The organism is Novosphingobium resinovorum (assembly GCF_027922145.1).
Classification (GTDB): Bacteria; Pseudomonadota; Alphaproteobacteria; order Sphingomonadales; family Sphingomonadaceae; genus Novosphingobium; species Novosphingobium resinovorum.
On sequence record NZ_BSFC01000021.1, the window covers coordinates 230,687 to 286,711 of the forward strand.

Annotated in this window: 54 protein-coding genes and 1 riboswitch (2 of these 55 only partly in view); of the genes, 32 read left to right on the top strand and 22 right to left on the bottom strand. The window is 66.1% G+C overall.

Annotated elements, in window-relative coordinates:
* The 3 genes in view from PKE80_RS13465 to PKE80_RS13475 are tightly spaced (at most 14 nt apart) and all read left to right on the top strand, a layout consistent with a single transcriptional unit that may run on beyond the window.
* Positions 1 to 54, top strand: the 3' end of a protein-coding gene (locus tag PKE80_RS13465; protein WP_271182908.1) for an FAD-dependent oxidoreductase. 1,653 nt of this gene lie to the left of the window's left edge; only the last 54 of its 1,707 coding nucleotides appear in the window; the start codon falls outside the window, past its left edge; it ends in the stop codon at positions 52 to 54.
* Entirely contained in the window at positions 55 to 1,659 is a 1,605-nt protein-coding gene (locus PKE80_RS13470; RefSeq protein WP_271182909.1) for a GMC family oxidoreductase, read from the top strand.
* A gap of 14 nt (positions 1,660 to 1,673) precedes the next feature.
* Positions 1,674 to 2,228, top strand: a complete 555-nt coding sequence (locus PKE80_RS13475) for a nuclear transport factor 2 family protein (protein WP_271182910.1) — start codon at positions 1,674 to 1,676, stop codon at positions 2,226 to 2,228.
* Positions 2,229 to 2,938: 710 nt separating this feature from the next.
* Here PKE80_RS13475 and PKE80_RS13480 read toward each other — a convergent pair.
* Genes PKE80_RS13480 through PKE80_RS13490 form a run of 3 tightly spaced genes read right to left on the bottom strand, consistent with a single transcriptional unit; the run spans position 2,939 to position 5,203 of the window.
* Positions 2,939 to 4,420: a class I adenylate-forming enzyme family protein gene (locus PKE80_RS13480; protein ID WP_271182911.1), complete on the bottom strand. Its 1,482-nt coding sequence runs from the start codon at positions 4,418 to 4,420 to the stop codon at positions 2,939 to 2,941.
* Positions 4,386 to 4,778, bottom strand: coding sequence for a hotdog family protein (locus tag PKE80_RS13485; RefSeq protein WP_051586885.1), 393 nt, complete (start codon positions 4,776 to 4,778; stop codon positions 4,386 to 4,388). Before PKE80_RS13485 ends, PKE80_RS13480 begins: the two co-directional genes overlap by 35 nt.
* A complete protein-coding gene (locus tag PKE80_RS13490) occupies positions 4,775 to 5,203 on the bottom strand; it encodes a hypothetical protein (RefSeq protein WP_008829114.1) in 429 nt (142 codons plus the stop codon). The genes PKE80_RS13485 and PKE80_RS13490 overlap by 4 nt, the downstream gene beginning before the upstream one ends.
* Before the next feature lie 133 nt (positions 5,204 to 5,336).
* Here PKE80_RS13490 and PKE80_RS13495 point away from each other — a divergent pair, with 133 nt between their 5' ends.
* Both PKE80_RS13495 and PKE80_RS13500 read left to right on the top strand, forming a co-directional pair.
* On the top strand, positions 5,337 to 6,053 hold the full coding sequence (locus tag PKE80_RS13495) for a TetR/AcrR family transcriptional regulator (protein WP_271182912.1): 717 nt from the start codon (positions 5,337 to 5,339) through the stop codon (positions 6,051 to 6,053).
* 265 nt (positions 6,054 to 6,318) lie between these two features.
* A complete protein-coding gene (locus PKE80_RS13500; protein ID WP_271182913.1) occupies positions 6,319 to 6,939 on the top strand; it encodes a TetR/AcrR family transcriptional regulator in 621 nt (206 codons plus the stop codon).
* On the opposite strand, the gene PKE80_RS13505 is transcribed toward PKE80_RS13500, so the two are convergent.
* The gene (locus PKE80_RS13505) at positions 6,927 to 7,661 is read right to left on the bottom strand and encodes a ThuA domain-containing protein (protein WP_271182914.1); all 735 of its coding nucleotides are present in this window, start codon (positions 7,659 to 7,661) and stop codon (positions 6,927 to 6,929) included. The genes PKE80_RS13500 and PKE80_RS13505 overlap by 13 nt on opposite strands.
* Before the next feature lie 119 nt (positions 7,662 to 7,780).
* On the opposite strand from PKE80_RS13505, the gene PKE80_RS13510 reads away from it, so the two are divergent.
* The 3 genes from PKE80_RS13510 to PKE80_RS13520 are packed head-to-tail and all read left to right on the top strand — an operon-like array spanning position 7,781 to position 10,496.
* Positions 7,781 to 8,989 carry a CaiB/BaiF CoA transferase family protein gene (locus PKE80_RS13510; protein WP_211151705.1) on the top strand — a complete coding sequence of 403 codons (1,209 nt, stop codon included), beginning with the start codon at positions 7,781 to 7,783 and terminating at the stop codon, positions 8,987 to 8,989.
* Positions 8,986 to 9,342, top strand: coding sequence for a Zn-ribbon domain-containing OB-fold protein (locus tag PKE80_RS13515; RefSeq protein ID WP_271182915.1), 357 nt, complete (start codon positions 8,986 to 8,988; stop codon positions 9,340 to 9,342). Before PKE80_RS13510 ends, PKE80_RS13515 begins: the two co-directional genes overlap by 4 nt.
* A 2-nt stretch (positions 9,343 to 9,344) precedes the next feature.
* Complete coding sequence (locus PKE80_RS13520) at positions 9,345 to 10,496, top strand: acetyl-CoA acetyltransferase (RefSeq protein WP_271182916.1); 1,152 nt, start codon at positions 9,345 to 9,347, stop codon at positions 10,494 to 10,496.
* 138 nt (positions 10,497 to 10,634) lie between these two features.
* On the opposite strand, the gene PKE80_RS13525 is transcribed toward PKE80_RS13520, so the two are convergent.
* Both PKE80_RS13525 and PKE80_RS13530 read right to left on the bottom strand, forming a co-directional pair.
* Entirely contained in the window at positions 10,635 to 12,005 is a 1,371-nt protein-coding gene (locus PKE80_RS13525; RefSeq protein ID WP_271182917.1) for a spinster family MFS transporter, read from the bottom strand.
* Positions 12,002 to 12,460 (bottom strand): VOC family protein, encoded by a 459-nt coding sequence (locus PKE80_RS13530; protein ID WP_271182918.1) that lies wholly within the window; start codon positions 12,458 to 12,460, stop codon positions 12,002 to 12,004. Before PKE80_RS13530 ends, PKE80_RS13525 begins: the two co-directional genes overlap by 4 nt.
* Positions 12,461 to 12,562: 102 nt before the next feature.
* Here PKE80_RS13530 and PKE80_RS13535 point away from each other — a divergent pair, with 102 nt between their 5' ends.
* The 6 genes from PKE80_RS13535 (at position 12,563) to PKE80_RS13560 (ending at position 17,696) form a co-directional block, all read left to right on the top strand.
* Entirely contained in the window at positions 12,563 to 13,333 is a 771-nt protein-coding gene (locus tag PKE80_RS13535; protein WP_271182919.1) for an enoyl-CoA hydratase/isomerase family protein, read from the top strand.
* 184 nt (positions 13,334 to 13,517) lie between these two features.
* A complete protein-coding gene (locus PKE80_RS13540) occupies positions 13,518 to 14,744 on the top strand; it encodes an aromatic ring-hydroxylating oxygenase subunit alpha (protein ID WP_271182920.1) in 1,227 nt (408 codons plus the stop codon).
* Positions 14,745 to 14,798: 54 nt separating this feature from the next.
* A complete protein-coding gene (locus PKE80_RS13545; protein WP_271182921.1) occupies positions 14,799 to 15,605 on the top strand; it encodes an SDR family oxidoreductase in 807 nt (268 codons plus the stop codon).
* Positions 15,602 to 16,072, top strand: a complete 471-nt coding sequence (locus PKE80_RS13550) for a VOC family protein (RefSeq protein WP_271182922.1) — start codon at positions 15,602 to 15,604, stop codon at positions 16,070 to 16,072. The genes PKE80_RS13545 and PKE80_RS13550 overlap by 4 nt, the downstream gene beginning before the upstream one ends.
* 215 nt (positions 16,073 to 16,287) lie before the next feature.
* Positions 16,288 to 17,199, top strand: a complete 912-nt coding sequence (locus PKE80_RS13555; RefSeq protein ID WP_271182923.1) for an acyl-CoA thioesterase — start codon at positions 16,288 to 16,290, stop codon at positions 17,197 to 17,199.
* Complete coding sequence (locus PKE80_RS13560; protein ID WP_271182924.1) at positions 17,196 to 17,696, top strand: MaoC/PaaZ C-terminal domain-containing protein; 501 nt, start codon at positions 17,196 to 17,198, stop codon at positions 17,694 to 17,696. The genes PKE80_RS13555 and PKE80_RS13560 overlap by 4 nt, the downstream gene beginning before the upstream one ends.
* 131 nt (positions 17,697 to 17,827) lie before the next feature.
* Here PKE80_RS13560 and PKE80_RS13565 read toward each other — a convergent pair whose 3' ends face one another.
* From PKE80_RS13565 to PKE80_RS13595, 7 genes are all read right to left on the bottom strand, one after another.
* The gene (locus PKE80_RS13565; RefSeq protein WP_008830397.1) at positions 17,828 to 18,991 is read right to left on the bottom strand and encodes an acyl-CoA dehydrogenase family protein; all 1,164 of its coding nucleotides are present in this window, start codon (positions 18,989 to 18,991) and stop codon (positions 17,828 to 17,830) included.
* 13 nt (positions 18,992 to 19,004) lie between these two features.
* Positions 19,005 to 20,474: a dihydrolipoamide acetyltransferase family protein gene (locus PKE80_RS13570; RefSeq protein WP_271182925.1), complete on the bottom strand. Its 1,470-nt coding sequence runs from the start codon at positions 20,472 to 20,474 to the stop codon at positions 19,005 to 19,007.
* Positions 20,475 to 20,485: 11 nt separating this feature from the next.
* Positions 20,486 to 21,496: an alpha-ketoacid dehydrogenase subunit beta gene (locus tag PKE80_RS13575; RefSeq protein ID WP_271182926.1), complete on the bottom strand. Its 1,011-nt coding sequence runs from the start codon at positions 21,494 to 21,496 to the stop codon at positions 20,486 to 20,488.
* A 10-nt stretch (positions 21,497 to 21,506) separates the two neighbouring features.
* On the bottom strand, positions 21,507 to 22,481 hold the full coding sequence (locus PKE80_RS13580) for a thiamine pyrophosphate-dependent dehydrogenase E1 component subunit alpha (protein ID WP_271182927.1): 975 nt from the start codon (positions 22,479 to 22,481) through the stop codon (positions 21,507 to 21,509).
* Between the two features lie 140 nt (positions 22,482 to 22,621).
* A complete protein-coding gene (locus PKE80_RS13585; RefSeq protein ID WP_271182928.1) occupies positions 22,622 to 23,986 on the bottom strand; it encodes an aromatic ring-hydroxylating oxygenase subunit alpha in 1,365 nt (454 codons plus the stop codon).
* Positions 23,986 to 24,747 carry an SDR family NAD(P)-dependent oxidoreductase gene (locus PKE80_RS13590; RefSeq protein ID WP_271182929.1) on the bottom strand — a complete coding sequence of 254 codons (762 nt, stop codon included), beginning with the start codon at positions 24,745 to 24,747 and terminating at the stop codon, positions 23,986 to 23,988. The genes PKE80_RS13585 and PKE80_RS13590 overlap by 1 nt, the downstream gene beginning before the upstream one ends.
* Before the next feature lie 130 nt (positions 24,748 to 24,877).
* Positions 24,878 to 26,512, bottom strand: a complete 1,635-nt coding sequence (locus PKE80_RS13595; protein ID WP_271182930.1) for a class I adenylate-forming enzyme family protein — start codon at positions 26,510 to 26,512, stop codon at positions 24,878 to 24,880.
* A 272-nt stretch (positions 26,513 to 26,784) separates the two neighbouring features.
* On the opposite strand from PKE80_RS13595, the gene PKE80_RS13600 reads away from it, so the two are divergent.
* The 3 genes from PKE80_RS13600 to PKE80_RS13610 all read left to right on the top strand — a co-directional run bounded on the left by PKE80_RS13600 (position 26,785) and on the right by PKE80_RS13610 (position 29,395).
* A complete protein-coding gene (locus PKE80_RS13600) occupies positions 26,785 to 27,471 on the top strand; it encodes a TetR/AcrR family transcriptional regulator (protein ID WP_271182931.1) in 687 nt (228 codons plus the stop codon).
* Positions 27,472 to 27,577: 106 nt separating this feature from the next.
* Positions 27,578 to 28,498 carry an SDR family oxidoreductase gene (locus PKE80_RS13605; protein WP_271182932.1) on the top strand — a complete coding sequence of 307 codons (921 nt, stop codon included), beginning with the start codon at positions 27,578 to 27,580 and terminating at the stop codon, positions 28,496 to 28,498.
* A 138-nt stretch (positions 28,499 to 28,636) separates the two neighbouring features.
* Positions 28,637 to 29,395, top strand: coding sequence for an SDR family oxidoreductase (locus tag PKE80_RS13610; RefSeq protein ID WP_271182933.1), 759 nt, complete (start codon positions 28,637 to 28,639; stop codon positions 29,393 to 29,395).
* 4 nt (positions 29,396 to 29,399) lie between these two features.
* On the opposite strand, the gene PKE80_RS13615 is transcribed toward PKE80_RS13610, so the two are convergent.
* From PKE80_RS13615 to PKE80_RS13625, 3 genes are all read right to left on the bottom strand, one after another.
* Positions 29,400 to 29,897, bottom strand: coding sequence for a methylated-DNA--[protein]-cysteine S-methyltransferase (locus PKE80_RS13615; RefSeq protein ID WP_008830387.1), 498 nt, complete (start codon positions 29,895 to 29,897; stop codon positions 29,400 to 29,402).
* A gap of 71 nt (positions 29,898 to 29,968) precedes the next feature.
* On the bottom strand, positions 29,969 to 31,315 hold the full coding sequence (locus tag PKE80_RS13620; protein WP_271182934.1) for an aromatic ring-hydroxylating oxygenase subunit alpha: 1,347 nt from the start codon (positions 31,313 to 31,315) through the stop codon (positions 29,969 to 29,971).
* Entirely contained in the window at positions 31,312 to 32,667 is a 1,356-nt protein-coding gene (locus PKE80_RS13625) for an aromatic ring-hydroxylating oxygenase subunit alpha (RefSeq protein ID WP_271183152.1), read from the bottom strand. The genes PKE80_RS13620 and PKE80_RS13625 overlap by 4 nt, the downstream gene beginning before the upstream one ends.
* 168 nt (positions 32,668 to 32,835) lie before the next feature.
* Between PKE80_RS13625 and PKE80_RS13630 the strand changes: the two genes are divergently transcribed.
* The 9 genes from PKE80_RS13630 to PKE80_RS13670 all read left to right on the top strand — a co-directional run bounded on the left by PKE80_RS13630 (position 32,836) and on the right by PKE80_RS13670 (position 42,375).
* Positions 32,836 to 33,369, top strand: a complete 534-nt coding sequence (locus tag PKE80_RS13630; RefSeq protein WP_271182935.1) for a VOC family protein — start codon at positions 32,836 to 32,838, stop codon at positions 33,367 to 33,369.
* 119 nt (positions 33,370 to 33,488) lie between these two features.
* Complete coding sequence (locus tag PKE80_RS13635; protein ID WP_271182936.1) at positions 33,489 to 34,154, top strand: murein L,D-transpeptidase catalytic domain family protein; 666 nt, start codon at positions 33,489 to 33,491, stop codon at positions 34,152 to 34,154.
* Between the two features lie 57 nt (positions 34,155 to 34,211).
* Positions 34,212 to 34,796: a hypothetical protein gene (locus PKE80_RS13640; protein WP_271182937.1), complete on the top strand. Its 585-nt coding sequence runs from the start codon at positions 34,212 to 34,214 to the stop codon at positions 34,794 to 34,796.
* 4 nt (positions 34,797 to 34,800) lie between these two features.
* Complete coding sequence (locus PKE80_RS13645; RefSeq protein ID WP_271182938.1) at positions 34,801 to 35,427, top strand: glutathione S-transferase; 627 nt, start codon at positions 34,801 to 34,803, stop codon at positions 35,425 to 35,427.
* A gap of 67 nt (positions 35,428 to 35,494) precedes the next feature.
* Positions 35,495 to 36,814: a dicarboxylate/amino acid:cation symporter gene (locus tag PKE80_RS13650; protein ID WP_271182939.1), complete on the top strand. Its 1,320-nt coding sequence runs from the start codon at positions 35,495 to 35,497 to the stop codon at positions 36,812 to 36,814.
* Between the two features lie 42 nt (positions 36,815 to 36,856).
* Positions 36,857 to 37,774 (top strand): LysR family transcriptional regulator, encoded by a 918-nt coding sequence (locus PKE80_RS13655; RefSeq protein ID WP_271182940.1) that lies wholly within the window; start codon positions 36,857 to 36,859, stop codon positions 37,772 to 37,774.
* 99 nt (positions 37,775 to 37,873) lie between these two features.
* Positions 37,874 to 39,712 carry an alpha/beta fold hydrolase gene (locus PKE80_RS13660; protein WP_271182941.1) on the top strand — a complete coding sequence of 613 codons (1,839 nt, stop codon included), beginning with the start codon at positions 37,874 to 37,876 and terminating at the stop codon, positions 39,710 to 39,712.
* A 15-nt stretch (positions 39,713 to 39,727) separates the two neighbouring features.
* The gene (locus PKE80_RS13665; RefSeq protein ID WP_271182942.1) at positions 39,728 to 40,873 is read left to right on the top strand and encodes an FAD-dependent oxidoreductase; all 1,146 of its coding nucleotides are present in this window, start codon (positions 39,728 to 39,730) and stop codon (positions 40,871 to 40,873) included.
* Between the two features lie 2 nt (positions 40,874 to 40,875).
* Positions 40,876 to 42,375, top strand: coding sequence for an aldehyde dehydrogenase family protein (locus PKE80_RS13670; protein WP_271182943.1), 1,500 nt, complete (start codon positions 40,876 to 40,878; stop codon positions 42,373 to 42,375).
* Here PKE80_RS13670 and pnuC read toward each other — a convergent pair.
* The 4 genes from pnuC to PKE80_RS13690 form a co-directional block, all read right to left on the bottom strand.
* Positions 42,370 to 42,948 carry a nicotinamide riboside transporter PnuC gene (gene pnuC, locus PKE80_RS13675; protein WP_271182944.1) on the bottom strand — a complete coding sequence of 193 codons (579 nt, stop codon included), beginning with the start codon at positions 42,946 to 42,948 and terminating at the stop codon, positions 42,370 to 42,372. The two genes, PKE80_RS13670 and pnuC, sit on opposite strands and share 6 nt — an antisense overlap.
* A complete protein-coding gene (locus PKE80_RS13680) occupies positions 42,948 to 44,039 on the bottom strand; it encodes a phosphotransferase enzyme family protein (RefSeq protein WP_271182945.1) in 1,092 nt (363 codons plus the stop codon). The genes pnuC and PKE80_RS13680 overlap by 1 nt, the downstream gene beginning before the upstream one ends.
* 43 nt (positions 44,040 to 44,082) lie before the next feature.
* Positions 44,083 to 46,368, bottom strand: a complete 2,286-nt coding sequence (locus PKE80_RS13685; RefSeq protein WP_271182946.1) for a TonB-dependent receptor — start codon at positions 46,366 to 46,368, stop codon at positions 44,083 to 44,085.
* Positions 46,369 to 46,400: 32 nt separating this feature from the next.
* Positions 46,401 to 46,510, bottom strand: a riboswitch (TPP riboswitch).
* 40 nt (positions 46,511 to 46,550) lie between these two features.
* A complete protein-coding gene (locus tag PKE80_RS13690; RefSeq protein WP_271182947.1) occupies positions 46,551 to 47,957 on the bottom strand; it encodes an FAD-dependent oxidoreductase in 1,407 nt (468 codons plus the stop codon).
* 237 nt (positions 47,958 to 48,194) lie between these two features.
* Here PKE80_RS13690 and PKE80_RS13695 point away from each other — a divergent pair, with 237 nt between their 5' ends.
* On the top strand, positions 48,195 to 49,034 hold the full coding sequence (locus tag PKE80_RS13695; RefSeq protein WP_271182948.1) for an SDR family oxidoreductase: 840 nt from the start codon (positions 48,195 to 48,197) through the stop codon (positions 49,032 to 49,034).
* Here the strand turns inward: PKE80_RS13695 and PKE80_RS13700 are convergent.
* Entirely contained in the window at positions 49,010 to 50,161 is a 1,152-nt protein-coding gene (locus PKE80_RS13700; RefSeq protein WP_271182949.1) for a serine hydrolase domain-containing protein, read from the bottom strand. The two genes, PKE80_RS13695 and PKE80_RS13700, sit on opposite strands and share 25 nt — an antisense overlap.
* 253 nt (positions 50,162 to 50,414) lie before the next feature.
* Between PKE80_RS13700 and PKE80_RS13705 the strand changes: the two genes are divergently transcribed.
* The 5 genes from PKE80_RS13705 (at position 50,415) to PKE80_RS13725 (ending at position 54,876) form a co-directional block, all read left to right on the top strand.
* Positions 50,415 to 51,497, top strand: coding sequence for a class I SAM-dependent methyltransferase (locus tag PKE80_RS13705; protein ID WP_271182950.1), 1,083 nt, complete (start codon positions 50,415 to 50,417; stop codon positions 51,495 to 51,497).
* Complete coding sequence (locus PKE80_RS13710) at positions 51,494 to 51,781, top strand: hypothetical protein (protein WP_271182951.1); 288 nt, start codon at positions 51,494 to 51,496, stop codon at positions 51,779 to 51,781. The genes PKE80_RS13705 and PKE80_RS13710 overlap by 4 nt, the downstream gene beginning before the upstream one ends.
* Positions 51,782 to 51,793: 12 nt before the next feature.
* The gene (locus PKE80_RS13715) at positions 51,794 to 53,002 is read left to right on the top strand and encodes an MFS transporter (RefSeq protein ID WP_271182952.1); all 1,209 of its coding nucleotides are present in this window, start codon (positions 51,794 to 51,796) and stop codon (positions 53,000 to 53,002) included.
* Positions 53,003 to 53,101: 99 nt separating this feature from the next.
* Entirely contained in the window at positions 53,102 to 54,544 is a 1,443-nt protein-coding gene (locus tag PKE80_RS13720) for an MFS transporter (RefSeq protein ID WP_271182953.1), read from the top strand.
* A 32-nt stretch (positions 54,545 to 54,576) separates the two neighbouring features.
* On the top strand, positions 54,577 to 54,876 hold the full coding sequence (locus PKE80_RS13725) for a hypothetical protein (protein ID WP_271182954.1): 300 nt from the start codon (positions 54,577 to 54,579) through the stop codon (positions 54,874 to 54,876).
* 55 nt (positions 54,877 to 54,931) lie between these two features.
* Here PKE80_RS13725 and PKE80_RS13730 read toward each other — a convergent pair whose 3' ends face one another.
* Positions 54,932 to 56,025, bottom strand: the 3' portion of a protein-coding gene (locus PKE80_RS13730) for a class I SAM-dependent methyltransferase (RefSeq protein ID WP_271182955.1). It continues 22 nt past the right edge of the window; 1,094 of the gene's 1,116 nt are visible here — the last part of the coding sequence; its start codon lies beyond the right edge, outside the window — the gene reads right to left on this strand; it ends in the stop codon at positions 54,932 to 54,934.

Sequence of the window (56,025 nt, forward strand, 5' to 3'; positions counted from 1 at the left end):
GCCATGACCTTCGCCTATATCGCGGGCAGACACCTTGCGGGGCAGGCGGCGTAAATGGAGGAGTTCGACTTCATCGTCAGCGGCGCGGGCTCGGCGGGCTGCGTCGTCGCGGCGCGGCTCAGCGAGAACGGGCGTTACTCGGTGCTGCTGCTGGAGGCCGGGCCGGAGGACAAGGCGTTCTGGATCAGGCCGCCGATGGGCTACCCGATGCTGTTCGCCGACCCCAAGGTCAACTGGATGTTCGAGAGCGAGCCCGAGGCCGAACTCGGCGGCCGCCGCATGTACCAGCCTCGCGGCAAGGTGCTGGGCGGGACCAGTTCGATCAACGGCATGCTCTATATCCGGGGCAACGCGCGCGACTACGACGACTGGCGCCAGCGCGGATGCGAGGGTTGGAGCTTCGCCGACGTCCTGCCCTACTTCCGCAAGGCCGAGGACCAGCAGCGCGGACCCAATGCCTATCACGGCGTCGGCGGACCGCTGACGGTGTCCGACCAGCCGGGCCGCTCCGAGATCGCCGTCGCCATCGTCGAGGCGGCGCAGGAGGCGGGCATTCCCTACAACCCGGACTTCAACGGCGCGGAGCAGGAAGGCACCGGCTTCTTCCAGACGACCACCCGCAACAACCGGCGCTGGAATACCTCGCAGGCGTACCTCACCCCGGCGCGGGGGCGGGCCAACCTGAAGATTGAGACCGACGCCCATGCTACCCGGGTGCTCGTCGAAGGGGGCCGCGCCACCGGGATCGAGTACCGCACCAAAGCGGGCCTGGTCACCGCCAGGGCGCGGCGGGAAGTGGTGGTCTGCGGCGGCGCCTTCGGGTCGCCGCAGCTTCTGCAGCTTTCCGGCATCGGCCCCGCCGCGCACTTGCGCGAAAGCGGCATCGCGCCGGTGCTCGACCTGCCGGGCGTCGGTGCCAACCTGATGGACCATTTCTACATCTCGCTGATGTTCCGCTGCACCCGGCCGATCACCATCAACGAACTGGCCAACAGCCCGCTGCGCAAGCTGAAGGCGGGGATCGACTACGTCCTGTTCAACAAGGGGCCGCTCGCCAGCAACGGCATCTATGCGGGCATCTTCACCCGCACCGACGAGCGGCAGGACCGGCCCAACCTGCAGGTCAACACCAACATCTGGACCGTCCAGAGCCGCACGGCGGCGGGCATGAAGGCCCACCCCTTCCCCGGCTTCACGATGAGCCCGGTCCACCTCAACCCGCGCGCCAGCGGCACGGTGCGGCTGCGCGGGCCGGACCCGCTGGCCGACCCGGTGATCCGCCAGAACTTCCTGACCGACCGCATCGACGTGGATGCGATGATCGCGGCGGTGAAGGTGGTGCGCGGCGTGGCCGCCCAGCCCGCGCTCGCGCCCTACAATGCGGGCGAGATATCGCCCGGCGCGGATGCCCGCAGCGACGCGGAGATCGAGGCTTACGTGCGCGCCGCCGCCATCGCCAACCTGCACCCGGTCGGTTCGTGCCGGATGGGTGTCAGCGCCGACGCGGTGGTCGATCCGCGCCTGCGCGTCCACGGCATCGCCGGGCTTCGCGTCGCCGACGCCTCGATCATGCCGAGCCTGCCGTCCGGCAACACCAACGCCCCCTCGATCATGATCGGCGAGAAGTGCGCCGACATGATCCTGGAAGACGCCCGATAAAAGAGGAGAGAGACATGCCGACACTGGAACAGCGCATCGCCCGGCTGGAAGCGGAATCGCAGATCCGCCAGCTCGTCGCCCGCTACTGCTTCACCATCGACGACCGCGACATCGACGGCATCCGCGCCCTCTTCGCGCCCGATGCGGTGCTGAAATCGGCGGACGGGGTGATGAACGCCACCGGCGTCGATGCGATCATGACGCAGTACGACGGGCGCTTCGACGTGCTCGGGCCGGGGCACCACTTCATGCACGACGTCCAGATCGACTTCGTCGGCGATGGCTCGCTAGAAGCGACGGGCCGTGTGATCGGCCATGCGGAATTGTGGCGCGGCGGCAGGATGATGGTCACCGCCATCCGCTACGACGACAAGTATCGCAACACCGACGCGGGCTGGAAGTTCGCCGAGCGGACGATCGGCTTCCTCTACTACGTGCCGATCGAGGACTATCCGAACATCCTCTCCACGCCCTTGCGCAACCACGCCTATCCCGAGCCCATGCCGGCGGATTTCCCCGAGCGCCTGCCGACCTGGATCGCCTACGAGAAATCGCGCGGGAGGGGCTGAATCCTCCCCCGAGGGGAGGGGGACCATGCGCAGCATGGTGGAGGGGCACAGGCGGTTTGCGTGAGATCGAAGGGAAGCGCCCCGCGCGAGGGTGCCCCTCCACCACCCTGCGGGTGGTCCCCCTCCCCGTGCCGGGGAGGAATTTGCACCCACCTCGTCATTGCGAGCGCAGCGAAGCAATCCAGGGCCGCGCAAGACCGCCCTGGATTGCTTCGCTGCGCTCGCAATGACGAACTTGGGGTTTGCAGATACGACAATACCCGCTGGCGAGTGCGGGCCATTACGCCGGGGAAATCAACGCAAGTCCGAGAACATCGGGTCGGCGTCGGGAGCGTCCAAGCTGGGACGCAGGGTTTTGTTTTCCGTGAAGCTCTGGCGAGCGGCCGGGTAACTCACGGTGCAGCCCGGCTCGACCTGTATTCCATCGGACTTGTCCCATGTAGCCGTCGTTAGGGCTCGCAGCGTTATCGGCCGATGGTTGTCCGGCGGGGACATCCGGTGCCCTGCGTCAAGTCGCAGGAGCGGGCGGATGACGCTTTCCGGGAACTCAGGGACAGTCCGGGTCTTCGAACGGACGCGTGGGTTGCACGATCGCGGCTTGAAACCGCATCCCGGCCCACGACGCCGACCCGATACACCTTTCCAGCGTGATCATCGCCGGATCGGATGCTGGGGCTTATAACCCATTTGGCGATAAATGTCAACCTGCCTCATCCGATCATCGCTTCCACTTCCTCGCGGATGATCTTGCCGCTGGCGCTGCGGGGGAACGCCTCCATCGCGATGAAGCGTACCGCCTTGGGCCGCTTGTATCCGGCCAGCGCGTCGCGGCACATCTGCATCACCACCTGCTCGTCGAGCGAGGGATCGTTGCGCGCGATCACCGCCACCGGCACTTCGCCCCATTGCGGGTCCGGGCGGCGCACGACGATGGCATCGTTGACCCGCGCATCGGCGAACAGCACGCGCTCGATCTCGGCCGGGTAGATGTTCTCGCCGCCCGACTTGATCAGGTACTTGGAGCGGCCGACGAAATCGTAGCCCGAAGGCGTCCGGCGGAACAGGTCGCCCATGTGGAACCAGCCTCCGGCGAAGCACTCGGCATTGGTGGCCTCGGCATTCCAGTAGCCGCTGAACAGCGTCGGCCCGCGCACGCAGGCCTCGCCGGTCGCGCCGTCGGGCACCTCGTTGCCGTCCGCACCCAGCAGGCGCAAGTCGCACAGCAGGCTCAGCCGCTTGGGGAAAGCCGAAGGCATCGTGCCGACGGGGATCAGATCGGCCGATAGCGGCGGCATTCCCGTCTCGGTCGCACCGAATGAGTTGAGGTAAGGCGCGCCCAATGCCCGGGTGATCGCCGCGATCGTGGCGGAGGGGACGAGGTCCGCCATGCAGCCCGCCGCCTTGACCCCGCGCACCCTGGCATCCCGCGCCTCGAGCCGTTCGAGCAGCGGCTCGATCGTCGCGGGCACCAGCATTAGCCAGCCTATCGGAAATTCCTCAAGCGCATCGACCAGCGCATCGGCGTCGAAACCGTCGATGATGATCCCGGTGCCGCCGCACATCAGCGTCGCCAGCAGGTGCTCGGTCCCGCCCATGTGGAACATCGGCGCCCACGAGACGTAGGCGTCAGTCATCGCCACGCCCATGTCGAGCCGCATGGCGCACATCCGCGCGACTTCGGCGCGGTGGCTGATCACGGCGGCCTTGGGCAGCCCCGTCGTGCCGCTGGTGTAGATGATGAGCAGGCCGTCTTCCGGTTCGGCCACGCTGGCGGTCTCTCCCGCCGCGCCGAGACGATCGATGGCGGCGAAGGGACGACCGTTCGCCACTTTCTCCCCGAGGACCTGATGGCGGGACGAGGCGACCAGCAGCGAGGGGTCCACCAGTTCGACGCAGTGGCGCATCTCGGCATCGGAGAGCCGCCAGTTGAGGCAGGCCGCGATCAGCCCCAGCTTCGCGCAGGCAAGCTGGACGGCGGTGTACTCGAAGCGGTTTTCCGACAGGATCGCCACGCGCTGCCCGCGCACGAGCCCGCGTGCGGCGAAATCGGCGGCCACCGCATCGACGCAGGCAAGCACCTCGGCATAGCCGAGGCGCATCCCGCCCTGCACGATCGCCAGCGCCTGGGGGGTCGCCCGCGCGCGCATGGCGACAAGGTCATAGACGCTGGCTGCGAAAGCCTTCTCCATCATCGCTGTCTCTCCCGTCCGTTTCTATTCTTGCCCTGAGCACGACGTTGTCCGGTGCGACCACAAGTTCCGCGTCGCAGGTGTCCTGGTCCCAGGTCCCGCGCGCCAGCACGCCGTCGCCCGCCAGCACGTTGCCCAGCAACGCCGCCTCGATCGAGCATATCTCCCGGTCGGGCCGCGCTTCCATCACCATGTTGAGCAGATAGGCGAGGTTCGTCGGCCCCGGATTGACCGTGCGCGGGCCGAAGCCCAGCGCCTCGGCCGCGGCGGGGTCGACGTGGATCGCATTGTCGTCGCCCAGCGCCTCGCACCACAGCGCCATCGCCTCGGCGGGCACGGCGCCAAGTTCCCACGCGCTCATGCGGGTGCCTGCACGGCCGGTCCGGGCGCGGGCATGATCGTGGTGAGGCTGACCCGCGCGTGCGGCCGCCCGGCGGCGCTGACCGTCATGCCCAGGGTCAGGTGGTCGGCCGCGCCGAACCTGCGGCTTGCCTTGCGCTCCAGCGAGACCACGCGGGCGGCCACGTCGTACCCGGTATCGACCGTCAGCGGCGCGTCGTAGTCGATCCGGCAGCGACCCAGCACCGCCCCCTCGTCGAACGCGAGGCCGAGCGCACGGCACACGTCGCCCACCCGCGCACCCATGCCGCCCAGCGCCGCGACGAAGGCGAAGACGGGGTGCGCCTCCTTGGCCCGGCGCTGCGGCGCAGCGCAGGACCGCCGGATCGCATCGTCGAGCCCGGCAGACAGCAGGAAGCGCCCCGGCGGTATCGCGAAATGGTCCATGCCTCTCCCGGAATGGCTGCTTGGTAAGTCCGCGCCCACGTGTTGCATGTCGCGCGATTGGGCGTAAAGCTGACCTCGGGCTTCGCCGGAGTCAACCGCAATCGAGGCCAGTAATGAGGATGGTTCAATTATCATGGCGAACCCGGTGAAGACCACGGAGGCCGAACCCCTCGCCTGGCGGCGGCGCAAGGACTATCGCCCGCAGGAAATCCTCGCCGCCGCGCGCCGGCTGATCGAGGAGGAAGGCACCACGGCCACCTCGATGGCGCGGATCGCCAAGCTGGCGGGCGTGTCCGAGGCTACGGTCTACAAATACTACGACAGCAAGCAGGAACTGGTGAACCAGGTGCTGGTCGACTGGGCGACGCCTTTCGTCGAGCGCCTGATCGCAGAGCTGCGGCACATCACCGACCTGCGTTCGCAGCTGACGCTGATCGCCGCGCGCTTCATGCGCTCGATCGAGGAGACGCCGCGCTTCCACCGCGTGTTCTACCAGGAACTGCGCTGGGCGGACTATCGCGGGTCGGCGCTGCACAAGCTCAACCACGTCTTCGCGCATAGCGTGGTCGAGGCGGTGCAGCAGGCGCAGCACGAGGGCAAAGTCCGCGCCGACGTCGATCCGGTGATGATCCGCGACATGATGTTCGGCGGGCTGGAGCACGTCGCCATGCGCACCAGCTTCATCGGCCGCCCGCTCGACATCGACGCGGAGGCGAAGCGGTATGTCGACGTGCTGCTCTGCGGCGTGCTGTCCGAGCCGGGCGAACCGCGCGGACCGTCGGAAACGGAGCGGCTGTCGGCGCTGATCGACCGGATGGAAGCGGCGCTGCGAGGGAGGCCGGGCAGCTAATTCTCCCACCCTTCGTCATTGCGAGCGTAGCGAAGCAATCCAGGGCAGGATAAGCCGCCCTGGATTGCTTCGCTACGCTCGCAATGACGAACGGGGGAGAATGGCCATCGCGCCTGCACATCCGCTTTGATCTCCGTTCGATTCGCCGCAGCATAATTATAAAAGACGTTCATGAATGTCTTTTTTTATCGACCGGATTGCGCTACCGATCAGGTTGGCGAGGCCGGAACCCACCGGCCCGCACGGCGTGGGAGAGCGCGATCCAGTGAGACGACCCGGCGCGGACGAACCGACGATGCAGGCGCTCAAGAGCGCCCAGACCCGCGCGCGGCTGATCGACGCGACGATCCGGGTGCTCGTCCGCAGCGGCTATTCGCGCACCACGACGCCGCAGGTGGCGATCGAGGCCGGGCTGTCACGCGGCGCGATGCTGCACCACTTCGACAACGGCGTATCGCTCATCAAGGCGACCATCATGCACCTGCACGAGCGCCGCCTGCGCGCCTTTCGCCGCGCCGCGGAGCGCAGTGCGCTGGATCACAGAGCGATGGTGCGCACGTACTGGAAGCAGATCCAGAAGCCCGCCTTCATCGCCTTCCACGAACTGGCGGTGGCGGCACGTACCAGTCCCGACCTCGCCGCCGTGCTGATGCCGCTGCAGGTGGAGTTCCGCGAGCGGTTCAACCAACTCGCCGTCCAGCTCTATCCCGAATGGCAGGCAAGCCCGGAGAAGTTCGCGCTGGCCATGGCGATCTCGCAAGCGACGATGGAAGGCATGGCGATCAACCTGCTGACGGGCGCCATGGACGCCGGGCTGGTGGAGCCGGTGCTCGAAGCGCTCGAAACCCAGCTCCACGCCCTCAGGCCGCAGGATCAGGCGGCATGAGCGAGACCCCAGCGAATGCCCCGCCGCAGCAGTTCGTGGAACACCGGGTAATTCCACGCACAGCGCTGCGGATGGGGCCAGAACGGGCTTACCGGCAGCAGGTCGTAGTGACCCCGGCAATGGCCGAGCGTCAAGTAGAGGATCGCACCCTCGCCGACCTTGCGCTCGTAGAGCACGGGCACTTCCGCCTCGTCCCAGTCGGCATCGCGGAACTCGTCGCAGCGACCGGTGAAGCTGGTGTGCAGCAGCACGTCGATGTCTGCGGTGCGGTGCGTCAGGTAAAGCTCGTCCTCGACCCGGAAGTCGCGCAGCCCTTGCGTCATCTCGTGATCGCCCCGGGTGACGAAGACCTTGAACGGCGCGATCGGCGGATGGCCGGCGAAACGCGTGCCGAGCAGGCCGGTGAAGGCGGGCACCTCGTCCGGGGTATCGACCACGCCGTCCGCGCCGAAGCGCAGCACCGCGTTGGTCCCGTGCAGCGCCAGCCAGCGCCCGCCGCGCGCCAGGAACGCCTCCAGCGCGGCGACTTCCTCGCCGCGCGTCGGCACCAGATCGCAGGTGTAAGTGATCAGCAGGTCCGCCGCCGCAAGGCTCGCCAGATCGGCGTAATCGGAGGCCACGGAGGCGCGGATGCGCGGTGTTTCCGCCAGCAGTTTGAGCAATTCGAGGCGGGCATAATCGATGTCGTGGAACTTCCCCGCGGCGATCAGGTGGACCTTCATTCCGGCAAACTCCCCTCACGTGTGTGCGTGTATGCGCCCGAGCGTAAGGCTCGCCACGCCTGCGTCCAAGCATCGAAATTCAGGCCGCAGCGCGGTCGCTTCATCATCGGAGAATACGAATGAGCGGTAAGGGCAAAGGCCCCCTCGCAGGTGTCAGGGTGCTCGATCTCACCAGCGTGCTGATGGGGCCTTATGCGACGCAGATCTTCGCCGATCTGGGCGCGGACGTGATCAAGGTGGAGAGCCCCTCGGGCGACACCACACGCTTCATCCCGCCGGGGCCGGACGCCTCGCGCGGGGCGATGTTCCTCAACGTCAATCGCGGCAAGCGCTCGATCGTGCTCGACCTCAAGCAGGGCGAGGCGCGCGCCGCGCTGCTGAAGATGGCGGAAAGCGCCGACGTGTTCATCCACTCGATGCGTTCCAGCGCGATCGGGCGGCTCGGGCTGGACTATGCGGCGCTGAAGGCCGTGAACCCGAAGATCATCTACGCCAACCTCTACGGATTCGCGCGGAGCGGCCCGTACCGCGACTATCCCGCCTACGACGACATCGTGCAGGCCGCCTCGGGCATCGTCGACCTGCAGGCGCGCCTCTCGGGCGGCGAGCCGACTTATGCCGCGACGGTGATCGCCGACAAGGTGGCGGGCCTCACCGGCGCCTACTCGGTGATCGCAGCGCTCTATGCGCGCGAGAAGACCGGGATCGGGCAGGAGATCGAGGTCCCGATGTTCGAGACGCTGGTGTCCTTCGCCATGGTCGAGCATTTGTGCGGCTCGCTCTTCGTGCCGCCCCAGGGGCCGCCCGAATACCCCCGCGCCACCTCGGAAGCGCGGCGCCCCTACCGCACGGCGGACGGCTACATCGGCGTGATGATCTACAACGATAAGCACTGGCGCGCCTTCTTCGATGCGCTGGGCAACCCGGAGTGGTCGCAGGACGCCATGTTCGCCTCGATGCGATCGCGCACGCAGAACATCGGCACCGTGCTGGCGAAGGTGGCCGAAGTGATCGAGACGCGAACGACCGAGGAATGGGTGGAGCTGTTCCGTCAGGCCCACATCCCCGCCACCGCGATCAAGAGCCTGACCGACCTGCTCGACGATCCGCATCTGGTCGAAACCGGCTTCTGGCAGGAGCGCGAAACGCCCGAGGGCACCCTGCGCTTCCCCGGCATCCCGACGACTTTCTCCGAAACCCCCGGCGCCATCGGCGATCCCGGCCCAGCGCTGGGCGGCGAAAGCCTCGACGTCCTGCGCGAAGCGGGTTTCTCGGCCGAGGAGATCGCCGATCTCCAAGCGCGGGGCGCGGTAAGGACGGCGGCATGAGCCCCGAAACCCATTGGCGCACGGCGCTGGCGGAAGGTCGCCTGCTGCTCCAGCGCGCGGAGGATGGCAGCGCGGTGTTCCCCCCGCGCCTCGCCGCACCGGGCAGCGGCGGGCCGCTCGAATGGTTCGAGGCATCCGGGCGCGGCCGGGTCTACACGCTCTCGTGGATCAACCGGAAGCCGCCCGCCGAGCCCTATCACGTCGCGCTGATAGACCTCGACGAAGGCGCGCGGCTGATGAGCCGGGTGGAGGGCGTGACGCCCGAAACGCTGGCCATCGGGATGCGTGTGGAAGCGTTCGTCGATCACGACGGGGATGCACCGCTGCTGCTGTTTCGGCCGGTGGAGGACTGACGATGACCGACACCTTCCCTCGCGCCCGCACCGCCATCGCGGGCCTCGCCACCTTCGGCATCGGCGAGACGCCCGGATACAGTTCGATGGAACTGACCGCGCAGGCCGCCCTCCTCGCCGTCGCCGATGCCGGGTTGACGCTGGCTGACGTCGATGCCCTGTTCATCTGCCAGCCGGACGACTTCTTCGCAGGGCTCTCCTTCGCCGAATACCTCGGCCTGCAGCCGCGCTATACCGACAACAACCGCACCGGCGGCTCGGCCTTCATGAGCCACATGGCGGTGGCGGCGATGATGCTGGAGGCGGGCTATATCGACTGCGCGCTGATCGCCTACGGCTCCAACCAGCGCAGCAACGGCGGCAAGCTGGCGACGAAGATCACCAATAATCAGTGGGATGCGCCTTACGCGCCCATATTCCCGCTGACCGGCTATGCGCTGGCGGCTGCGCGTCACATGCACGAATATGGCACCACCCGCGAAGACCTCGCCGCCGTGGCGCTGGCCGCAAGGGCCTGGGCGCAGACCAACCCCGAGGCTTTCGCCAAAGGCCCGCTGTCGCTGGAGGAGTGCCTTGCCGCCCGCATGATCAGCACCCCGATCTCGGTGCGCGACTGCTGCCTCGTCACCGACGGCGCGGCGGCGATCGTGATGACACGCACGCCCCGCGCCCGCGACCTTGCGAAACCCGCCGTGCCGCTGCTGGGCGCGGCTGCTGCGACGTGGTGGAATTCGATCGCGCAGGCCAAGGACGTGACCGTCACCGCCGCCAGGGAGTCCGGCGCGCGGGCGATGGCGATGGCGGGAGTCTCTCCCTCCGACATCCGCACCGCGCAGCTCTACGACGCGTTCACGATCAACACGATCCTGTTCCTCGAGGACCTCGGTTTCTGCGCCAAGGGCGAAGGCGGCCGCTTCGTGAGCAGCGGCGCCATCGCACCGGGCGGCAGTCTGCCGGTGAACACCAACGGCGGCGGCCTCTCGTGCTGCCACCCGGGGATGTACGGCCTCTTCGCGGTGATCGAGGCCGCGCGCCAGATCCGGGGCGAGGCGGCGAACCAGCTGTCCGGCGTGGATGTCGCGCTGGCGCACGGCAACGGCGGCACCCTGTCCAGCCAGGCGACGGTGGTGCTGGGGAGTGTGGCTACCTTGTAAGTCGGAATGCGCCGTCGTCCCGGACTTGATCCGGGACCGCTGGCCGTGAACAGCCCACCTCGCGTCAGGACGTCTCACGGCCAGCATTCGCCTCAAGAATTGCCAGCGGTCCCGGATCAAGTCCGGGACGACGCGTCTTCACTGCAGCGCCAGCACCCGCCGATAGCCCTTGAGCGCGCGGCCCACGAAGAACGCCGAAACCCCCGCCGCCGCCGCGCACGTCACCGAGAGCGAAAGCCCCACACTGCGCTCGTCGGCGAAGACATGGTCGGTCAGCAGCGCCACGATCGTCGGCGCGGCGCCAAGCCCCATGACGCTCGCCACGAAGACGTAGACCGACGAGGAAATCCCCCGCATCCGGTTCGGCGTCGCCATCTGCAGGCCCGAAGACGCCAGCGCCTGCGGGAGCGAATAGGTGAAGCTGGCGAGCGTCGCCACCACCATCGCGAATTCGTAACTGGGCGCGAACGCCAGCGCCAGCGAGATCGGGATCAGCGCCAGCGCGGCGAAGAACGGCACCCGCATCAGCGCGTCATGGTGGCCCCGCCGCCGCAGCCAGTCGGCAACCATCGGCCCTGCCAGCACGCCGATCGAACCGGTGACGAGCACTGCCACGCCGTACTGCACGCCCACCGTGGCCGCACTCGCCCCGAAACGGCGCATCAGCATCGCGGGCATCCACGCCGGGAAGGCGTACAGCACGATCACCAGCGAGGCCATGCCGGCATAGAAATTGCCGTAGAAGTCCCGGCGATCGGTAAAGGTGCGCCAAACTTGCGCAAACGGCATCTGCGCCGAATCCCGAGGCGCCAGCTTGCGCACGGGCTCGCGAATGCGCAGCATCATCAGCGCGATCAGGACGCCGGGGATGCCCGCGACGAGGAACACGACCTGCCACGGGCGCAGCGCTCCCAGATAGGGCACCGCGCTCAGATCCCAGCCCTGCGCCGCCTCCAGCAGCAGCCCACCGAAGATCAGCGCCAGCCCGCCGCCGATGTAGGGTCCCATCAGGAAGATGCTGAATGCGCGCGGGATCATCCTCGTGGGAAAGCTGTCGGCGATGATCGACCATGCGGCGGGCGTGACGCTCGCCTCCGCACCGCCCACTGCCGCACGGGCGAAAAACAACTGCCAGTACCCGCGCGCGAGGCCACAGAGGCTGGTGCCCAGACTCCATAATATCGAGCCGCCGATCAGGATGCGCTTGCGACTGCCGGTGTCGGCCAGCCTGCCGAACAGCGGGCTGAACAGGATATAAGCGGCGGTGAACGCCACTCCCTGCAACAGACTGAGGCGCGTGTCGGACAGTCCGAAGTCTGTCTTCAGCGGCGCCACCAGCAGGTTCAGCACCTGGCGGTCCACGAAACTGGCGGTATAGGTCAGGGTCAGCACGAAGATCAGGTACCACGCCGCCGCAGTGGGCGCAGGCTCGGTATCTTCCGGAAGCGGCGTAGCCTGCTCTTCCGGCTCGGCGAGAGCGACAGCCGCCCCGCTCACGCTCCCGTTCATGACCGGATCCAGTCTTCGATCATCGGCCGGATCGGCTCGCCAACCAGTTCCAGCACCGGACCGTCACCACGCGCCATGTAGGCCATCTGGCCGTAGCGATGCTTGGGAGACGCGCCCGCTGCGATGACCCGCCAGCCTTCGGCCAGCAACGCTTCCACTTCCGAGCCGACGTCGTCCACCCAGGCGCCGACATGGGCGGCGGAAACGGCACGCAGCGCCTCGTAAGCGCCGCCGGGGACCATCTGGATCAGTTCGACGTGGATCGGCCCCTGCCGCGAATACGTGACGGTTAGATGTGCTTCGGACCAACCGAGATCAGGCAGCCATACGCGAATAGGATCGAATTTTCGAATTGGTGCCCATTCGACACCAAGTCCATTTCTCAATTTATCCATGGATTGATGAATATCATCGACTATCAATCCATGATGATGGAGCTTTTCAAAAGCTTTCAATTTATCCTCATCCCATATTATCGATCAGCTTATACGCTGTCGTGATTCGAGAAACGGTTCTCGCCATCCGAAGACGGCAGATAACTTCGGGAGAATAGCACAATGACTGGCCTGATCGTGGAACGCCGTGGCGCCGTGTGCCTGCTGACGATCGACCGCGAGGATGCGCGTAACGCGCTCGACGCGGCCACATCCCACGCGATGGACGAAGCAATCTCGGCCGCGGAAGCCGATCCGGCTGTGGGGGCGATGATCGTGACGGGCGCCGGCAACCGCGCCTTCTGCGCCGGCATGGACCTGAAGGAAGCGGAGCGCATCGGCGCCGGGCATGGCCTGATCCCGGGCCGGGGTTTCGGCGGCATCACCGAACGCCGCCGTTCCAAGCCCCTCATCGCCGCGATCAACGGCACGGCGGTGGCCGGCGGGTTCGAGATCATGATGGCCTGCGACATGGTCTTCGCCGCCGAACACGCACTGATGGGCGTGAGCGAGGTGAAGCGCGGCCTCTTCGCCTTCGCCGGCGGCATCCAGCGTCTCGCCGCGCAGGTCCCCCGCGCCACGGCACTGGCTATGATCATGACCGGCGAACTGCTGCCGGCGCGGCGGCTCTACGAACTGGGCGTCGTCACCGAAGTGGTTCCCGGCGACGGCCTGCTGAGCCGCGCGCTGGAAGTTACGCAGGCCATGCTGGCGAACAGCTGGCAGGCGATCAACAACGGGCGTGAACTCTACGAACTCTCCACCGGGATGGATATCGCGCAGGCGCTGGCAGTCGGTAACGCCTGGGGCAAGGCGACCCTCGCCAGTGCCGACAGCCACGAAGGCATCGCCGCTTACGCGCAGAAACGCGTCGCGGAATTCGGTCAGGACTGAAGCGCCCGATTGTCGAGATGGCAAAATTACAATCACTGTTGACTGTTTTATCGTGCGGGAGGTAGGATCGCAAGCATCACATCGACAGAATCAAACATTCATGTCTGTTTTTGATTCGGTTGGGCCGACCCGGCGACAGTCACAGTTCAGGGCGTCGCGGTTCAAGGCAAGGGAGAGAAGGCCGATGCTCGATCTGGTCACAGATCAAACACCCGAGAACGATTTCGCGCGCATGGACTACGAGCGGGATCGCAAGGGGCCGCCCGAGGGGTTTCCCAAACTCCCCGACATTCCCGGCACCCGCTACACCGACGCCGAATTCCTCCGCCTCGAAAAGGAGATGATGTGGGACCGGGCGTGGCTTTACGCCGGCCACACTGATCAGGTGCCCAATCCCGGCTCCTGGTTCCTGACCCGCAATTCGGGCGTGCCGATAATCGTCGCGCGCAACCTGACAGGTGAGGTCAAGGCGTTCTACAACACTTGCCAGCATCGCGGTGCCCCCCTCGTCACCGAGGAAGCGGGTGAAGGGCGCGGCTTTGTGTGCGGCTATCATGGCTGGAGCTACACGCTCGACGGCAAGCTGACGGCGGTGCGCGACAAGCGCGACTTCGTCGATCTCGACATGTCATGCCGTTCGCTGGTGCAGGTACGTTGCGAGCTGTTGGGGTCGCTGATCTTCATCAACCGCGATCCCGATGCACAGCCGTTGATGGAGCACATCGGCCCGATGGCCGAACAGCTCGAACAGTTCGAGCTTGAAAAGCTTCGCCTCGTCGACAGCCGCAGCTACGAAGTTGACTGCAATGCCAAGGTCTTGCTCGACGCTTTTCTTGAGGTTTATCACCTCAAGTCGATCCATATCAACACCGTGGACCGCTTCCTCGATCACCGCGCGATGATCGTCACGCTCTGGCCGGGCGGTCACAGCCGCATGGCGACGCCGAACCGCCGTCCGGACTGGGTAGATCCCGGCACCATAGGCATGCCCGAGATCGCATCGATCACGGAATTCCCGGCGAAGAACAACGTCAGCTACCAGATCTATCCCAACTTCATAATGCCGCCCGCGCCCACAGGCATCCCGATCCTGCAGTTCTGGCCGATCGGGACCAGGCGCACCCGCGTCGTCTCCAGTTGGCTCGCGCCCGACCACGATCCCGAGAATCCGCACCCGCTCTGGCCCACGCGCCTGAACAACTGGGAGCGCATTCTTTACGAGGACCTGCAGTACGCGCCCCAGATCCAGGAATCGCTTGAAAGTCCGGGTTTCAAGGGCATGCCGCTCAACTATCAGGAGCGCCGCATCTATCACTGGCACGAGGAACTGGACCGCCGCATCGGCCTCAACCAGGTGCCGCAGCACGCACGCGTCGAGCAGGTGCTGGGCGACTGGGTACAGAGGGACTGACTTTGCCCCGAGCCCCACAGGGGGCCGAGAAAACAAGATTGCGGGAGAACGAACATGGCAGATCTGGCCGGAAAGATTGCCGTCGTCGTTGGCGCGGCGAACCGGGACAACATGGCGCAGGTCATCGCACGCCGCCTTGCCGCCGACGGCGCGACAGTCATCGTCGCGGGCCGCAGGGCGGAGGAACTGGAGCGCCTGGCTACCGAGATCGGCGGGCTGGCAGTTACCGGATGTGACCTTACCGACGAGGCCAGCCTTGCCCGGCTGGGCGACACCGCCAAGGCCACCTACGGCGGGGTCGACATTGCCGTGAACGCCACCGGCTGGGGCCTGCTCAAGCCCTTTCTCGACACCACGAAGGCCGAGATCGAGCAGATGACGGCGCTGCAGTTCACCGGCGCGATCCTGTTCTACCAGGCCATGTTGCGGGTCATGCGCGACGGCGGATCGCTGATCCAGATTTCGTCCGCCACGGCATCGATCATGCTGGAGGACCACGCCGCCTACATGGGCACCAAGGCCGGCGCCGACCACGTGATCCGCTGCATCGCCAACGAATTCGGCCATCGCGGCATCCGCGCCAACTCGATCGCGCCTGGCTTCACGGTCACGCCGATGACCGAGAAAGCATCGAAAAACAATGCAATAATCGATACATTTACGAAAGAGTATCCGCTCGGCCGCGTCGGCACGAGCGAGGACATCGCCGAGGCCGTTTCGTGGCTCGCAGGGGATGCCTGCTTCATGAGCGGGCAGGTCCTGCAAGTGAACGGCGGCCTCACCCTGCGTCGTAATCCCACCAACGCCGAGATCGTCTCCGCCGTAAAAGCCGCCAAATCCGCAGTGGGACAAGCCGCTTGATCCGGGGCGTCCATCATCTTGCCATCTCGACGCCGGACCTCGAACGGTTCGTCGATCACTACCAGCGCTGGTTCGGCTTCGAACGCGCCGGCAAGGAAGGCGGCTGGCAGCCCGGCAACGACCGCATAGACACGATGGTCGGCTTGAAAGACAGCAGCGCCCGCTACGAGATGATCCGGCTGGGTAATCTGCATATCGAGGTCTTCGAGTATGCCAGCAACGACCCGGAAGTAGTCCACCCCCGCATGTGCGACCGGGGCATCACGCACTTGTGCCTCTATTGCGACGATGTCTTCGCCGAGTACGAACGTCTTCTCGGCCTGGGCATGAAGTTCAACTGCCCGCCCGGCGGCTCTGCGGCGACGCGCGCGACGTATGGCCGGGACTGCGACGGAAACGTCGTGGAACTCCTTCAGATCGTCGATCCGGACTGCGGGTTCGCCTTCGATAAGCTGGCCGTGGCATGATCGCTGCGTCATCCCGGACTTGCTCCGGGGCCGTAGGCGGTCTTTAGGTCAGTGCTGACGGCTGGGGCTTCGACAAGCTCAGCCTGAGCGGAATTGGGAGGTTTACACTTAACCCCGCTCACCCTCAGCTTGTCGAAGGGTCAGGCTGAGCTTGTCGAAGCCCCCCGCGTCACACGGCCCACGGTCCCGGAGCAAGTCCGGGATGACGAAACTGGATGGACTGCTTGCCTGACACCAACCCCTATATCGACGATCCCGAACTCGAACGCCGCCTCGCCTACGCCTTCGAGGAAACCGGCCCCGACAGCTTCCGTGTCGCCCCGGTCCCCAGCGGGCTGCTGCGGCTCTACGGCGGCATGGCGCTGTCGCAATGCCTCGCCGCCGCGCGGCTGACGGTGCCGCAGGACAAGGCGGCGCACAGCCTGCACGCCTACTTCCTCCAGCCCGGCCTCATCGACCGGCCGGTGGACTTCGCCGTCACCCGCGAAAGCGACGGACGCAGCTTTTCCAACCGCACCGTGCGCATGACCCAGGACGGCGCGCCGATCATCAACCTGATGGCCTCGTTCAAGGCGCCCGAACCCTCGGGCCGCCACGGCTTCCCGATGCCCGACGTGCCCCCGCCCGAGGGCCTCACCAGCCTGGCCGAACTGGTGGCGGCCTACGGCGATCGCCTCCCCGAACGCCACCGCCCGTTCTGGCGCCGCCGCCAGCAGGTGGACTGGCGCCCGATCGGCCTGTTCCCCTTCGACGAGCGCGAGGTGCGCCCGGCGGCGCGCGACTTCTGGTTCCGCTTCAACGGCACTGTGGACGGTCCGCTGGATGTGCAGCAGCGCCTGCTCGCCTATGCGACGGACCTGCATATCTTCCACACCGCACTCGGCCCGCTGGGCATCGGCTGGGCCAACGACTTCCTGCAGAGCAGCAGCCTCGACCACGCGATCTGGTTTCATGACGATTTTCGCGTGGACGAATGGATGCTCTACGCGATGGACAGTCCCGCCGCGACCGATGCGCTGGCGCTCGGCCGGGGCAACATCTTCCGCCGCGACGGCACCCTCGTCGCCACCGTCAGCCAGCAGGGCCTCGCGCGGATGCTGGATCAGAAACGCGAAGGAAAGCTGTGACTTCCGAGCCGTTCACTCCCGCAAAACCGTACCGCACGTTCGAGGATCTGGAACTCGGCGAGTTCCGCCGCTCCTCGCCGCGCACGGTGACGCAGGATGAAATCCTGGAGTTCGCGCGCAAGTACGATCCGCAGTGGTTCCACACCGACCCGGAAAGCGCCGCGCAGTCTGTCTTCGGCGAAGTGGTGGCGAGCGGCATCCACGTCCTAGCACTGTGGCGGCAGATGGATCATGAGATCAACTGGGACATCGACTGGGTCTGCGGCGTGGGCTGGGACGAACTGCGCCTGAAACGCGCGATCCGCGCCGGGGACACGATCCACGTCACCAGCGAGATCGTGAGCCTCGAACCCTCGAAGACCCGCACCGATCGCGGCACGGCGATGACGCGCTATGCCGTTGTGCTGGAAGACGGGACCGAGGCGGTGACGTTCACGAGCATCAACCTGGTCTACACGCGCGGCGCACGGGAGCGGATGGCCGGCACCGCGCGCTAGAAGCGCGGGTGCCGGGCCACCCCCTCATGGCTCTGTAACCGAGGGGGCTTCGACAAGCTCAGCCTGAGCGGTGTGGAGAGCAGTTTTTCAGGTCCCGCTCAGGCTGAGCTTGTCGAAGCCCCCTCCGCCACCTACCGCCGCTGATCGAACCGCCGCCCGAGCATGGCCCCGGCGATGTTGACCTTCTGGATATCGATCGCCCCGCCCGCGATGCCCCAACCCCACGAGTCCCGCAGGCGGCGCTCCATCGGGAACTCCTTGGAGTAGCCGTAAGCCCCCATCAGCTGCATCGCATCGCCCGTCACCTCGCGCGCGATGGTGTTGGCGAAGCACTTGCCGGTGGAACTGTGCAGCACCGACGGCAGGCCATCCTCGGCCAGAGAGGCGGCGCGCCAGATCAGCAGGCGGGCGGCCTCGATCTTCATCTGCATCTCGGCCAGCTTGATCTGCACCGCCTGGAATTCGGCGATGGGCTTGCCGAACTGCTTGCGCTCCTGAACGTAGACGCTGACGTCCTCCAGCGCGCCCGAGGCCTGCGCCAGCGACATCGTGGCATTGCCGCAGCGTTCGAGGTCGAAGGCTTCCATCAGCTTCTTGAAGCCGCCGCCGGCCTGCACGATCACGTTGTCCAGCGGCACTTCGCAGTCGTCGAAGTTGATGTCCGACGACGGCACGCCGCGAAAGCCCATCAGTTCCTCGTTCGGACCGAAGGAGATGCCGGGCGCGTCCTTCTCCACCAGCACCGCGCCGATGCCCTTGGCGCCCGGATCGTCCGAGAGACGGCAGTAGACGACATAGGCGTCGGAATGCCCGCCGCCCGAGCACCAGCGCTTGGTGCCGTTGATGATCAGCTTGTCGCCCTTTACCACGCCCTTGGTCTTGAGGTCGGTCAGCGCGCTGCCCGCGTCCGGTTCGGACATGGAGACCGCCACCACCATGTCACCCGAGCAGACGGCGGGAACCACGCGCTTCTTCAGCGTGTCGGACGCAAAGTGCTCGATCGCGCGCACCGGTCCGACCGAGCTTTCGAAGATCGGAAAGCCGACCGCCGAGGAAATCTTGCCGAATTCCTCCAGCACGATCAGCGCCTCGATGTTGCCGAGGCCGAGGCCACCGAGATCGCTCGACACGTTGATGCCCAGGAAGCCCATCTCGGCATAGCGCTTGACCAGCGCGCGGCTCGGCGGCTTGTTGTCGCGCTCCAGCTCGGCAGCGATGGCGGGCAGCTCGGCGCGGGCGAAGGTGCGGGCAGCTTCCTGCAGTTGGAGCTGGTCTTCGGTCAGCTTGAAGTTCATCGTTTCTTTTCCGTCAGAGCAAATGGGGCTGTTCGATGAGGTTCGCGAGCGCGGCCATGAAGCGGCCACCGTCGGCCCCGTCGATCGCGCGGTGGTCGCACGAGAGCGAAAGGTGGAGCACCGGCACGATGCGGATCGCGCCGTCGTCGTCGATGGGCTCGGGCCGGGCAGTGCCGACCGCCAGGATCGCGCCCTGCGGCGGGTTGATGATGGCGTCGAACTGTTCGACCCCGAACCCGCCGAGGTTGGAGAGCGAAAAACTGCCGCCGGTGAATTCCTCCGGCTTGAGCTTGCCGCTGCGGGCGCGCTGGGCGAGGCCCTTCATCACACTCCCGATCTCGGCCACGGAGAGATCGTCGGCCCCGAAGACGATCGGGGTGACGAGGCCCTTGTCGGTCGCCACCGCCACCGCAACATCGGCCGAGCCGAAGCGGTGGATGTCGTTGCCGTGGACCTGCACGTTGACGGCGGGCACTTCCATCAGCGCCAGCGCGCAGGCCTTGACGATGAAGTCGTTGACGCTGGGCTTGTCCGGGCCGAGCGAGGCTCGCAGCGCCAGCAGCCGGTCCGCACGGACGCGGCGACGTACGTAGAAGTGCGGGATCTGCTGCTTGGCCTCAGTGAGCCTGCGCGCGATGGTCCGGCGCATCGAGGACATTGGCATGACATCGACATTGCCCGATGCCGGACGCGGTGCGGGCGCTGCCGCGACGGGGGCCGGGGCCGCGCTGGCGGGCGCCGGAGGGGGCGCCGGAGGGGGCGCCGGAGGGGGCGCGGGTGTCGGGGCGGCCTGCTGGACGATCGCCAGCACGTCGTCACGCCGCACTTTGCCGCGCGCGCCGGAGCCCTTGATCGTGGCGAGGTCCAACCCGTGCAGCGCGCCGAGACGGCGGGCGACAGGAGTGGAGAGCACCGGGCTGTCCGGCGTCGCCGCGAAGACGCCGACAAGCTGCGGCTGCGCCTCGGGCCGCGCAGCTTGATGCACGTCCTGCGCGAAGATGCGACCACCCCTGCCCGTGCCGGTGACGGTGGCCAAATCGACGCCAAGGCGCTGCGCCTCCGCCAGCGCAGCGGGGCTGATGGCAAGGCCCTCGGGCACCGACGGCGCGGCGGGCGTAGCGGGCCTTTCCGGTTGCACGGCAGGTGCAGCAGGCGCATCGTCTCCGTCCGGGCCGAAGCCGCTCTCGGAGGGCGTGAACGCCGCGATCACCGCGTCGATCTCGGCCGCGCTGGCTTCGCCGCCATCGCTCAGCACCGCCAGCAGCGCGCCGACCGGGTAGGTCTGCCCGGCTTCGGCGAGGATGCGCACGAAGCGGCCGTCCTTTTCCGCTTCGATCTCGTTGGTGATCTTGTCGGTCTCGACAAGCGTGAGCACGGCGCCGCGCTCGAACGGGGCGTTTTCGGCCACCATCCAGTCGGCGATCGTGCCTTCCGCCATTTCGATGCCCCACTTGGGCATCGTGAAGGGAGTGAGTTTGGCCATGTGCCCTCCCCTCAGCGGAAGGCGAGGACGCGGCGGACCGCTTCCTCGATCTTCTGCGGCGAGGGCACCCAGGCGCGCTCCAGATTGCGGGCGAAGGGGATCGGGCTGTGCGGCGCGGTCACCATCGCGGGCGGGGCCTTGAGGCTGGTGAAGGCGCGCTCGGTCACCATCGCGGCGATGTCGGCGGCGAGGCTGCAGCGCGGCGGGCTTTCGTCCACTACGACCAGACGGCCGGTCTGCTCCACCGATTCCAGGATGGCGTCCTCGTCGAGCGGACTGGTGGTGCGCAAGTCGAGCAGGTCGATGCCGATGCCGTCCTTCGCCACTGCATCCGCCGCTTTTTCGGAAAAGTTCACCATGCGCCCGCAAGCGACCACGGTGACATCGCCGCCCTCGCGCACCACGCGCGCTTCGCCGAAGCGCTGGCGGTGGTCGCCCTCGGGCACTTCGCCCTTCACGCCGTAAAGCGTCTTATGTTCGAAGAACATCACCGGGTCGTCCCCGCGCAGGGCCTCGGTCAGCAGGCCCTTGGCGTCGGCCGGGGTGGTGGGCAGCACCACTTTCAGGCCGGGCATCGCCGTCAGCATCGCGTAGACCGACTGGCTGTGCTGCGCCGCCGTCTGCATGCCCGCGCCGTAGACCAGCCGCACCACGGCGGGGCACTTGGTCTTGCCGCCGAACATGTAGCGGAACTTGGCCATCTGGTTCCAGATCTGGTCGAGGCTGACGCCCACGAAGTCCGCGAACATCAGTTCGGCCACCGGCCGCTTGCCCGAAAGCGCCGCGCCCGCCGCCGCGCCGATGATGGCGCTTTCGCTGATGGGGGTGTCGATCACGCGCTCGGGACCGAACTTCTTCCACAGTCCGGGGCTGGTGCCCCAGATGCCGCCGATCGCCTCGGGGCCGCCGGCGGTACCATTGCCGCCGACCACGTCCTCGCCCAGCAGGATGATGTCGGAATCGCGTTCCATTTCCGCGTGCAGCGTCGAGACGATCGCCTCGCGGATGTTCATGATGGCCATCTGCGGTTCCTCAGTAGTATTCAACGTAGACGTCGTCGGCGACGGTGGCGGGATCGGGCTGCTCGTCGGCACGCGCCTCGGCCACGGCCTCCTCGATCAGGGCGAGCACTTCGGCGTCCACCGCATCGAGATCGGCGTCGGTCAGCAGCGCGGCGCCGGTGACGCGGGCGCGGAAGGCCTTGAGGCAGTCCCGCTCGGCGCGAATGCGATCGAGTTCGCCCTTGCCGCGATAGCGCTGCGGATCGCCTTCGAAGTGGCCGTAGTAACGCTCGGTATCCAGCTCGATCGCGGCCGGGCCATTGCCGGCACGGACATATTCGAGCAGCTCGGTGAAGGCTGCATACGTCTCGAAGAAGTCGCAGCCATTGGCGCGCCACGCCTTCATCCCGAAGCCTTCGGCGCGGCTGGCGATGTCCTTGCTGGTGCCCACGGCGTAGGCATCGCCGGTGTGCTCGGAATAGTGGTTGTTCTCGAAGACGAAGATCGCCGGAACCTTGGTCACGACGGCGAGGTTCATCGCCTCGAAGGTGGTGCCCTGATTGCAGGCGCCGTCGCCGGAGAAAGTCACGCCCACCCTGCCTTTGCCGTCGATGCGCGCAGCGATCGCGGCGCCCACCGCCTGCGGTGCACCGCCGCCGACGATGCCGTTCGCGCCGAGCATGCCCACTTCGAGGTCTGCGATGTGCATCGAGCCCGCGCGGCCCTTGCAGAGACCTCCGGCGCGGCCGTAGATCTCCTTCATCATGCCCTTCACGTCGCAGCCCTTGGCGATGCAGTGGCCATGGCCACGATGGGTGGAGACGATCTTGTCGTCCACGGTCAGCTGATCGCAGATGCCCACGGCAACCGCTTCCTGCCCGGCGTAGAGGTGCGTGAAGCCGCCGATCTCGCCGGTCTTGATCTCTTCGTGCAGGCGTTCCTCGAATTCGCGGATGGTCTTCATCCGGCGATAGGCGCCCAGCAGTTCGTCGCGGTTCAGTTGCATCGCCCGCTTCTCCCGTTGGTGTTCTTAAATCGTCGTCCCGGACTTGATCCGGGACCGGTGGCTGTCTTTAGGCGCGCCCTGCCGAGGGTTGGGTGACGCTCGGCCAGCGGTCCCGGATCAAGTCCGGGACGACGTCCTTGTCACAAGTCATCCGGCCCCTTCCCGTGCGTGTAGATGTAGTCGTCCAGCACCTTGTGGAAGTGACGGATGCGCAGTTCCTGATCGCCGATGTGCAGGCCGGGGAAGAAGTCCGACTGCATGCCCGTCTGCACCGTCGGCAGGTTGAAGGCATCCTGATCGAGCACCTGACCGATGGTCTTGTCGCCGTGTTTGAAGCGCTGATGGCGGACCCGCTCCGGCCATTCCTCGCCCTCGGGGACGAGGCCGAACATCCAGATGTCGTAGTACATCTTGTTCGGATCCGTAGCGTGCGGGCGCTGACGGAACAGCATGACGTCGTCCGCGTGGACGTTCACCGACACGTTCGGGAAGATCGTGTAGTGGTAGTCGTCGGTCAGTTGCTCGTCATTGAGTTCCGAATAGTCCTTGCCCTGCGCCGCGCCGTGCTCGCGCTTGAACAGTTGCACGTCGCGGCGGATGTCGGAGACGCGGCCTTCGTATTCTGCCGGGTCCATCCCCGCATGCACCATGATCTCGTGGATCGCGGGCGGAATCTGGCTCGGCATCGCCACGCGCGGGGATATCGCCGCGAAGGGAATCAGGTAGCGGTTGTGCTTGCCGTAGCAGTCGATCTGGACGTTGACGTCGTCGAGATACCACTTGAGCTGCGGGTGGATGCCCTGGACGTGATAAGTCTCGCTGAAGGCGTCGACCGAGGTTTTCCAGTTGCAGTCCCACTCGACGGTGATGTCGCGCGTCCATGCCATCCGCTCGGGATGATACGGTTCGAGGTGGCGCTTCAGCGGATCGATGAAGTCGTCGAACGGCTCGACGTTCGGATCGAGCGAGAACCATACGAAGCTGTTCCACTCGATGCAGGGCAGCGGCGTCAGCTTCATGCCGTCCGGGCCGCCTTGCACGAAGGTGCACAAGTCCGGGATATGCTCGAGCTTGCCGTCGAGGCCGTAAGTCCAGTGATGGTACATGCACTGGAACTTCTCGGCATTGCCGCGCCCCTCGGGACGCAGGCGGTTGCCGCGATGGAGGCACAGGTTCGGGAAGGTGCGGATCGAGCCATCCGCCTGCCGGACGATCAGCACGGATTCCTTGCCGATATCGGTGCAGATGTAGTCGCCCGGTTCCTTAAGATCGTCGGAGCGGCCGCCCAGCAGCCACACCTTGGTCCAGACGCGCTCCCACTCCAGCTTCATGAATTCGGGCGAGTAATAGCGCGCGGCCGGGATTATGTCGGTGCCCAACTCCGGATCGGGCGCACGCTCCGTCGGGGTGCCGTTGCCCACGGACTCGGGATCGACGCGAAACACGTCGACGACGCGCTTGACGTCCATCGACGCCCGGTCCCAGCCCATGACATGCGGTTTCATCAGAAGTGCGTCCTGTTGGTGAAGCCCCCGTCGACGACGAGGTGCGACCCGTTGCACCAGCTGGCCGCGTCGCTGGCGAGGAAGGCGATGGCCTTGGCCACTTCCTCCGGTCGGCCGAGGCGGCCCGAAGGCTGCTGGCGAAGCTGGGAAGCGTAGAACTTCTCCATCGTGCCCTTGATCATGTCCCAGTTGCCGCCCTCGAACTCGATCGGACCAGGGGAGACGACGTTGACGCGGATGCCGTTCTTGCCGTGCCACAGCGCCAGCTGCTTGCCCCAGGTGATGAGGCTGGCCTTCATCGCGTTATAGGCCTGCGGGCCACCCATCGCCTCGCCCACCGAGGTCGAGCCGAGCAGGACGATCGCGCCGCGCTGCTGCTCGGTCATCTTTTCGATCACGCCCTCGACCGCGCGGACCACGCCCATCACGTCGGTCTCGAAGGCGTTGTACCAGTACTTCTCGCTGCCCATACCGCCGCCGGCCGAGGTGAACGGCACGAGGATATCGACGCCGTCGAGCGCTTCGATCGCCCAGTCGATCCAGGCCTTGTATTCCTCGGGCTGCTTGGCGTTGACGGCCTTGCCGACGACTTTGGTGCCGTACTTCGAGAGGTTGGCGACGGCGTCCTTGACGCTGTCCTCGCTGCGCGCGGTGAGCGCGATGTCGCAGCCCTCGCGCGCCAGGACTTCGGCCACCGAGTAGCCGATGCCGCGCGCCGCGCCGACGAGGATCGCCTTCTTGCCCGCCAGTCCCAGATCCATTCGCTTCTTCCTTGTTCCGTATGGCCGCGGAGTCGGAGTGCGGCCCTGAAGTCTTGAGAGGACTGTAAGCCCCTCGCCCCGGACGATGCAATAAAAAAGACAGTCACGACTGCCTTTTTTATTTTCGGTTTCAAACCGCCTGCAACTCCGCGATCAGCCCTTCGCGCAGGCGGAACTTCTGGATCTTGGAGGTCGACATCGGCCACTCCGCGACGAAGCGCACATGACGCGGAATCTTGAAGCTGGCGATGCGGCCCTTGCAGTGGTCGATCAACTGCTGCTCGCTGGCGCTCTCGCCCTCGGCGAGTTCGACGAAGGCGGCAGGGACTTCGGAGTAGCGGTCGTCCGGCAGGCTGACGACCTGCGCCAGCTTCACCGCCGGATGAGTCTGCAGCATGGCCTCGATCTCCGCCGCCGCGACGTTCTCGCCGCCGACCTTGAGCATGTCCTTGGTGCGGCCATGGAACATGACGTTGCCGTCCGCGTCGATCGAGCCGATGTCGCCGGAGAAGAACCAGCCGCCCCGGATGGCCTCGGCGGTCTTTTCGGGGGCGTTGTAGTAGCCCTTGAGGATGTTCGGGCCGCCCAGCACGATCTCGCCCTGCTCGCCCGGCCCGCAATCCTCGCCGGTTTCGGGATCGACGATGCGGACCTTCCACTCGTCGAGCGGCACCCCGCAGCGGCCGGTGCGCACGTCATAGCTGTCGGAAAGACGGCTGGTGGAGACGGTGCCCGCGCCTTCCGTCAGCCCGTACGTGCCGACCTGGATGGTGTGCGGCATGGCCTCGGCCACCGCCAGTTTGATCCATTCGGGCTGGACCGCGAAGTTGGAGTTCATCACCCGCAGCTTCGACAGGTCGGTATCCTTGAAGGTCGGGTGGGTGATGAGGTCCTGCATGATCGTGACGAAGCTGGGATAGGCGATCGTCGCGCCCTCCTTGCCCAGCATCGCCAGCCCTACCCCGGCATCGAAGCGCGGGATCGTCATGTAGACGCCGCCGAGGTCGAGGATCATCGTCATCGGCAGGATGCCGGCGATGTGGAAGATCGGCAGCGGCGACCAGACCTTGTCCTCGCCGGTGCATTCGTAGCGTACACCGAGATTGCGGCTGTTCGCCACTTGCGCGCGGTGGCTGATCATCGCGCCCTTGGGATTGGCCGTCGTGCCCGAAGTATAGAGGATCATCGCCGTGTCCTGCGGCGAGACGGCGTCGATCCGCGCATCCACTTCGGCCTCGGGCGTCTCAAGCCCCGCCCCCAACGCCGCGCGGGCGGAGACGAGATAAGGCGCGCACCGATCGTCCAGGCACACGATGCTGCGCAGGCGGGGCGCCTCGGGCAAGGCAAGCGCCCAAGGGTCCTCCGCCTGCGTCAGCGAGGGCAGCGCCGCTTCGAGACGTGCGCTGAAATCGAGACCGTCGGCGACTTTGCCGATGGTGATGATCGTCACGAGATCGGCGTCGGCGGCGACGAAGCCCAGTTCGCTAGCCTGATACCGCGCGTTGACCGGCACCGCGACGGCGCCCGTCATGGTGATGCCGTAGAACGCGGTGATGAAGTCCACGCAAGTCGGCAGCAGCAGACCGACGTTGTCGCCGGGCTTCACGCCCATCGCCACGAACGCCCGCGCCCAGCTGCGCGCCGCCTCGTTCAGTTCGGTATACGTCCGCCGCCGGTCCGGCAGCACGATCGCATCGCGGTCCCCGAACTTGCCTGCCGAGGATCGCACCATCTCGCCCATAGTCAGGATCGGCCTATCGCCCATTCCCGCTCTCCCATGCCCTGTGCTCTTATCAGATCGCGCGGCAAAGCACCCGATCATGCGAATTGTGTTTGACGCCAGCTTATCAAGCGGCGGGAAAAAGACAATCAGTCATGTCTGTTTTGTTTACAGGCGTGGCAAGGTGATGCCAGCGGGGCGATATCCGCAGGAATGGCCGCGATCCGGGGCCTTCGGGTGCTTGCCTAACGGGCGGTCCAGAGCGTAAGCGGATTGAATCCGCAATCACTGCCGACAGCATTTTCCAGGCGAATCACATGGCCCTTTCGCGCACGCGCACCACCCGCACTGCAAAGCCTGCCGCTCCCAAGGCGTCTCCCGCAAAGAATGGCGGCACGACCCTGCAGGCGACCAAGGCGGCACAGACGCGCGCGCGGCTGATCGAGGCGACGGTGCGCTGCCTCGTCAAGCACGGCTACGCCAACACCACGACGCCGCGCGTGGCCGAGGAGGCGGGCCTGTCTCGCGGGGCGATGATGCATCACTTCGAGAACGGCGCCGCGCTCATCAAGGCGACGATCATCGAACTGCACGAAAAGCGCCTGCGCGCTTTCCGCCGCGCCGCCGAGAAGCCGGAGGAGCACGACGTCGACACGCTGGTGGAAGTCTACTGGGCACAGGTCCAGAAACCCGCGTTCATCGCCTTCCACGAACTTGCCGTGGCGGCGCGCACCGACAAGGACCTCGGCGCGATCCTCTTCCCGCTACAGGAGGAATTTCGCGAACGCTTCAACGCGCAGGCCGATGCCCTCTTCCCCGAATGGCGTGATGCTCCGGCCCAGTTCGACATGGCCATGAACCTGTCCCAGACGATCCTCGAAGGCATGGCCATCGCGGTGCAGACCGGCGCCATGGACAAGGCCAAGGTGCCGGCCATGCTGACCCATCTTGAGAACCAGATCCGCGCGCTGATGCCGTGGCACAAGGGTGCCGCCGTCTCGTAAAAACAATCTTGTTTGTCTTTTTGATCGCCCGCCGCTACCGTGGTGGCGGGCAGAGGATCAACGCGGCGCAAGTCGGCCTCTGTCCCGATTCGTGAGGACAAGAGATTTGAACGCGCCCAGCAACTACACCGCGAAAGTGTTCCGCCCCGAAGACGATGGCCCGGACCGTCCGGCGCGCGGCCTCGACGAAGAGGCGCTGCGCCAGCAGTCCACGATCTACCGTGACGACATGCTCGCCGGGCAGACGGTACTGATTACGGGCGCGGGCAGCGGCATGGGCAAGGCGGCGGCGTTCCTGGCGGCCAGGCTGGGCGCCAACGTCGCGATCTGCGGGCGCGATATGGACAAGCTGCAGACCACCGTGGACCTCGTGCGCGAGGAGGTCGGCAGCGAAGTCCTCGCCGTATCGACCAACATCCGCGATCCCGAAGGCGTCGAGGCGCTGATCGGCACGGTCCATGACCACTTCGGCGGGCTCGATACGCTGGTCAACAACGCGGGCGGGCAGTTCCCACAGGACGCCATAGACTTCACCCGCAAGGGCTGGCTGGCGGTGATCGACACCAACCTCAACGGGACCTGGTGGATGATGCAGGAAGCCGCCAAGCGCTGGCGCGAGGACGGCAAGCCGGGCAACATCGTCAACATCGTCGCCAACGTCGAGCGCGGCATGCCGCAGGCGGCGCACACCTGCGCGGCGCGCGCGGGGGTGATCTACCTCTCCAAGACGCTTGCCACCGAGTGGTCGCAGTGGAACATCCGCGTCAACTGCATCGGCCCCGGCGTAATCGAGACCGAGGGCTTCCGCATGTACCCGGAAGAAGCGCTCAAGCGCTTCCACAAGGCCAACCCGATGCGGATGCGCGGCAACGCCTGGGACGTGGCCGAGGCGATCGCCTACCTGGCCTCCCCGGCGGCGCGGTTCATCAATGGCGACCTCATCATCATGGACGGCGGGCAGGCCCAGTGGGGCGTGATCTGGCCTGCCGGAATGCCGGAATATTTCAGCGAGGACGGGGCGGCGTAGCCCTGCTCCCTCTTCCCGTCATCCCCGCGAAGGCGGGGACCCAACTGATGAGCGTGCAACAGGCATCGTCAGGAGATGGGTTCCCGCCTTCGCGGGAATGACTGCTCTGTTTTTAGAAAACAACGGATGGAGAGAGACATGGGCCGGGTTGAAGGCAAGGTTGCGCTGGTCACCGGCGGCGGCTCGGGGCTGGGAGCGGCGGACTGCGAGGCGCTCGCCCGTGAAGGCGCCACCGTGGTCGTCACCGACGTGAAGCTGGAGACCGCGCTCGCCGTAGCCGACCGCATCGGTGGCGGCGCACTGGCGATGGCGCTCGACGTGGCGGACGAAGGGCAGTGGATCGCCGTCATGCAGGAGATCGAGGCGCGCTTCGGCAGGCTCGACGTGCTGGTGAACAATGCGGGCGTGGTGCTCAACGCCGATGTCGAGGATACCACGCTCGAACAGTTCCGCTGGGTCAGCGCGATCATGACCGACGGCGTGTTCCTGGGCTGCAAACATGCGATTCCGCTGATGAACAAGGGGAGCGGCGGCTCCATCGTCAACATGAGTTCGACCGGCGCCCTGCTCGGCTATCCGATCTTCTTCGCCTATTCCGCCGCCAAGGGCGCGGTGCGGGCGATGACCAAGTCGGTCGCGGTGATGTGCCAGGAAAAGGGCTACAAGATCCGCTGCAACTCGGTGCACCCCGGTGCGATCGAGACGCCGATGGTGCAAACCGCCGAAGGCCGCCTCGACAAGCCCAAGGAAATCCCGGACGGCGTCCTGCCTCCGGGCACGCCGGGCCATCCCAAGGACGTCGCGGCGCTGGTGCTGTTTCTCGCCTCGGACGAATCCCGCTTCATCACCGGCGCGGAGCTTGTCATCGACAACGGCGTGACGATCAGGCCGTTCTGACCGGTCAGAGCAGGAGCGGCTGCCCTTCCTCCATCGCCAGCAGCCAGGCTTTCGCCTCGATGCCGCCGGCGAAACCGGTGAGGTTGCCGCTCTTGCCGATCACCCGGTGGCACGGCGCGATGATCGAGATGGGGTTGCGCCCGTTCGCCGCGCCGACCGCGCGGCTTGCACCCGGAGTGCCGAACCCGCGCGCGATCTCGCCGTAGCTTCGCGTTTCGCCGAAGGGAATTTCCAGCAGCGCGGCCCAGACTTTGCGCTGGAATTCCGTGCCCCGGAAATCCAGCGGCAGGTCGAACACGCGTCGCCCGTCCGCGAAGTATTCGCGCAGCTGTGTCTGCGTGGCCGCTAGAACCGGATGCTCCTCATCGATCAGCGGGCCGAGGGGAACCCGGTCCGGCCGATCATTCTCCCACAACACCGCGACCAGCCCGGCGTCGCCGCCCACCAGCGTGAGTTCGCCCACCGGCGACGGCATCGTGCGGCGATAGAGAGGCTGTTCCATCCGCGCCTCCTTGCCGCCGCCGCGCCGGGTGTCAATCCGTCAGAGGATCATAACCGGAACATTTGTGCCATCTAACCTTCCAGCCAACGGTCCAGTTCGACGTGGAAGTGCCTCAGCCTAGCTTCCTGCTCACCCCATAAAGGACCACGGAACCCCCGCGAACGCGCGCCCGCCTGAACGATCGGCAGCAGGTCGGAGTCCTGATCCAGAACCTCGCCCATACCCGGCGGTTCGCCGAGCCCGGTATGGACCACTTCGGGCCGCGTCGCGCCCGTCACGTCGACCTCCGCGCCCAGCCCCATCCAGCCCGGCGCGCCATAGCCGGGGGCATCGACGTGGCGGTAAAGGATGGTGGTTTCGTAGGTGAACTGCTCCGGATCGCCGGCGTGCGGCTTGAAGCGATGGAGGAACACCGCTTCGGGGTGGCAGCCGATCTGGGTATTGGGAAATATCCCGAAGATCGTCGCATCGGTCAGTTGCGCATCGGAGAAGTGCGAATAGTCCAGCCCGATCCGCGCCGCCCGCTCCCGCTTGGCATGGGCCACCGCGGCGCGGCTTTCCATGGCGGTGCCGGTGAAGCTGTCCGGATCGACGCCCGCGTCGGCCAGCAGCATGGCGATGCCGGGATTGATCCTCTCCTGATCCGGGAAGTGCGAGTTGGGCTGGGCCATCGGCACGAACTGGCGCGAGAGGCCGTGCGGGAAGAGGTCGATATGCGTGCGGTCGTCGATCACTCCCATCGTCTGCGGATGGATCGCGTGGAGGTGATAGCTCTCGTAGAAAGCGTCGATCCCGCCCTTCCAGTTCGCCGCCCAGTCCGACCGGCGATGCTGGACGACGTGCATCCGGTCCATGCCGTAAGTCTCCAGCATCGGCAGGATCGGTGCGAGAAACTCGGCCAGCGGCCGCGCGCCCTCGTCCATGTTGATGAAGACGAGGCCCGCCGCTTCCTCCGCGCGAACCGAGGTCAGGTCGGTGCCATGGCAAAGCACTTCGGGGCGGAAGGTCTCGGCGTCGGTCACCTTCTGGTTGTGCCCGTCGATCCCGTAACGCCACGAGTGAAACGGACAGGTGAAGCTGTCCTGGCTTCCCATCTCTCCGGTGACGAGGCGGCTGCCCCGGTGCGGGCACACGTTGTAGTGCGCCGCGACCGAGCCGTCCGTCTGCCGAACGACAATGAAGCTCTCCGGGCCGGTATCGAACTTCACCCAGTCGCCGGGCTCGGGAATGTCGCTGGACGGCGCGGCGAGCAGCCAGGTGCGGGCGAAGACCTCATCCCATTCGCGGGCGAAGAATTCGGGCGAGGTGTAGCGCGCGGGATCAGGGCGCGCGGTGCCGTTGTCGATCGCCGGGGCGGGCTGGTCGAAGGGGTGATCGGAGCCCTTGTGGACAGTCCAGCTGCGCGGATCGTAGTTCATACGCCTGCCTCCATCCGGCGGTCGAGTTCGGCGTGGAAGTGGCGCAGGCGGCCTTCCTGCTCGCTCCACAGCGGCCCCCGGAAACCACGCGAGCGGGCGCCCGCCTGCACGATGGGCAGCAGATCAGAGTCCTGGTCCAGCACTTCGCCAAGCCCCGGCGGCTCGCCGAGGCCCGTGTGGACGATCTCGGGCCGGGTGGCGCCGGAAAGGTCGGTGTCCTCGCCCAGCCCCATCCATGCCGGAGCGCTGTAACCGGGCGCATCGACGTGGCGGTAGAGGATGCAGGTGTCGTACGTGAACTGGTTCGGATCGCTCGCGTGCGGGAGGAAGCGGTGAAGGAAGATCGCCTCCGGGTGGCAGCCGATCTGGGCATTGGGAAACAGGCCATAGACCACGGAATCGCTGAGCTGGCTGTCGCTGAACCGCTCATAGCCGAGCCCGAGGTCTGCGGAACGGCGGCGCTTGGCCACCTGCACCGCGCGGCGCGTCTCTGCGGCGGTGCCGTTGTAAGTCTCGGGATCGATACCTGCATCGCGCAGCATCGACTGGATGCCGGGGTTAACCGTCTCCTGATCGCCGTAGCGCGCGGCAGGCTGCGCGAAAGGCACGAACTGCCTCGAGAGACCGCCAGGCCAGAGGTCGATCTGGGTGCGGTCGTCCATCAGGCACTGCGTCTGCGGGTGGACGGCATGGAGGTGGTAGATCTCGGCGAAGGCATCCACCCCGCCCTTCCAGTTCGCGCCCCAGTCCGAGCGGCGGTGCTGCACCACGTACATCCGATCGATGTCGTAGAGTTCCAGATGCGGCAGGATCGGCGCCAGCCATTGCTTCAGCGGCTCGATCTGCGGGTCCATGCAGATGAACACCAGCCCCACCGCCACCTCGCAGCGTACCGAAGTGAGATTGCGGTCGTGGCAAAGCACTTCGGGCCGGAACGTCTCCGGATCGGTGACCGCGACGTTACGGCCCTCGAGGTCGAACTTCCACGAATGGAACGGGCAGGTGAAGCGGTCGAGCGAGCCGAAGTCTGCAGTCACCAGACGGCTGCCCCGATGCGGACAGACGTTGTAGTGCGCATGGATCGCGCCGTCGTCGCCGCGCACGACGATGAAGCTCTCGGGACCGACATCGAAAGTGAAGAAGTCCCCCGACTCCGGAATGTCGGAAGCAGGTCCGGCGAGCAGCCAGCTCTTCGCGAAGACCTTCTCCCACTCCTCGCGCATGAAGGCGCGGTCGTGGTAGCGGCACGGGTCGGGCCGCCCGGTGCCGTTGTCGATCGCGGGCGACACCCGCGCGTTGAACGGATGCGGCGTGCCGACGTGGATGTTCCAGTCGTCGAAATCGAGCTTCATCATGGTCATCCCTCTCCTCTGGGATCCACCGGGCGGCCGTCTCTCATGTCCGACTCACCCTCGGGGTGGACATTCAGTAGAAAACAGTCATGAATGTTTTTCAAGAAGGATCGCGACCACCCGTGCCGACCGGACGCGGGAACGCGGCATAGCGGGAGAGTGACCGAGATGAGCCGCATCTATGGCAGGATTTTCCAGATCGCCTACGTCGTCCCCGACCTTGACGAAGCGGTCGAGCACTGGACGAAATCGATGGGAGTCGGACCCTTCTACGACTTCCCGATTCCCCTTCCCTTCGAGGAACTTTCCGTCGCCGACAGCCCGGCGCCGCTGGACGAACCGATCTTCGGAGGCGTCTCGATCAGCTACAGCGGCGACACGATGATCGAACTGATCCAGCCCGGCGCGGCGCCGTCCACCTACCGCGATTTCCTGGAAAGCGGCAAAAGCGGCGTGCATCACTACGGCACCTGGATCGACGACTACGAGGCCACGCTGGCACAGGCACGGGCGGACGGCGTGCCCGTGCTGCTGGAAGGCCGCCTGCCGCTGTCGCGCTTCGCCTATCTGGACACGGCTCGCGACGGCCTCAGCCCTCTGATCGAGGTCATCGCACCGCTGCCGCCGATGGTCGAGCTGTTCGCCATGATCAAGGGCGCGGCGGCGGCCTGGGACGGCTCCGATCCGCGCCGCTCGATCTGAAAAGCCCTTGCGAAAATGCCCCAAGGCATATCCGTAACGGATATGGTCCGATTTGAAGTTTCCTCGAGAATCCCCATATCGGGCTCATGACGGAAGAATCCTCCCGATTGAGCAGGCGCATGTTCATGGCCGGAAGCGCGGCCGTTGGAATCGGCGCGCTGGCGCAGTCTACCTCGAGATCGCTCGGGCCGTTGGCGCCGCCAGCGCCCGTGCGTATTCCGGCACCGCCGAAGCTGGTCGAAGCGCGTCCCGCCGCTCCGCGTTCGACATTCTCCACCGTCGATCCCAAGCTGCTGCGCAAGGCGCTCGCCTGGCTCGATCGGCATTCGAAGCTGATCAAGGCCCATGATCGCATCGCGATAGTCGATTTCGACGCGCCATCTTCCGAGATGCGCATGCATTTTCTCGACGTTATCGATGGCAAGGCCTCGAAGCTGCTGGTCGCTCACGGCTCGGGTTCCGACCCGCACCATACCGGCTTTGCCGAGCGGTTTTCGAACGCCTTCGGGTCCAATGCGTCGAGCGAGGGCGCCTTTCTCACCGACGACTATTACGTCGGCAAGCATGGCCGTTCGCAGCGCCTGATCGGGCTCGATACGACCAACAACAATGCGCTGGATCGCGCGGTCGTGATCCATAGCGCGTGGTATGCGAATGACGACATGATCCGCGCGCACGGCAAGCTCGGGCGCAGCCAGGGTTGTTTCGCGGTGGGTGAGAACAAGCTCGACGATGTCTTCCGGTTTCTCGGCAAGGGACGGATGATCTACGCCGGACGGGCTTGAGCCGGGCGGCTTGACTGGCCTATGGGCCAAGCCCCGTCCTCTCCTGCCGAGAATGCCATGCCTCCCGTGAAAGACCTCGTCCAACTTGGCCAGCGCGTCGCCGCCACCCATGGCTGGGCCGCCGCCAAGGCATTCAAGGCTTACGCATGGACCGAGGCCGACCAGGCGCGCATCGCCGCCTGCGCCGCCGATCTTCTGAAAGTGTTCCCGCAGCAGCCCGGAACCGGAATGCTGCTCAGCGCTGCGCTTGCCGTGCAACTGGAACGCCATCTCAATGCCCCCGTGCATCTGGTGGCCGGTACGCTGAGCATCGACGGCACGCCTGTACGCGGCGACTGCGAGCCATTCGACGGGGCGCAGGTATTCGGCGAGGACAAGCCTACATGGAATGGGCATGTTTGGATCATGGTCGGCGCCCACGTCGTCGACGTCGCCATCTTCGGGCTTGCCCGTTCGGCCGATTGCCACCCGGAACTCGCGCGGCACGTTCATTCAGTCTTCGGCCAGGACAAGGGCCTCTACGCCGACCAGTGGCGCCGAGCGCGCCGCGTAGGGCTGGAGTACGAGCCGCAATACGTGCTGAGCAGCGAGGATGTCGATCGACTGATGACCGCCGCCTATCGCCTTCTGTCCGGCGACTGAAGACTTGACTGCGCCGATCCTCTACAGCTTTCGCCGCTGCCCTTACGCGATGCGGGCAAGGCTGGCAGTGATCGTAAGCGAAATGCGCTGCGAACTGCGGGAGGTCAAACTCTCCGCCAAGCCCCGGGCCATGCTGGCGGTGTCTCCCAAAGGCACTGTTCCGGTGATGGTCATGCCGGACGGCGAGGTGATCGACCAGAGCATCGACATCATGCGCCGGGTGCTCGCCGCAAATGATCCCGAAGGCTGGCTCGATCGTGACGATCCCGCGCTCATCGCCGTCAACGACGGATCTTTCAAGCACGACCTCGACCGCTACAAGTATCCCGAGCGTCACGATGGAGACCCATTGCTGCACCGTTCGAGCGGTCTCGATTTCGTGCGCGAACTGGACGCGCGACTGACACGAACCGCCAACCTCTCGGGCGAAGCGCGGGGACTGTCGGACGCCGCAGTCATGCCCTTCGTGCGTCAGTTCGCGGCCGTGGACAGCGAATGGTTCGCTGCGCATGCACCGTCCCACGTGCAAGACTGGCTCTCCCGGCACCTCTCATCACCGCTGTTCGACGCCGCGATGGTGCGCGTGCCGCCGTGGGCGCCTGAAACCCCGACGGTGATGTTCCCGCACTGAGGCAACGTTTGCCCCGCTCGGACTTTGTCTTCCACAGGCACGCGAAGTCAGGGAACCGACCGTAGGCATGGATCAGGCTAGCGAAACCTCCGACAGCGCGCCCGGCCGTGCAAGGCACAAGCGGCTGCAGCTTCGCATTCTTGCAGGCTTCGTGCTTGGTCTCGGTGCAGGACTGCTGACGTACACGCTCGCCCCCGACGCGCCATGGATCGCGCCCCTCGTCGAATATGTCACGATGCCCATCGGGCAGATTTTCCTGCGGCTGCTGTTCATGCTGGTGCTGCCGCTGCTGTTCTCCGCGCTCGTCATCGGCATTGCGGAGATGGGCGAGATCCGCGCCTTGCGGAACGTCGGGTTAGCCACGCTGGTCTATACCCTGATCGTCTCGGGGATCGCGGTTGCCATCAGCCTCGCCCTCGTCAATGTCCTGAGGCCGGGGGACGGCGTGGACCGGCAGGCAGCGCAGGAACTGCTCGCCAAGGGTGCGGATTCGGCCGGCAGCATCCTGCAGACTTCGGCAAAATCGACCACCGGCGTCGATGCCGTGCTGGCGCTGGTGCCCTCCAACGTGATCACCGCGATGAGCGAGAACGATATCCTCGCCGTCATGTTCTTCGCACTGTTCTTCGGCATCGGGCTGCTGCTGGTGCAGAGCCCGCGCACGGAGACGCTCAAGGATGCCATCGAAGGCGTCTTCGAGGTTGCGATGAAACTGATCGGCATCGTCATCCAACTCGCGCCGATCGCGATCTTCTGCTTCATGTTCAATCTCTCGGCGCAGTTCGGATGGGACCTGCTGGGCAAGCTCGCGGCCTTCGCGGGGGTCGTGCTGCTGGCGCTGGGCCTGCAGATGTTCGGCGTCTATCCCCTGCTCCTGGCTTTCGTTGCGCGCAGGAATCCGATCGCCTTCTTCCGCTCGACCCGCGAAGTCAGCCTGCTGGCGTTCTCGACCGCGAGTTCCAACGCCACCCTGCCCACCTCGCTGCGCGTCGCCGACGAGGAACTCCACCTGCCCAACAAGGTAGCCCGCTTCGTGCTCACGATCGGCGCTACCGCCAACCAGAACGGCACCGCCATGTTCGAGGGCGTGACGGTGCTGTTCCTCGCGCAGTTCTTCGGCGTGGAGCTGAGCCTGGGCCAGCAGCTCTACGTGATGGTGATCTGCATCCTCGCCGGGATCGGCACGGCGGGCGTCCCGGCGGGGTCGCTGCCGGTGGTGGCCTTGATACTCGGCAGCGTCGGCGTCCCGCCCGAGGGCATCGGCCTCATCATCGGCGTCGATCGCTTCCTCGACATGTGCCGCACGACCCTCAACGTCATCGGCGACCTCGTATGCGCCACCGTCATCTCTGCCGTGAGCGCTCCTGAAAAAGCTGTCGCAGCCTGATCAGGCTGGCGGACCCCCTCGCGATGAAGTACGCAGCCCTCGATGGAAATCCGCCAGCTGAGACACTTCCTCGCGGTCGCCGAGGCGCGCAACTTCCGGCTCGCCGCCGAGCGCGTCAACCTGTCCCAGCAAGCCGTCAGCAAGAGCATCCTTCAACTGGAGCGCAGCCTGTCCATCAGCCTGTTCGAACGCGGGCGACAGGCGGTGCTGCTGACCGAGGAAGGGCGGCAACTGCTGGCCTACGCGCGCGACATCCTTGCCGACGTGCGCCGCTTCGACGACGCCCTTGCCGATACCATGGGCCGCAAGCACGGCCACCTGCGCATCGGCGCGACGCCGAACCTTCTGAGCGAGGCCATTCCCGACACGCTCCGGATTTTCCACGAGCGCTATCCAGAAGCGCGCCTCTCCGTGGATCGCGGCGACTTCCCGCTGCTGCGCGACACGATGCTGCAGGGTGATCTCGACCTGATCCTCTGCTCCAGCCCCGAGCAGATCCCCCGGCATCTCGTTACCACCAGCGTCATCGCCCGCGACCGCAACGTGGTGGTTGTGCGCAAGGATCATCCTCTCGCACAGGCGGACACCGTCTCCACGGCAATGCTTGCGCACTATCCCATGCTGGCGATCCACAATTACCCGCGCGGCGAGAGCTATCTAGAACGGATCTTCGCCGGGTCGCCGGCACCGCGACCGATGCTGAAGGCAGCCTCGATCGACTTCGCAATGGCGTGGCTGCGTCGCAGCGACTTCTGGTGGATCGCGCCTCTTCGGCAGGCCCGCCCCCACATGCGCGATGGCCTGCTCGCCGTGCTTCCAGTCGAGCCGGAGGACGCGGGATGGGAGCTTGTCATGGCGACCCGGCGCCACGCCCGGCCTACTCCGGTCGTCACCGCCTATTGCGACATCGTGAAGGCCTATCTCGGAATGCATGAGGACGACAACCAACAGTTGTCGTAAATTCTCCCGAGTTGCTGGTCGCGCCATTTCGCCGGCCGTAGACTTTGCCGCGGGAAGCGATGAGGCCGTGCTGCGGCCGCAAGCGGCAAGGGAATTCGCATGGCCGGTCAGACCAAGGGCTACGCACACACGCGTGCGGGGCAAATCCATTTCCGTTCGGTCGACGGACCGGGTATCCCGCTGATCCTCCTGCACCGCACGCCGGTGTCGTCTTCCAGCTTCGACGCGATACTGGATTATCTCGACGGCCACCATGCCGCCGTGGCGCTCGACACCCCCGGCTTCGGGCAATCCTTCCGGCCCGACGGGAGCCCCTCGACCGAGGACTATGGCCGCTGGCTGCTGGAGGCGCTCGACGCTCTCGGCATCGGGACATTCCACCTCGCCGCGCATCACACCGGCACGCATTTCGCCGCGGAAATGGCCCGGCTCGCGCCGGAGCGGGCGCAGTCGCTAACCCTTTCCGGCGTTCTTTATGCGCCCGAGGAAGATCGCGCCAAGATGCGCGCCGACATCGGCAACGCCGCGCCGATCGCGCGTGACGGCTCGCACGTCTCCGATTGCTGGGACCTGATGAAAAGCCTGTTCCTCGACTACGACGGCCCGCTCGTTCATGCGGAGACGCTCGGCGCGCTCACCGCCATGGAGGCGCGTGACCAAGCCTTCGACGCGATCTTCGCGCAGGATTTCGGCGCGGTGTTCCGCGAGGTCCGCTGCCCGGTGCAGATCGTGCAGGCAGCCGACGATCCACTCACCCTCGGGGGAATGCTGGCGCGGTTCCGCGAAGACTTCCCCGCCGTGCCCTTCCATCCGACCGGCCCGGCCTTCCTCGCCACGCCGGAACGCCAGGCGGGCCAGTTCGCTCGCGCAGTTCTCGACTTCATCCAGCCTCCTCACGCAACGGACAAGACCATGGCAAACAAGCGCTACGCACTGAAGCAGGGCGACACCGGGTATGACCTCGTACGCGCCGACACGCAGGTTCCTTCGCCCGCGCAGGGCGAAGTGGTCGTGCGGGTCCACGCGGTTTCGATCAACCGCCGCGACGTCAGCATCCGCGACCTCAGCTACCCGGTGAACGGTGCCGACAACTTCACGCCGTTGTCCGATGCAGCAGGCGAAATCGTCGCGCTTGGCGCGGGCGTCGAACGCTGGCAGGTGGGCGACCGGGTCGCCTCGACGTTCTGTCAAAACTGGGCGGATGGCCGCCTGACCCTGCCCGCTGCGGTCTCGTCCCTCGGTGGCGGTGGGCCGGGCGTCTTCGCGGACTATGTCGTGCTTTCGGCCTCCGGCATCACCCGCATTCCCGAGGGCTGGAGTTGGGAGGAAGCAGCCGCCCTGCCCTGCGCCGGCGTCACCGCATGGCGCGCCTTGATGACGCTCGGCAAGCTGGAGAAGGATGACTGGGTCCTGATCATCGGCACCGGCGGCGTGGCGTTGTTCGCTTTGCAGATCGCGGTTGCAGCAGGCGCGAAGGCGATCGTGCTCTCCTCCAGCGACGAGAAGATCGAGACGGTCAAGGCGATGGGCGCCCACTCCGGCGTCAACTACGTCACCACGCCCGAGTGGGCCGACGCGGTGCGCGCCATCACCGGCGGCGCGGGCGTCAATCAGGTGGTCGAACTGGGCGGCAGCGGCACCATAGGCAAGTCGATCGCCAGCCTCGGCCTCGATGGCCACCTTGCCCTGATTGGCGCGCTCGACGGTTTCGGAGGCGACATTCCCGCGATGCCGATGATCTTCGCGGCATTGCGCGTCAGTGCGGTACTGGTCGGCTCGCGCGCCGATCAGGAAGCGCTGGTGGCCTTCATGGAAGACAACAGCCTGCGTCCCGTCATCGACCGGGTGTTCCCCTTCGAGGAAGCGGAAGCCGCCTACACCCGCACCGCATCGGGCGCGTTCGGCAAGGTCATCGTCTCGCTGAACGATGCGGCCTGATTGGAGTAGAATGCCATGAGCAAGCACATCGTAATCGTCGGCGGCGGCATCGCCGGAATGACCGCAGCTGCCGCGCTGGCACAGCAGGACTTCCGCGTCACGCTGCTCGAATCCGCGCCGCAACTCGGAGAGATCGGCGCGGGTGTGACCCTGTCGCCCAACGCCATGAAGGGCCTCGATTTCCTCGGCGTCTGCGAGAAGGCGGCAGCGGTCGGCGTCGAGCCTACCCGCCAGCGCATCCAGCACTGGCAGGACGGCCGCACGCTGGTGCAGATGGACCGTTCCACACAGCGCGCCAAGTACGGCGCGCCTTACGTCACCATCCACCGCGCCGACCTGCATGAAGTCCTGACTGCCGCAGCCCTCGATGCAGGCGTCGAGGTCCGCTGCGGCGCAGCCGTGGTCGGCAGCGAAGGCCCCGAGGCGATCCTTGCGGGCGGAGAGCGCATCGGCGGCGACCTGCTGGTCGGCGCGGACGGCGTGAAGTCCGTCATCCGCCAGCGCTTCGAAACGACGGCCGCGCACTTCACAGGCCACGTCGCATGGCGCGCGCTGGTGCCGGTGACGCCGGAATTGCAGGAACTTTCGGACTTCCCCGGCATCTTCATCGGCCCCGGCGCAATGCTCAACCGCTACAACGTGCGCGGATCGAAAGTGATGAACCTCGTGTTCTTCGCCAGGCAGGCCGGGTGGAACGAGGAAGGCTGGATGCTCCCCGCCGACCCCGCCGAACTGCACGGCATCTACGCTGGCTGGTGCGACGATACACAGAAGCTGGTCGATGCGGCTTGCGCCCAGCCCCTGTTCAAGTGGGCGATCAATGCCCGCAGCGCCCTGCCCAACTGGATCATCGACGACAACGTGACGCTGATCGGCGACGCCGCGCACGCCATGACCCCATTCCTCGGCCACGGCGCCGCCTGCGGGATCGAGGATGGCGTGGTGCTCGCCCGCGCACTCCGGGCCTCGAACACGATCGGTGGGGGGCTTGCCCGCTATCAGGCCGCACGCCATGAACGCGCGAGTTTCATCCAGGCGGAATCCAACGCCAATGCCGACCGCATGCAGGGGCAGGATGCCGCCCTCTTCGGTCTTGGCGAGATGAAGGACGAGGAATCGCTCGGCCTGTTCCAGTACGATTGCCGCACGGTGGAAGTATGACGATGACCCAGCCCTTTGACGGACACACACTCTCTCCTGAAACCCTCGCTTTCCTCGATAACGACATGCGCCTTCTCATCAATGGTGAGCGGGTCGAGGGCGAGGCCTTCCACGAAACCCGCGATCCGGCGACCGGCCTTGTGCTCGCCCGCTTCCATGTCGGCGGCAAGACGCAGATCGGCAGCGCCGTCGACGCCGCGCGTCGTGCTTTCGAAGGTCCGTGGGGCCGCATGGCCGCCGCCGAGCGCACCGCGATCCTGCAGCGCCTCGCGCGGATCATGGAGGCGAACGCGACGCTGCTGACCGAACTCGACGTGATCGACAACGGCATGCCGCGCTTCATCGCCGGGCTCACCACCGCCAACTGCGTCGAGATGGTGGACTACTATGCAGGCGCGATCCTGCGTATCGAGGGCACCACCACCACCCCGCCGCGCCATGTCTCCGCCGAGGCCGAAGCGCTGACTTACACCTTGCGCGAACCGGTCGGCGTCGTCGGCCAGATCGTGCCGTGGAACGTGCCGCTGTCAACCGCGATCCTCAAGCTCGCCCCGGCGCTGGCGGCGGGCTGCACGGTCGTCGTCAAGCCATCGGAGGAAACCCCGCTTTCCTTGCTGGCACTGGCCGACATGATCGGCGAGGCGGGCTTCCCGGCGGGCGTGGTGAACATCGTCAACGGCTTCGGCGCGACTGCCGGACAAGCGCTGGCGGAGCACCCGGACGTGGACAAGGTCTCGTTCACCGGATCGACCGCGACCGGGCGGCGCATCGTCATGGCGGCGATGGGGAACCTCAAGAAGGTCAGCCTCGAACTCGGCGGCAAGAGCCCGGTCATCGTCATGCCCGACGCCGACCTCGCCCTCGCCGTGCCTGGCGTCGCGATGGCGACGTTCTTCCTGCAGGGCCAGAACTGCATGGCCGGAACCCGCATCTTCGCGCATGAGGACATCCATGACGCGCTGATCGAGGGGCTGGTGCAGTTCGCCTCGGGCATGACGCTGGGCCACGGGCTCGATCCCGCGACGATGCAGGGGCCGCTGATTTCCGAGGCGCACTGCGCCAAGGTCATGGCGCATATCGAGGCCGCCAAAGCAGCCGGAGCCCGGCTCGTCACCGGCGGCGAAAAGCTGGCGCGGCCGGGCGACTTCGTCCAGCCCACGATCTTCACCGACTGCACGCCCGACATGGCGGTCATGCGCGAGGAGATTTTCGGCCCCGTCATGGCAGTGCAGAAGGTCGCGACGACCGACCTCGACGAACTGGCGCGGCTTGCCAACGACACGCCTTACGGCCTGTCGGGCAGCGTCTGGACGCGGGACATGGCGGCGGCGCACCGGCTGGTGAAGCGGGTGCGTTCGGGGCATGTCTCGATCAACTGCCACGGCGCGGTGGGTACGAATATTCCGTTCGGCGGCTACGGCCAGTCCGGCTGGGGCCGCGAGTTCGGTCAGGAGGGCCTCGACGGCTATCTCGAGACCAAGGCGGTGACGGCGCGCCTATAAGGCGGCGGTCTGCCCTTGCCGTGCCGCCGCTGCCCGCCAGCGCCGGTAGCCGAGCACGGCAAGAGCGACCATCGCGGCGTAGAGCCCCGCCGTCAGCCACAAGTCCTTGAACGCGAACATGCCGACGTAGAGCACGTCCACCGCGATCCACAGCAGCCAGTTGGCCGACTGCCGCCGCGCCGTCCAGTACTGGGCGACGAGGCTGAAGCTGCTCAGCCCCGCGTCCATCCACGGCAAGGCGGCGTCGGTGTAACGGCTGGCGAGCCAGCCTATCGCGGCCGCACCGATCGCCCCGGCGCCGAGGCCCACCGCAGCGCCGAGCAGCGATAGCGGCTTGACGACGATGTCGCCGCTATCGGCCTTCCCGCGCCCCCAGGACGCCCAGCCGTAGAGGATCGCGACGCCGAACAGCGCCTGCAGCACCATGTCGGAATAGAGGCGCACGTCGAGGAAAACCTTGAAATACAAGGCGCAGGCCAACAGGTTGACCGGCCAGCACAGCATCCAGCGGCGGGCAGTGAACCAGATGCCGAGGAAGCTGACGACGACGGCGACAATCTCCAGTATCGACATCAGGCTGCGGCCTCCAACCGGCTCAGGAAATCGCGTCCCGGCGGGGACAGGAACCACTCGGCGTGCCCGATGAGATAGCCCTGCCACGCGAGGTCGGCCTGACCGCGATCAGCGAGGATTCCTGCGAAATAATCAACTTCCGACAAAGCGAATTCGACATGCACCAGCGGCAGCAGACAGGCGATCGTCCGAACATCCGCGCCGGTCAGCGGGAGGACCGTCCGGTAGCCCGCGATCACTGCCCGAGCCGCCTGCGGATCGCCCGCATTTCCGCCGATTTCCAGCCAGGGAATGGCCGTTCGCTCGATCGCCGTGGCGAGGTCGTGGATAGCGCAAGTCCGGGTCGCGAGACCGAAATCGATAACGGCACTCACAGTGCCCCTAACGGACCATAAGAGGTTGGAAGGGTGCCAGTCGTTGTGCGTCCATAGGGTAGGCCGACCCTTGATCCGGTCCACAATTCCCTCGCCCAGCGCATCGAACAGTCGAGCCAGTTCACGGCGCCATGACTTGCCATCGAGGTAGGCGTCGAGAGCCGGCCGTGCTGCCACATAAGCCTCGGCCGCCGCGAGCGGGTCGGACGAAGGCACGATGGTGAAGCTGGCGACCAGCGGACGATCCTCTCGCGCCTCGGCTGCGAAATCACGCGAAGCCGCATGCAGCCGGGCCAGCGCGACGCCAGCCTCGAAAGCATGATCATGCGAGAGGAAGGGCGTCCACGACTGCCGCTCGCGGTAGAGATCGATGCCCGGCACCCGGCGATGGAGTTCGTACGTCCATTCCCCCTGCGCCACCGCTCCGCCGCCGTCCGACGTCACCATGACCTCGGGCACGCTCAGCCCTTTCGCCCGCAGATGTGCCATGAAGGCGTGCTCCTCGCCCAGCGCGGCGGGGGAGCGCACCGCGCGGTGGTGGCGCTTGAGGAACAGCGTTTCCCCGCCCGCTTCCACCAGCGTCGCGGCCGAGAACGGACGAGGGGAATGCCAGCGCAGCGCTTCCAGTCGCCCGACTTTCGGGAAGTGCGCGAGAACGCCTTCCGCCTCGGCCTCCGTTATCGCGGGCCAGACGGCCGCCTCAAGCTCCGTACCCATCCCGTGCACGAGATGGTCCGCCCGAGACACCGCGCCGCTCATGTCAGAACGCGCGCGACAGCGTCGCCACCACCGCCCGGCCGCCGCCGATGTAATAGGCGGGTGCAGAGCCGGAGATCACCGTGCCGCCCCGACCCACCGTGTCCTGCGTGTTGCTGCTGACCGAGTACACGCCCGAAAGCACGCGCGGATTGGTCACGTTTATCGCGTTGACCCGCAAGTCCATGCGCTGCGCATCGATCAGCCCGGCCAGATGCACACCGATCGCTAGGTCGAGCGTCGCATAGCCCTTGATGCTCTCGTCGTTCATGAACGACGAATATTGCCGCCCAACGTACTTGAGCGCGGTGCTGCCGAACAGGCGCCCGTCGTCATAGGTGCTGCCCACGGCAAACTGGAACTCGGGGCTCGAAACCGCGCGCTTGCCCTTCGTCGGCAGATAGTCGCCGCCGATGGCCAGGTCGTCGTCCTGCCGCGTGTGCAGATATTCGCCCGAGGCGTAGATGCTGACGCCCTTGGCCGGGCGATAGTCGATCTCGGCATCGAGGCCGTAGCTGGTCTGACTGCCGCCATTGACCGTAGAATTGACCAGCGCCCCGCCGCTATTGATCACCGTCGCCACCTGCCGGTTGCGGAAGTGATAATGGAACGCGGTCAGCGAGAACGACAGGCTCGGCCCGATATAGCGATAGCCCAGTTCCTCGGAAACCGAGTACTCGTTCTTGAGGTTCGAAGTCCCCTGCTGCACCACCTCGCCGCCGTAGTAGCTGTTGTAGAGCGCGAACTCGTTAGGCGTGCGGAAGTTCGTGGTCACGTTGGCGAACAGCTGCTGCCGCTCGTCCAGCTTGTAGTGCACCGACGCGCGCGGGAGCGCCGCGAAGCTGTCGGTATGCACCTTGTCCTGCGGCCCCGGCAGATGGTTGCGGCCATTGCGCAGCAAATCCACGCCCTTGAAGCCCACATCGACGGTCAGGCGCGGCGTGACGGTCACGCTGTCGGCGACGAAGAAGCCCTTGGTCACCGTGACCGTACGCGCGTTCTCGTAAGCGAGCAGGCGGCCGTCCGCAGTGCGGATCGCCTTGCTCGGATAGCCCCACTTGTCGAAGGGCTGCCCCTCCGCGCCGATCGAGGTGTAGGTCTGCTGTACCCGGTCGGTGCCGTAGTCGAACCAGAGCCCCGCCGTGATCGTGTGCGCGCCGGCCTCCAGCGTCAGCTTGCTGACGTTGCCAGTGCGCATCTGCTTGCCGGTCCAGTTCCCCATCACCGTGGCGAGGCCGTCCACCGCTCCCGGCAGTTCCACCGGCTGCGTCAGTTCCTCGGTGCCGAGGTAATTGCCGGTCGTGGTCAACTGCGTCCCGTAAGGCGCGTTGCCGTAGCCGAACTGGAGATACGTGGTGCTGTCGAGCGTCAGACCGCTGCCGAAGTTCAGATGCACCGGCGCGGAGGCGTAGAGGTTACGGAACGGCGCGCGGTAAAGGCGCCAGTACCCGGTATCGCCTTCGGTATACTTCGTGCTGTAATTGAAACCGCGACCGTAAGCGCGCCAATCGGCCAGCGTCGGCGCCGGATAGCCCGAAGTCTCGGCCTCGTTGAACGACAGGGCCAGACTGGCGCGGTTGCCCTCGCCCCATTCGGCGAGCAGCTTGGCGTCGATGTGCTGGCGCTTGTCGAAGCCTGGCCCCCGCCAGTTGTCGGCGCGGTTGTTGGAGTACGACACGAAGGCCTTGAGCCCGGTATTGCCGATCTCGCCGGTATCGAAGCGCACGAAAGCGCGCCGCTCGTCGAACGAGCCGATCGACAGGTTGACCAGTCCGCCCATGCGCTCCTTCGGGTCATCCAGCGTCAGCGACAACAGGCCGCCTGCCGCCGCGACGACCGGCGCATCGATGTCCGCCCCGCCCTGCACGAGCCTGACCTGACGCACGTTCTCGGCATCGGCGAACTGCGAAGGATAGGCGTTGTAATAGCCGATGTCGTTCTGCGGCGCCCCTTCCATCAGCACGCCGATCTGGTCCTGCCCCAGCCCGCGCAGTGTCAGGCTGGAACTGGCCGAGAGCCCGTAAGGGTCGCTCATCGATACATTGGCGCCGGGTAGCAGGTTCACCAACTGGAAGGCGTTGAATGTCGGTGCCTGCTTGACGATGAACTCGGACGAGATCGCGCTGACCGCCTTGGGTTCGGTCTGGTCGGGCAGCAGGCCCTCGGGGTCGGCATGACCGATGACCTGGATCGGCGAGGCATCGGCCTCGTCAGCCAGCGCCGGAGCCGCCGCGAACAGGGCCGGGAATGCCAGCGCCGCGCCACAGAGATACGAAAAATTGCCCGTCATAGTCTCGCGTCCACTCCACTCGGAGGGATAACGGACTTGCCGCCAACCCTCCCTACGCCGGTGTCAACCGGATCAGGTTCAGCGGGTCGTGGTCTGCTGACCACCTCTCAGCCGCGCATGAGCGGCCCCCCGGGGATGGAGCGCGCCTTAGGCGCTTCGACGCGAAGTGGGAAGCGATATTATTACAGGTTGGAGTCAGGGGCTGCCGTGAAAGAAAGCGTCTGAACGGATAAGGCTGCGGCAGCACGGCCCGCCATCTTGCCAAGCGTCGTGGCCGCAAGCAGACCGTTACCGGCAAGGTAGCCATAGGACGCGTCGCCGGACAGGCCCCGCGCCGCGCCTCCGCCTGCGAAGAGGTTGGGAAACGCCGTCCCGTCCTCGTGCAGCACGCGCGTCCGGCTGTCGATCACCAGCCCACCCTGGGTGTGAAACAGCGCGCCCGTCACTTTGGCAGCATAGTATGGACCCGCCAGAACCTGCGAAGCGGCGAACGATCGCCCGAAGGCGTCCTCCCGCTCGCCCCGCGCGATCGCCGCGACCTCGGCACAAGTGCCCTCCAGTGCTGCGACGGGCACCCTGATCGCCTCGGCCAGCGCAGGCAGGGTGGGTGCGCTCACCACCGCACCGGCGCGCAAAGCGTCCCGGTAATCGTCGAAATCACTCATCAATACATGCAGCCGCTCGTCGAAGATCGACCAGCCGACACGCCCCGGCTGCGCATTGAGTTTGGCCGCCTGTTCGGAATAGCCGGCGGATTCGTCGGAGAAGCGGCGCCCCTCGACGTTGACCTGAAAGCCACCTTCCATGATCAGCGGCCACAGGATCGGCACAGCATGGCCCACTGCCAGTCCGCCATGGCCTTGGTACGCGGTCATGTCGGCTACCGCGGCGCCCATCTCCAGCCCCCAGCGGATGGCATCGCCCTTGTTGCCGGGATGGCCGTGGAACGTCGCCTCCGCCATGTCGGGGATGAACCGCGCGACCATCTCCGCATTGCCCGCGAAGCCCGAACAGGCGAGGATAAGTGCATCGCAGGTGACGATTTCCGCGCTGCCGTCGGGGCGTGTGTAGCGCACCGCGGTGACGCGGTCGCCGTCATGCAGCAATTCTTCCACGGTCGCTTCGGTGAGGATGGGTATCTGCGCCTCCCCACAAGCCGCTTCGAGCGCCGCCATCAACTCGCCCCCCGTCCGGTTCGGCGTGCCGTACATGCGGCGCACGCTATGCCCGGGGTAGAGAAACCCGTCGACGAGATCGAGCGGCACTCCATGACAATCGCGCAGCCACGCGATCGTCTCGACCGATTCCCTTGCGACGTGCAGCGCGAGTTCGCCATCCACGCGTCCCTTGGTCTTGGCCACCATGTCGGCGGCGAAGATTTCGGGCGTATCGACGATCCCTGCGGTTTCCTGCTCGGGCGTGCCGCTGGCCGGGATCAGGCCCGTCGACATCGCGGTGGAGCCCGAAGGCGAGGCGTCGCGCTCCAGCACGAGGACCTCGCTCCCGGCGTCGTGCGCAGCGAGCGCGGCGGTCAGGCCGGTGCCGCCGGCGCCGGCGATGACGATGGGAAAGTGCATTGCGTCGCTCATGATCGAAACCTGTCCGCGAGAAGGGCTTGCCCATGAGGATGTGCAAGCGGCCCGATCACGAATGGAGAAGCAAGGCGCTCCCTGTCCTGCCCCCTCTTCGCGCCTTTTCAACAGACGAACATCGCCGCCTGCCCGGAAAATTCACTGCGCGAACATTCACGAACGAAGCGGGTCAAGCATGCGCGGCCGGGCGCTAGCCTCGAAGCAAAGGCCTGCCGCGATGGGGACGTAAAGACCATGCCCGCTCACGATACCACTGCCCTTCGGACCGCGTTCGTCACCGGCAGTTCGAGAGGGATCGGGAAGGCGCTGGCGCAAGCGCTGCTCGACCGGGGTATCAACGTCTACGTATCCTCTTCCGATGGCGAGGATGCCCGCCACACGGCCCGGCACCTGCACCAGGATCGCGCCCGCGCCGAAGGCGGCGCCTGCGATGTCACGAGTGCCGATGCGGTACGCGCGGCATGGGACGATGCCTGCGAACGGTTCGGCGGTATCGATATCTGGATCAACAATGCCGGGCTGGCGCTCGGCGGCGGGCTGGTCGACATGCCCGAAACCGAAGTGAGCCGAATGCTCGACATCAACGTCATGGGACTGGTGCATGGCTGCCAGACGGCGATCCGCGGATGGCGCGCAGCCGGCAGGCAGGGGGCGCTCTACAACATGCTGGGGGCAGGGGCGGACGGCACGCTGATGCCCTTCATGAACGGCTATGCCACCACCAAGGCCGCCGTTACCTACCTTACCCGCTCTCTGGCCGAGGAGATGAAGCATAGCCCAAGCCTCGCCCACCCCATCGTCGTCGGCGCAATCAGCCCCGGCCTCGTCATCACGGAGGGCTTCCTGCGCGAACACGCAAAGCTGGATGCCGAGGGCGCGCGCGCCCGTCGTGACTGGGTAAATCTCATTGCCGACCACCCGGAGACGATCGGCCGGTGGGCCGCCCGCATTGTCGATACGAACACCCGCAACGGCCGGATCTTCACGTGGCTGACGCCGCGCAAGATCCGTGACCGCCGCAAGGGCAAGCCGCGCGACGTGCTTGCGCGTTATTTCCCGGTGGAGCCTTCCTGACCACCTCCATCGATCGCCTCAAGCACGATATTGGGCAGCATCGCATTGTCCCAGACCGGCTTTGCGGGCGGACGTTCGCCAGTGCGCAGGATCACCAGCTGGTGCGATGGTACAATGTAGACCACCTGATTGCCATTGCCGTCGAACAGGAACAGGTCCGCAGCCGCATAAGGCGCGGAGTGATAGGACCGACCGAAAGGGACTTGCGGGTTGGCCGGCCCTCGCCATTCGACATAAGGACTGCCGATATAGCCGCCGAGCCCCGCGTGCGGGTTCTGCTCCGTCGGCGTGACCATGGCCTTGACGAAACCCTCCGGCAAAAGCCGCCTGCCTTCCCAAACCCCGTCGCGGACGAGCAGGATACCCAGCCGCAGATAGCTCTCGGCAGGCAGCAAGGCGCAGCAGCCAGAATGCGGCGTGCCGTCCGGGCGGTTCATCCAGATCCGTCCGCCCCGCGCGCCGATCGGTGCCAGCACTTCGCGCGCGATCCATTGCTCGAACGGAATGCCGGTAGCCCGCTCGATCAGGGGAGCGACGAGTTCGCCGTTGGCGTTGGAGTATTCGTAGCGGTTCCCCGGCACATCGACGAGCGGGTACTCGTCGATGATGATGCGATCGTGATAGGGGTGAAGGTAGGCACGGTTGAGGATGTCGCCGGGATTGGGCGCGGCACCTTGCGGAAGCAGGCCCGATCGCATCCCGAGCACTTGCCGGATGGTGATCGCCGCGCGCGGTGTCCCCTGCCATTCGGTAATGAAGTCCGCCATCGGCTGGTCGAGCGACGCGATCTTGCCGGCCACGATGGCCCGCCCAACGGCGATGACCGCCAGAGGCTTGGACAGCGACTTGGAGATGATCGGCGTATCTTCATGCGTATCGCCGAAATAGTCCTGCTCGACCAGAGCGCCCTTGTGCCAGACCATGAACGCCGAACTGTTGCCCGATGCAGCATAATCCCTCGCCTTCGCCAGTGCGGCAGGTGCAATGGAGTGCCCCGCTGGTAGCGGGCGCCATTTGCGGACACCGTCCAGCGGCCCCAGCGTATCGTAGGCCGCTATCCCCGTTTCTCCGGTCACGTACTGCTGATAACGCCGCATGTAGAGCGCCTCCGCGTCCCGAGGGGACATCTCCGCAGCCGTCTTGGGAGACGGGCGAGAAGTCAAGGCGCACCCCGTCAGGCATAAAGCCGCCATGCTGGACAGCAGAGTGGCAGGCAACGCAAGTCTCATCGCGGATTTCCCCAAGGCGAAGGCTGCACACTGCCGCGACGGAGGGCTCCGGCGAATGCCTGCTCCCATCACTATTCATCTGCTGAACAGACACGATCATAACGCGCGCCATTTTACCGGCTTGGCGTCAATCCTGCGGCCTGGAGGCCAGATGACACGACAGCCAGAAGGCATGAACACTTCGCTCACCCCCGTTCTGAAACAGCGGGGCCGTGCCTCGGTCGATTTCCTCGTGCATTTCGGGCGCGGATCGCAGGCCGTGCGCGCGCAAGGCGATCGCGAAATTGCCGCCGCCGTTCCAGACCCCTCCTCGCTCCCTGACGACCTCGACGAGCGCGGCCGGTGGATGGAAGACGCCATGGCCGCGAGCCGCCCCTGGCGCGTATCTCAGGCGGTGGGCGAATGGCATTCCACGATGCACGGGCTGATCGCACGCGAGGCTTTCGAGGAAATCCTGCCCGACCTCCAACCCGTGATTACCCACTTCCAGACAAATGGCCCGGCCACGCTCGAACCTGCTGCTCCGGACGAGGCCGCGCCGTTCTATTGGCAAGGCGTAAACTTCCACCGCACTGCTGGCGGGTGGGACGATCACCCCCTGCAGGGATACATCCACGGCGAAATCGTCCATCGCCGACTGGTCGAGGCGATGTTCCCCGGCGGCATTTTCCTCCAGCGCCGCGCGATCGCCGGGATGCCTCCGCGTGACGACTATGCGCGCATCCTCGACATGGGCGCATCGACAGGCCACTTCACCGCCGCACTGCAGGAAACCTACCCTTCGGCGCAAATCACCGGAGTGGACCTGTCCCTGCGCGCACTAGAGCACGCGCAGCGGGTCGCCAATGCGCATGGCTGGGGATGGCGCCTCTATCAGCGTCCGGCCGAGCGCACCGGCTTTGCCGAGGCTTCGTTCGACCTCGTCGCGTCCTACATCCTGCTTCACGAACTCCCAGCCGAAGCGATCCGCGCCGTGTTCGCCGAAGCCTTCCGGGTGCTGGAGCCGGGCGGCGACATGATCATGAGCGACGTTACCCGCTACGCCGACATGGACAAGCTCGGCGTCTGGCGAGCTGACAGCGGCGCCCGTTACGGCGGTGAACCTCACTGGCGCGAAGCCGCCAGCCTCGACCTTGCCGAAGTCGCCCGTCAGGCGGGCTTCGTCGATGTCAACGCCGTGGGCCTCGGTCCGCGCGCCTATCCTCACGTTGTCCAGGGCCGCAGGCCGCTATGATCGACGCCGACCCCAAGAGCTATAACCACCCCGAACGCCACACGCTGACCGAGGCGGACAGCGGGCATCTCGCCGCCGGGCTGATCGCCCTGACGCGCGAGGTCTGGGTGCTGGCCGACCGCATGGCCGTGACCGAGGAAGTGCTCGCTCGTCGCGGCATCGACATTCGCGCCGAAATCGACGCCTTCCAGCCCGATGCGGAGTTCCAGGCGAGGCTCAACGCAATGGGCCAGCGCCTCGTCGCGCAAGTGGTGAATGCCGTAGGCGGCATCGGCGCCGACTGAGACCCGGACTCCATGACCGACAGCCCCCTGACCGCCGCCTCGCGCGGCCGAGCCCTCTTCACGATCACGCTGGTCAACTTCGTCTCGCTGGCAGGGTTTGGCTTGATGTTCCCGGTCTTCGCCGTCTACGGACGGCAGATCGGCGCGAGCGGGATCGAGATCGCCGGTACGGTCGCCGCATTCTCCTTTGGCGGCTTCCTGTCCAGCCCGATCTGGGGCCGCCTCTCCGACCGCTACGGGCGCCGGAACGTGATGTTCGCGGGGCTGGCCATCGGAGCGCTGGTCTACGTCCTGCATATCTACGCGACGACGCCTGCGTCGCTGCTGGTCGTGCGCTTCATCAGCGGGCTGACCAACGGCTGCTTTTCGATCACGTTCGCCGTCGCCTCCGACATTTCGACGCGCGAGACGCGCACGCGGGACATGGGCATCGTCAGTTCGGGTTTCTCTCTGGGTTTCATCTTCGGCCCCGCCATCGGCGGGTTCGCGTCCAGCATTACCGGGCAGGACCATGCCTTCACGCTCGTATCGCTGGTCGGCGCCGCGATGGGCCTGCTGGCGGCCGCAGTGACGTGGTTCCTCCTGCCCGAGACCGCAACGATGCACGACCCGGTGAGCGCGGCGCCTGCAATCGGCAGTGTCGCGCTGCTGCGCCTGCCCGCCTTCGCCACGCTGACGTTCATTTCCTTCCTTGCCTCGGCGGCGTTCTCGAAGCTGGAGGCGATCCTCGGGCTTTTCGCCGATGACGTGCTGGGGCTCGATCCCTTGCGCATCGGGCTCATGTTCGGAGGGATGGGCGTGGTCACCACCATAACCCAGCTGACGCTCACCGGACCGACATCGCGGCGGCTCGGGGATCGCGGGACGATGCAGGCGGCACTGGCCACCATCGGCATCGGAATGCTGGTGCTCGGCTGTGCGCATGACGTGTTGGTCGCGGGAATCGGGCTGACCTTCACCTCGCTCGGCTTCGGGCTGCTCAATCCCGCGCTCTCCGGCCTGACTTCACTTGCCACACCCCCTAGTGCGCAAGGCATGGGCCTCGGCCTCATGCAGGCGGCCAATTCGCTGGGGCGCGTGTTCGGACCGTTGATGGCCGGACCGCTCTACGATCTGCTGGGACCGCCAGCCCCGCTCCTGTGGGGCGCGGCGATGTTCGCCGGTACTCTCGTTGCGGCATGCCTGTTTCCGGTCGTCGCCCCGCAGAGCACCCTGCGGTAAATCTCCGCAGCAATTTCGGCAGGTGAAAAGCCTGCCAAACGCCATTCGACTTGAGCTGCGATCGAGCGCCTGATCCGCGCCTGACCGATGGAGAAGCGAATGAGCGACGCGGCCGAACTCGTACTGGAAGCGACGCCCCCGCCCGCAGTTGCCGATGCCCCGGTGCACCGGCGCGACGACACAGGGCCGGTCCAGCTCAGCCGCGCCGACCTCGTCGCCTACGGGCTGGCCGCTTTCGGCCCCGGCCTGCTTCTCAATCCGATGACGCTCTATGTTCCGCAGATCTACGCCAAGGAGTTCGGCATCAGCCTTGCCGCGCTGGGATCGGCGCTGGTGGTCCTGCGCATCGTCAATGCCTTTACCGACCAGGTGATCGGATACGTCTCCGACCGGACCCGCACCCGCTGGGGCGCCCGCAAGCCCGCCATAGCGATCGGCGCCGCGCTGGTCCTCGTCGCGGCGTTCTTCCTGCTGCGCCCACCGCCGATGGCAAGCCTCGCCTATCTGGTCGGGTGGAAGATACTCTACGATTTCGCCTATACCCTCGGCGACATCAACTACACGTCATGGGGCGCCGAGCTTTCCAGCAACTACGATACCCGCTCCCGGATCACCGGCATGCGGGGGCTGATCAGCCAGATCGGCAACTTGTGCAACGATGCCCTGCCGATCATCCTGGCATGGGCCGGGCTGGTGGCGACGTCCGCCTATTCGATCCCGGTACTGGGATATTTCTTCGTCGTCGCGGTGATCGTCATTCCGCTGACCACCGCGATCAGCCTCGCCCGCGCGCCGCAGGGCACCGCGCCGCCGCTTGAGCGCCCTCCGTTCTGGACCTTCGTGCGCAGCGTGCGCGGCAACCGGCCGCTCTGGCTGTACCTTGCGGCGTTCTGTCTCGGCGGAATGGGGCTCGGTACGCTGCAGATCATGTTCACGTTCTACGACGGCTACCTGCGACTGGGCTCCTGGTACCCCTACCTCATGACGGTCTTCGCGATCACAATGGCGGGCACGACGCCGCTATGGTCATGGATGGCCCGCCGCATCGGCAAGCACCGCGCCTACGTGGTGTCCGTCGTGATCGTCAGCCTTGCGACGCAAGGCTACTGGTTCCTCGATCCCGACACGCTGACGCAGGAGTTCATCGTTTCGGTCAGCATGGTGATCGTGTTCTTCATCGGCATGGGGGCGAGCGCGGTCATGGTCCTGTCGCCCGCGATCCTGGCCGACGTGGTGGACTATGGCCGCCTGCGCACGCGCGAACAACGCACCGGCAGCTACTATGCGTTCTACATGCTGACCAGCAAGATCGCGACGGCCATCGGCGCAGGGATGGCTTTCCTGCTGTTGAGCGCATTCGGCTACGACGCCTCGGCCGGTGCGGTGAACACGGGGACCGCCGCTTTCGGCATCCTCTTCACCGTCGCGGTGTTGCCCGCGATCCTCAAGATCGGCGGCGGGCTGATCATCTGGAACTTCCCGATCGACCGGCGCCGCCATGCGATCATCGAACGCCGCCTTCTCCAGCGCGCCGCGCGCTGAACCCATCTTTTCGAAACGGAGGAATCCGCCCGATGGCGAACGTCTATCTTGATGAAACCAACGTCGATGATCTCGGCCGCATGGTCACGACCCTGCTGTCCGAGATGTGGATCATGCGCGACCGCATGCTGGTGATGGAGGAACTGTTGTCCCGGCAAGGCATCCTCGACAGCGCGACGATCGACGCCTTCGACTGGCCGGCGGAACAGGCCGATCGTGTCGAGACGCTGCGCGACCAGATGGTCGGCTCCGTCCTGGGCGCGCCGCTGGGTGCGCGCGAGCGCCACGTTGACCAGATGCTCGCCCGCGCAGGATACTCCCGCCCTGCCTGAATCAAAAAGGGGCGGACCGTTCTCCGGCCCGCCCCTTTTTCGTACGCGATAAGCCTCAGGGTTTCACGGCCCGCGTCACCCACGGATAGCCGTGATCCCCCAGTGCGTAACCTTCGACATCCACGAAGCCGATCGCGCGCAGTTCGTCCTCCCAGTTGGCAAGGCAGGTTTCGCGGAAATAGGGCTCTTCGCGGTGGTCGTTGTCCCACTCCAGCAAAACCGCGTCGAAGATATCGACCCCGCGGAACGGCGGGGGATCGGAGATCACGATCTCGCCGCCGGAGCGCAGCACGCGGAACACCTCGCGGAACATCTCGCGGTTGACCTCCACGGGTGCCTCGTGATGCAGCGCATAGCTGAAGACGCCGTCGATGCTGCCGGCCGCCTCGCCCGTATCGCGCGCGTCGCGCTGCCGCAGCGTCACTTTCATCCCCATGCGCTCGGCGATCCTGAACCCCTCCGCCAAAGTCTGGCCATTGAGATCGCAGCCGATCAATTCGGCCTCCGGAAAGACGCGGTGGATCGCCATGAGCGTGAAGACCCCGCCGCAGCCAATCTCGAGGATACGCCTCAGGTCGGACTGCCGGAACTGGCGCACCACATCGATGCGCTGCGAGCCGATGTTGGAACTCGGAGGCACCGCCGCGAAACCGCCGTAGCGGAACACCCGGCCGATCCCGCCGCCCTTAGCACCGAGATCGTAGTCCTCCGCCCCATGCGGCGAGAGGTGGTAGTGAACGCCTTCGTAGTAAGCGGGCAGCGGCGCATCCCCGTCGAGTTCGAGCGTACCGCCCGCGCCCTGGACCGGAGCGGCATCCTGCATCACGTGAAAATCGCGCATCTCCTCGACCGAGACGACGTTGCGACTCATCATCTCCTCGGCGACGTAGCGCTGGACGAAGCGCTCCATGCGATGCACCGGGAGGGCTGACGCCACCTTGATCGCGCTGTCGACGCGGGCGGCGACCTCTTCGGCCCCGGTGGCTCCATCTTCGTGCTCGCGGGCCAGCTGCGCGCCCTGCTCGGTTGCGAGAAAGTCCTCCCGGGCGACCGAGCGCAGGCTGGTGGAGGAATACTTCAGCATAGCCGCCAGAGCGTCGAGACCCGCACGGCTGCGCTGTGTGATGGTGCTGGAATTCAGGTTCGACG

Coding starts and splice junctions, on each gene's coding strand:
- PKE80_RS13515 (WP_271182915.1), top strand. CDS start 8,986: ATGAGCCCCGAAACCCATTGGCGCACGGCGCTGGCGGAAGGTCGCCTG.
- PKE80_RS13610 (WP_271182933.1), top strand. CDS start 28,637: ATGGGCCGGGTTGAAGGCAAGGTTGCGCTGGTCACCGGCGGCGGCTCG.
- PKE80_RS13690 (WP_271182947.1), bottom strand. CDS start 47,957: ATGAGCGACGCAATGCACTTTCCCATCGTCATCGCCGGCGCCGGCGGC.
- PKE80_RS13600 (WP_271182931.1), top strand. CDS start 26,785: ATGGCCCTTTCGCGCACGCGCACCACCCGCACTGCAAAGCCTGCCGCT.
- PKE80_RS13470 (WP_271182909.1), top strand. CDS start 55: ATGGAGGAGTTCGACTTCATCGTCAGCGGCGCGGGCTCGGCGGGCTGC.
- PKE80_RS13660 (WP_271182941.1), top strand. CDS start 37,874: ATGGCCGGTCAGACCAAGGGCTACGCACACACGCGTGCGGGGCAAATC.
- PKE80_RS13535 (WP_271182919.1), top strand. CDS start 12,563: ATGACTGGCCTGATCGTGGAACGCCGTGGCGCCGTGTGCCTGCTGACG.
- PKE80_RS13480 (WP_271182911.1), bottom strand. CDS start 4,420: ATGATGGAGAAGGCTTTCGCAGCCAGCGTCTATGACCTTGTCGCCATG.
- PKE80_RS13640 (WP_271182937.1), top strand. CDS start 34,212: ATGCCTCCCGTGAAAGACCTCGTCCAACTTGGCCAGCGCGTCGCCGCC.
- PKE80_RS13490 (WP_008829114.1), bottom strand. CDS start 5,203: ATGGACCATTTCGCGATACCGCCGGGGCGCTTCCTGCTGTCTGCCGGG.
- PKE80_RS13625 (WP_271183152.1), bottom strand. CDS start 32,667: ATGAAGCTCGATTTCGACGACTGGAACATCCACGTCGGCACGCCGCAT.
- PKE80_RS13595 (WP_271182930.1), bottom strand. CDS start 26,512: ATGGGCGATAGGCCGATCCTGACTATGGGCGAGATGGTGCGATCCTCG.
- PKE80_RS13590 (WP_271182929.1), bottom strand. CDS start 24,747: ATGGATCTGGGACTGGCGGGCAAGAAGGCGATCCTCGTCGGCGCGGCG.
- PKE80_RS13485 (WP_051586885.1), bottom strand. CDS start 4,778: ATGAGCGCGTGGGAACTTGGCGCCGTGCCCGCCGAGGCGATGGCGCTG.
- PKE80_RS13510 (WP_211151705.1), top strand. CDS start 7,781: ATGAGCGGTAAGGGCAAAGGCCCCCTCGCAGGTGTCAGGGTGCTCGAT.
- PKE80_RS13580 (WP_271182927.1), bottom strand. CDS start 22,481: ATGCAACTGAACCGCGACGAACTGCTGGGCGCCTATCGCCGGATGAAG.
- PKE80_RS13670 (WP_271182943.1), top strand. CDS start 40,876: ATGACCCAGCCCTTTGACGGACACACACTCTCTCCTGAAACCCTCGCT.
- PKE80_RS13575 (WP_271182926.1), bottom strand. CDS start 21,496: ATGGCCATCATGAACATCCGCGAGGCGATCGTCTCGACGCTGCACGCG.
- PKE80_RS13620 (WP_271182934.1), bottom strand. CDS start 31,315: ATGAACTACGATCCGCGCAGCTGGACTGTCCACAAGGGCTCCGATCAC.
- PKE80_RS13525 (WP_271182917.1), bottom strand. CDS start 12,005: ATGAACGGGAGCGTGAGCGGGGCGGCTGTCGCTCTCGCCGAGCCGGAA.
- PKE80_RS13720 (WP_271182953.1), top strand. CDS start 53,102: ATGAGCGACGCGGCCGAACTCGTACTGGAAGCGACGCCCCCGCCCGCA.
- PKE80_RS13505 (WP_271182914.1), bottom strand. CDS start 7,661: ATGAAGGTCCACCTGATCGCCGCGGGGAAGTTCCACGACATCGATTAT.
- PKE80_RS13475 (WP_271182910.1), top strand. CDS start 1,674: ATGCCGACACTGGAACAGCGCATCGCCCGGCTGGAAGCGGAATCGCAG.
- PKE80_RS13725 (WP_271182954.1), top strand. CDS start 54,577: ATGGCGAACGTCTATCTTGATGAAACCAACGTCGATGATCTCGGCCGC.
- PKE80_RS13545 (WP_271182921.1), top strand. CDS start 14,799: ATGGCAGATCTGGCCGGAAAGATTGCCGTCGTCGTTGGCGCGGCGAAC.
- PKE80_RS13705 (WP_271182950.1), top strand. CDS start 50,415: ATGACACGACAGCCAGAAGGCATGAACACTTCGCTCACCCCCGTTCTG.
- PKE80_RS13570 (WP_271182925.1), bottom strand. CDS start 20,474: ATGGCCAAACTCACTCCCTTCACGATGCCCAAGTGGGGCATCGAAATG.
- PKE80_RS13655 (WP_271182940.1), top strand. CDS start 36,857: ATGGAAATCCGCCAGCTGAGACACTTCCTCGCGGTCGCCGAGGCGCGC.
- PKE80_RS13680 (WP_271182945.1), bottom strand. CDS start 44,039: ATGGGTACGGAGCTTGAGGCGGCCGTCTGGCCCGCGATAACGGAGGCC.
- PKE80_RS13540 (WP_271182920.1), top strand. CDS start 13,518: ATGCTCGATCTGGTCACAGATCAAACACCCGAGAACGATTTCGCGCGC.
- PKE80_RS13635 (WP_271182936.1), top strand. CDS start 33,489: ATGTTCATGGCCGGAAGCGCGGCCGTTGGAATCGGCGCGCTGGCGCAG.
- PKE80_RS13665 (WP_271182942.1), top strand. CDS start 39,728: ATGAGCAAGCACATCGTAATCGTCGGCGGCGGCATCGCCGGAATGACC.
- PKE80_RS13710 (WP_271182951.1), top strand. CDS start 51,494: ATGATCGACGCCGACCCCAAGAGCTATAACCACCCCGAACGCCACACG.
- pnuC (WP_271182944.1), bottom strand. CDS start 42,948: ATGTCGATACTGGAGATTGTCGCCGTCGTCGTCAGCTTCCTCGGCATC.
- PKE80_RS13715 (WP_271182952.1), top strand. CDS start 51,794: ATGACCGACAGCCCCCTGACCGCCGCCTCGCGCGGCCGAGCCCTCTTC.
- PKE80_RS13630 (WP_271182935.1), top strand. CDS start 32,836: ATGAGCCGCATCTATGGCAGGATTTTCCAGATCGCCTACGTCGTCCCC.
- PKE80_RS13615 (WP_008830387.1), bottom strand. CDS start 29,897: ATGGAACAGCCTCTCTATCGCCGCACGATGCCGTCGCCGGTGGGCGAA.
- PKE80_RS13520 (WP_271182916.1), top strand. CDS start 9,345: ATGACCGACACCTTCCCTCGCGCCCGCACCGCCATCGCGGGCCTCGCC.
- PKE80_RS13555 (WP_271182923.1), top strand. CDS start 16,288: ATGGACTGCTTGCCTGACACCAACCCCTATATCGACGATCCCGAACTC.
- PKE80_RS13495 (WP_271182912.1), top strand. CDS start 5,337: ATGGCGAACCCGGTGAAGACCACGGAGGCCGAACCCCTCGCCTGGCGG.
- PKE80_RS13565 (WP_008830397.1), bottom strand. CDS start 18,991: ATGAACTTCAAGCTGACCGAAGACCAGCTCCAACTGCAGGAAGCTGCC.
- PKE80_RS13650 (WP_271182939.1), top strand. CDS start 35,495: ATGGATCAGGCTAGCGAAACCTCCGACAGCGCGCCCGGCCGTGCAAGG.
- PKE80_RS13585 (WP_271182928.1), bottom strand. CDS start 23,986: ATGAAACCGCATGTCATGGGCTGGGACCGGGCGTCGATGGACGTCAAG.
- PKE80_RS13695 (WP_271182948.1), top strand. CDS start 48,195: ATGCCCGCTCACGATACCACTGCCCTTCGGACCGCGTTCGTCACCGGC.
- PKE80_RS13700 (WP_271182949.1), bottom strand. CDS start 50,161: ATGTCCCCTCGGGACGCGGAGGCGCTCTACATGCGGCGTTATCAGCAG.
- PKE80_RS13685 (WP_271182946.1), bottom strand. CDS start 46,368: ATGACGGGCAATTTTTCGTATCTCTGTGGCGCGGCGCTGGCATTCCCG.